The organism is Acidocella sp. C78 (assembly GCF_907164655.1).
The window spans coordinates 65001-120070 of the sequence record NZ_CAJQZK010000061.1 but is presented as its reverse complement, the minus strand read 5'-3'; the positions used below and the strand labels follow the sequence as shown (position 1 = coordinate 120070).

Sequence of the window (55070 nt, the reverse complement as noted above, 5' to 3'; positions counted from 1 at the left end):
GCGGCGTGAGCAGCGCGGACCAGACGGCCCGGCCCGGTTCCGCCTTCGTCACGTCGTTCGACACGAGGCCCTGGAGAAAGGCGACACGGTCGGGTCCCTCGATCCCGACCACGCCGCGCGCGGGAAGATATGCGATCGTCGTCATGATCGGGATGTGGCCCCTTGGCCGTGCGGCGGCAAGCCGTGCTACAGCCACCGCAGCATGAGAATCCTGTTCATAGCCTCGTCCCGCATCGGCGACGCGGTGATCGCCTCCGGCGCGATGGAACGCATCCGGCGCGATTATCCCGGCGCGCGGCTGACAGTGGCCTGCGGCGCCGCTTCCGCCGGCGTGTTCGCGCGGCTGCCGGGGCTGGAGCGGTTGATCGTTTTCGAGAAGCAGCGGCAGGATCGCCACTGGCTCTCGCTGTGGAGCCGGCTGGTGCGCGATCGCTGGGAGGTGGTGGTGGATTTTCGTGGCTCGGCGCTGGCCTATACGCTGCGCGCCGGGCGGCGGATCGTGGTGCGCGGCGGGCGGCGGCCCGGCCGGCGCTACCGGCAGGTCGGCGCCTCCTGCGGGTTCGAGCCGGCGCCGCTGCCGGTGGTCTGGACTGCGCCGGCGGACCGCGCCATCGCCGCCCGCCTGCTGCCCGAGGGCGCGCCGGTGCTCGGCCTCGGCCCGACCGCGAACTGGGATGGCAAGATCTGGCCGGCCGAGCGCTTCGTCGCCCTGGCTCGCGCGCTGGAGTATCGGCGCGTTGCGGTCTTCGGCGGCCCGGGCAAGGCCGAGGCGGCGCGCGCCGCCCCGGTGCTTGCGGCGCTGCCCGGCGCGATCGACCTGGTCGGCCGCGTATCGGTGGTCGAGGCGGCCGCCTGCCTCGCCCGCTGCGCCCTGTTCGTGGGCAATGATTCCGGGCTCATGCACCTTGCCGCCGCCGCCGGCACGCCGACGCTCGGCCTGTTTGGCCGTTCCCGCGCTTCCGAATACGCGCCCGCCGGCCCCTGTGCCGCCTTCGTCGCGGCGCCCGGCCCCGAGGGCGAGGCGCCGATGCAGGGGTTGGGCGTGGAGCCGGTGATCGCGGCGGCGCGAGACCTCGCGGCGCGGGCGGTGGCGGCATGAGGATCGCGCAACTGATGGCCGGTGCCGCGAATGGCGGCGCCGAGCTGTTCTTCGAGCGGATGACGCTGGCGCTGCACGAGGCCGGCGAGACGGTGCTGCCGGTGATCCGCCCCGATCCGGCGCGGATGAGCCTGCTGCGCGGCGCGGGGCTCGATCCGGTCGGGCTGCGCTATGGCGGCCCGCTCGATCTCCTCACCCGCCCGCGCGCGGGGGCGGCGCTGCGCGGCTTCGGCGCCGAGTTGGCGATGGCGTGGATGAGCCGCGCCGCCTTTCACGCGCCGCGCGGCGACTGGGCGCTCATCGGCCGGCTCGGCGGCTACTACCCGCTGAAATATTTCCGCCGCTGCGATCATCTGGTCGGCAACACCCGCGACATCGTGCGCTGGATCGGCGCGCAGGGCTGGCCGCGCGAGCGCATCGCCTACCTGCCCAATTTCGTCGCCGATTTCGCCGCCGAGCCGCCCGCCGCGCGCGAGGCGCTCGGCGTGCCGGCATCGGCACCGCTGGTGCTCGCCCTCGGGCGGCTGCACGAGGTCAAGGGGTTCGACGATCTGATCCGCGCGATCGAGCCGGTCTCCGGCGCGCATCTGGTGATCGCCGGCGAGGGGCCGGAACGCGCTGGTCTGGAGGCGCTGGTCGCCGCGCGCGGGCTTGGCGGGCGGGTCCATCTCGCCGGCTGGCGGCGCGATGTCGGCGCGCTGCTGCGGATGGCCGACCTGTTCGTCTCGTCCTCGCGCCATGAACCGCTCGGCAACATGGTGCTGGAGGCGTTCTCCGCCGCGACCCCGGTGGTGGCGGTTGCCGCCGAGGGGCCGCGCGAGGTGATCCGCGACGGGGTGGATGGCGTGCTGGTGCCGCTCGGCGACACGCAGTCCCTCTCCGCCGCGATCGCGGCCCTGCTCGCCGATCCCGCCCGCCGCGCCGATTTCGCCGCCGCCGGCCGGGCGCGGTTCGAGGCGGAGTTCGCCGCCCCGGTCGTGATGGCGACCTGGCGCGATTACCTTTCCGGGGTGCGGCGCTGATGTGCGGCATCGCGGGTCTCGCGCTGAAGCCGGGGGCGCGGATCGCGCCGGAAACCCTCGCAGCGCTCGCCCGGGCGCTGGCGCATCGCGGGCCGGATGGCGCGGGCACCCATGTCAGCGAGCGCGCGGCGCTGGTGCATACAAGGCTCGCCATCGTCGATCTCGCGACCGGCGACCAGCCGCTGTTCGGCGCCGGCGCCGCGCTGATCGGCAATGGCGAAATCTACAACAACCGCGAGCTGCGCGCTTCCCTGCCGCAGGTTCCTTTCCGCACCGGCAGCGATTGCGAGCCGCCGCTCCACCTCGCCCGCGTCGAGGCGGACATCGTGCCGTCGCTGCGCGGGATGTATGCGCTGGCGATCGACGATTCCGAGCGCGGCGTGGTGACGCTGGTGCGCGATCCGTTCGGCATCAAGCCGCTCTACCGCTGCGCCGCCGATCAGGGCACCGCGTTCGCCTCCGAGCCGCAGGCGCTGCTCGCCGCCGGGCTCGCGAAACGGCGGATTGACACCGCGCGCCTCGTCGAGCTGCTGCAACTGCAATTCACCACCGGCACCGCGACGGTCTTCGCCGGGATCGAACGGGTGCCGCCGGGCGCGCTGCTCACCTTGCGCGATGGCGCCGAGGCGGCACTGCTCGGCCATCCGCCGATCGAGCCGGGCGAGGCGCCGCGCGACGAGGATGCGGCCCTCGTCGCGCTCGATGCGGTGCTGGCGCAATCGGTCGAGCTGCACCAGCGCAGCGACGTGCCCTATGGCGTGTTTCTCTCCGGCGGGATCGACAGCGCCGCGATTCTCGCCCTGATGGCGCGGCTGAACGAGACGCCGGTGCTCGCCTTCACCGCCGGATTCGACCGCGACACGGTGGCCGACGAGCGCGACGATGCCGCGGCGACCGCCCGCGCCGTGGGCGCGCGGCACGAGCGGATCGAGATCACCGAGGCGATGACCTGGCGGCACCTGCCCGCCATCGTCGCCGCGATGGACGATCCGGCCGCCGATTACGCCATCATCCCCACCTGGTTCCTCGCCCGCCATGCGCGCCAGAGCGTGAAGGTCGTTCTCTCGGGCGAGGGCGGGGACGAGATGTTCGCCGGCTACGGACGTTACCGCGCGGCGGCGCGGCCCTGGCCCTTCGCCCGGCCGATGCGCGCCCGCGGCGCGTTCGACGGGCTCGGCCTGCTGCGCGATGACGGCGATGCCTGGCGCGCCGGCCTGCTGCGCGCGCGGCAGGCGGCGGGCGGCGGCGGCCTCGGTCGCGCGCAGCGCGAGGATGTCGCGACCTGGCTGCCCGACGACCTGCTGCTCAAGCTCGATCGCTGCCTGATGGCGCATGGCGTCGAGGGGCGCACGCCGTTCCTCGACCGCGAGGTGGCGCGCTTCGCCTTCGCCCTGCCGGATAGGCTGCGGGCGCGCCGGGGGCTCGGCAAATATCTGCTGCGCAAATGGCTGGAGGCGAATCTGCCGGCGGCGCGCCCCTTCGCCCGCAAGCAGGGGTTCGATGTGCCGGTCGCCGCCTGGATCGCCGGGCAGGGCCAGCGCCTTGGCGAGCTGGTGTCGCGCGCGCCGGTCATCGCCGAGGTCGCGGCGCCGGCGCGCGTGCGCGACCTGTTCGACCGCGCGGCCGACCGCCGGGCCGGCGTGGCATGCTGGCGGTTGCTGTTCCTTGCCCTGTGGCATCACCGCCACGGGCTCGGCGGCGCCGCCGATGGCGATGTGTTCGAAACACTGGGAGAACGGGCATGACCGAGCGCTATGATCTGATCATCGAGAACGGCACCCTGATCCTGCCCTGGGGCGAGGCAACCGGGCGGATCGGCGTGCGGGACGGGCGGATTGCCACCCTCGCCGCCGCGGGCGAGGCGGCCGAGACGATCGACGCGCGCGGCCTGCACGTGCTGCCGGGGCTGATCGACCCGCATGTGCATTTCCGCGACTCCGGCAGCGGCGAGCTGCCGGCGGTCGAGACGATGGAAACCGGCACGCGCGGTGCGGTGCTCGGCGGCATCACCGCGATCTTCGACATGCCGAACACCGGCACGCCGGCTACCGGACAGGCGGCGCTGGCGGCGAAGCGGGACTCGCTCGCCGGCCGGGCGTGGTGCGATGTCGGCCTCTATGTCGGCGCGACGAAGGACAATATCGCCGAACTCGCCACCCTCGAGGCCGAGCCCGGGATCTGCGCGATCAAGGTTTTCGCCGGCTCCTCAACTGGTAACCTGCTGGTCGAGGATGACGCCTCGATCGAACGTGTGATGCGCGCCGGACGGCGGCGGATCGCCTTCCATTCCGAGGATGAATACCGCCTGCAGGCGCGGCGCGGCGAATTCTCCACCGGCATGGCCTACGCCAACCACGCGGTCTGGCGCGACCCGGAATGCGCGGCGCTCGGCACAAGGCGGATCATGGCGCTAGCCCGCCGCACCGGCCGCCCGGCGCATATCCTGCATGTCTCGACCGAGGAAGAATTCGCCTATCTGCGCGATTTTCGCGATGTCGCCAGCGTCGAGGTGCTGGTCAATCACCTGACCCAGATGGCGCCCGACGCCTATGACCGGCTTGGCGCCTATGCGGTGATGAATCCGCCGATCCGCGATCGGCGCCATGTCGAGGCGGCGTGGCGCGCGGTGGCGGATGGGCTGGTGGACACGATCGGCTCAGACCACGCGCCGCATCCCCGGGAAGCGAAGGAACGCCCCTGGCCGGAAACCGCGGCCGGGCTGACCGGCGTGCAGACCCTGGTGCCGGTGATGCTCGACCAGGTGGCGAAGGGGCGGCTGCCGCTCACCCGGCTGGTCGATCTCATGGCGGCGGGGCCGGCGCGGATTTACGGCGCGGTCGGCAAGGGGCGGATCGCCGCCGGCTATGACGCCGATTTCACCCTGGTTGACCTGCGGCGCCAGCAGCGCATCGAGGCGGGTTGGCTCGCCAGCCCCTGCGGCTGGTCGCCGTTCGAGGGCGAGCGCGTCACCGGCTGGCCGGTGATGACGATCATCCGCGGCCGGGTGGCGATGCGCGATGGCGCCGTGACGGGAACGCCCGCGGGGCGGAGCGTTGTCTTCCGCTCCTGACCCGCACGGCCCGTCCGGGAGGGGGCGATCATCGCGATATCAAGGGTATAGGTTGCCGGCAGCGGGCTCGGCGGGCGCGTGTCCAATTCCATGCTGGCCCTCGGGTCGAAAAACCTGTATAAGGACCGCACGGCGCTTTTCGGTTCTGGTTGCTGCGTGCGTTACGGCGTTACCGCCTTCGACACCTCCCCAAGTTGAAGAGTTAGCTGGCCCGCATATCGCGGGCTGCCGTTTGTTTGGAGAGTCGCGATGTCGACAGGTACTGTTAAGTGGTTCAACGCAACCAAGGGCTATGGCTTCATCCAGCCGGATGACGGGTCGAAGGACGTGTTCGTGCACATTTCCGCCGTCGAGCGCGCCGGCCTCGGCCGGATCGACGAGGGTCAGCGCCTTGAATTCGAGGTCCGCAAGGGCCGCGAAGGCAAGATGTCTGCCGAGAACCTGAAGGCGGCCTGAACCCGCCTGTCTCGGAAAAGGCGCCGTGCGAACGGCGCCTTTTTTGTTGCCCGCACGTCAGCGCTGGGTGATGACCCCATAGGCGAGCGACTTGAAGGTATGCGCCTTCGGATGGCCGAGTACCACGACCCGGCCTTCGCCATACATCGTCACATTGGCGTCCTTGCTGGCGAAGACGATCAGGTTCGCCTGGCCCCGCGCCGCGATGCGCGCGCCGGCGGCGTGCAGCCCGCTCGCATCGATCGAGGCAACGCCGCGCGAGACCATGCTGAACCGCCCGACCTGCCCCGACAGCGTGGCGGCCGCCGCGCCGTCATTGGTGAAGTCGAAGCGTGGTCCTGAAAGCCCCCGCAATTCCGCGCGGACGAACCCCCTCGTCGTCAGTTCTGCAAGCGCTGGCGCGGTGATCGTCACCTCCACGGTCTCGCGCTTCGGCAGGTCGAGCGGGGCGGGGCGGTCGATCAACAGTACGCCGCGCTTCACGCTCACGGCGAGGTTTTCCACCAGATAGGGATCGCCGGCGAGCCGCACCGACCGCGCAGCACCGGAGGTGAAATCGAGCCGGAACCGGCCATGCAGGGCGATCGCATCGAATGGCCCGACATGTTCGACGATCACCCGTGGCGCCGCCACGGCGTTTCCGGCGCCCGCCAGAAACAGCGCCGCGACGAAGATGGCGGGGTTTCCGCGTAATTTCATCGACGATCCTCCTGTGGCGAGCCTATCGGTTTTGCACAGTCCCGGGCAAGTATGGCGTCGGCTGGAAAGCCTACCCGCCGCGGCGGATGATGCCGGTGCCGAATTTCGCCCGCAACCGCTCGACTGCATCCTCGCGGGCGGCGCGGCGGGGCGTTTCCCGGTCGACCAGATCGCCGCGATCGGCCTCCGCCGCCGCGGCGAGCCGGGCCGCGCCGATCCCGATCAGCCGGTAGCGCGGGCCCGCCGCACGCATCAGGATGGGCTTCGCCGCCTCGAAGATGGTCTCGGCCAGCTGCGTCGGCCCGGTCAGCCGCACCGCATGGGTATGCGTCTCGAAGCTGGCGGTCTTGAGCTTGAGCACGAGCCCGGCGGCGGCGAAGCCCTCGGCGCGCAGCCGCCGGGCGAGTTTCTCGCAGAGCGGAAACAGGGCGCGGGCGAGGGAGGCCGCATCGTCGATATCCTCGGCGAAGGTCGTCTCCGCGCTGATCGATTTCGTCGCCCGCGCGGGGTCGATCGGGCGTGGATCGATGCCGCGGGCGCGTGCGGCCAGCATCGGCCCGTCCTCGCCGAGCCGGGCGCGGGCGGAGCGGTCGTCGAGGGCTGCGAGCTGGCCAACGCGGGTGATCCCCATGCCGGCGAGTTTCCGCGCCAGCGCCGGGCCCACGCCGGGAAGAATGCCGACCGGCTCCGGCGCCAGCACCGCCGCCGCCTCCGACCCCAGCACCGCGAAGCCGCGCGGCTTGTCACGCTCGGCGGCGAGTTTCGCGAGCAGCCGGTTGGCGGCAAGGCCGACCGACACCGTCACCCCCACCTCCGCCTCCACCCGGCGGGCGAAGCGGCTCAGCACCGCGGCCGGCGGAGCCTTGTGCAATGCCTCGGTGCCGGAGAGGTCGAGCGCCGCCTCGTCGATCGACAGCGGCTGCACCAGCGGCGTCAGTGTGGCCATCAGCGCGCGGATCTCGGCCGCTGCCGCCGCGTATTTCCGCATCTCCGGAGCGATCACCACCGCATCCGGGCAGAGTTTCCTGGCCTTGAATATCGGCATCGCCGAGCGCACGCCCGAGAGCCGGGCGATGTAGCAGCAGGCCGCCACCACGCCGCGCGCCCCGCCGCCGACGATCACCGGCCGGTCGGCAAGCTCGGGCCGGTCGCGCTTCTCGACGCTCGCATAAAACGCGTCGCAGTCGATATGGGCGATGGCAAGGGTCGTGATCTCGTCATGCGCGACGAGGCGCCGCCCCTCGCAGTGCGGGCATGCGGTTTCGGTCTCGAAGATCGTCTCGCAGTCGCGGCACAGGGTCGGCATGGCCAGCGCAGGAAACGCCTTATCGGCGCCGGGCGGAAGCGAAAAATCGCGTCAGATCGAGCGGACCAGATGCACGAGGCCCGACCATTGCTGGGCCACCCATCCGCCGCTCGCCATCGCCTCGGGGGCTGCGGGGTCGCCGGTCGGCGCGAAATCCTTCGAGAAATCGGCGGTGCCGAACATCATGTCCCAGAACGGAAACACCGCGCCGTAGTTGATCGAGCGTTCGCCGGCGGCGAGAATGCCGTGATGCGCGCGGTGAAACCGCGGCGAGACCAGCAGCCGCTCGCCGATCCGGCCGAAGGAGAGGCGAATGTTGGCGTGGCTGAAACTTTCGACGAAGCGCAGGATCAGCACCAGCAGCGGGAATTGCAGCGGCGGAATCCCGATCAGCAGCCCCACCGCCATGAACCAGAGAAAGCCGATCACCTCGTCGAGCACATGGTTGCGGTCGTCCGACCAGAAGGTCATCTGCCGCTGGGCGTGATGCACCGCGTGCAGCGCGTACCAGGCACGGAAGCGGTGCGAGAGCCGGTGCCGCCAGTAATCGGCGAAGTCGAGGATCAGCGCGTAGACCGCGAAGGTGATTACCGGATGGCCGAACAGCGGCGGAAAGATCGTCTCCAGCATCGGCGGCACATAGCCATGATCGGCGAGGAACCCGTCGAGCCGCACCTGTGCCGCGTAGAACAGCACGAAGGTCATCACCGGCAGCACGCCGACGCGGGCGAGAAACGTGTAGAACACATCGACCAGCACCACCCGCCGGCTTTCCCACCGCTCGATCGGCATGGCCCGCTCCAGCGGCACGCAGACGGCGTAGGCCAGCAGCATCTGCGTCACGCCATAGATCGCCACCAGCGTCCAGCCGAAGGAAAGCTCGCTCCACTGCATCAGGCCGAACCGGTAGAGCAGCGGCAGCACCGCCACCTGCTCCACCCAGCCGGCCAGATCGTTGAACGGATGGGCCGGCAGCATGCTCAGGCCAGGCGCATCGCCGTGCGGGCGGCGGTGTCGGTCAGCAGGGTCGAGAGATAGATCCCGTGCGGCGAGCGGCCGACCGTGATGTGGTCCACCGCACCGCTCGCCGGATCGAGCACGGCGACGCGGGAGGCGAAGCGCAGCGCGATCCATAGCCGCCCATCCGGCGCGAAGCACAGGTCATCCGGCCCGCCTGGCATCGGAATCCGCCGCTTGAAGCCGAGAGTCTTCGCATCCAGCACCGTCAGCGAGCCGGCGACGCGGTTGGTGATGTAGAGCTCGCTGCGGTCCGGCGTGAGGAAGATGTTGTGCGCGCCCTTGTCGGTCAGCACGGTGCGCATCACCCGGCCGGTCGCCGGATCGACCACGGCGACATGATCGCTGCCCATGATCGCGACCAGCACCACGCCGTCATGCCACATCACCCCGGCGGGCGTCTTGCCGACCGGCGCCGTCCAGCGGACGCGCATGGTGGCAAGATCGATCGCGACCAGCGTGCCGGAATCCTGCATCGAGACGAACACGGTGCTGGAATCCGGCGTGTAGCTCAGATGGCTCGGCATCGATCCGGCGCGGAAGCGGTGGGCGAGGCTCAGCGTGTCGGCATGGTAGATGTCGACATGGTTGAGCCGCAGGCAGTTCACGGTGAGGAATTTGCCGTCCGGGCTGAACCAGAGCTGGTAGGGATCGGGGATCAGCTTGTGGCCGCGCTCGTGCCCGGTTTCGGGGTTGAAGAAGAACAGCGCGTTGCCCGAGGCATCGGCGATCAGCAGCGTCTTGCGGTCGGGCGTCAGCGCCCAGTGGCCGGGTTCGCGCAGCGTCGGCTCGGTGTGGATCACCTTGCGCGTCGTCATGTCGATGACGGAAACGCGCGAGCCGCCCGAATCGAGCACGATGCAGATCGGCGGCGTCGTGCCGGCGGCGCGGGCGAAGGCGGGGGCCAGGCCGAGAAACGCCGGCGCGGCCAGCAGCGCGCGGCGGGAAAGCGGGAGCATGGTCATGCCGGGGCCGATCCTTCGTCGGGATTGATGAACACCGCCCGCGCCCATGTGAAGAACGTCAGGCTGGTCGTTGCGATCAAAGTATTATCGGTCAGAGATTGCACTGCGAAGGCGAGAAACACAAGGCGGATCAGCCGTCGCTGCCCCACCGGCAGCGCAGCGCTGCCCCGAAACAGCCACAGGCCGAGCAGGCCGAACAGCAGCAGCGCGCCGGGCACGCCGCCCTCGCAGGCGATGCGCAGATATTCGTCATGCGCCGCGTTGGTGCCGAGGAAGCGGCCGATCGGTGAATGCAGCGGCACGATCACCTTGCCCGCGCCTACCCCCCAGCCGAGCCAGGGCGAGCGCGAAAGCGCCGCCTCGAAATAGGGCCAGATCAGGTTGCGGTTGGACAGGCTCCCGGCATCGCCGAGATGGACGAGGTCGATCACGCGGACGAAATGCAGCGCCGGCCCGGCGAGCAGCACGGCGGCGAGTGCCGCCCCGCCGATCGCCAGCAGGCTCACCCGTTCCCGCATGCCGAAACCCGGCGCTTCGACCGCGACCAGGGTGGCGAGCGTGGCGAAAGTGGCGAGCGCCAGCGGGGCGCGCGCGCCGCTCGCCAGCAGGATCAGGAAATTCGCGCCGATCCAGGCCCATTCGCGCCGCCGACCGCTACCGGCGAAGCCGACCAGCCCGGCATAGATCCCGATCATCGCGAAGCCGCCGAGAAAGGCCGGAGAACTTGACGCCTGCAGCCGGATCGCGCCGAGCTGCACGCCATAGAGCGCGCGCAGCCCGGCCGCGTGCAGGGCCAGCCCGAACGCCACCGTCACCGCCGGGCCGATGATGGTGCAGCGGATGATCGCCGCGCGCATCCGCGCCTCCGCCCGCATGAAGCCGGCGGCGAACGGCGCCGCCGAGCCGACCAGCGAGCGCAGCGAGGCGAGCGGCGTCAGCCCCGGCCACAGGCCGTGCATGAATCCGCCGATAAACATGAAGAGAAAGGCGAAACCCGGATTGTAACGGTCCATCCGCACCCCGCGGCGCAGCGCGGCCAGCCCGATGATCGCTAGTCCCGCGACCTTGAGCAGGGCGATGATCGCCTCGTGATCGCCGATCATGTCCGAAAGCCACATCTCCGGCGTGGTTTCCACCAGGAGCAGCCAGGCGGCCATCGCCGCTTCCGGCCAGGCGAGTGCTGCGCCACCGGCAAGGCCGAGCGCCAGAAGGCCTAGCAAGGGCCCGATTCCCTGCGGCACGAGGAGCAGAAGCGCTGCCGCAAGACCGGCCGCCACGGCGAGCGCCGCGCCTCCGCGCGCGATACCGCCAGTCACGGCACGGCGAGGATCGTGTAGTGTTCGTCCGGCCCGGCTACCGCGGCCGCCGCGGAAAACCCGGCGGCGGCAAGATGCGTCTGCGCCTCGGCCGGCGTCATCCGCCGCGCCATCGGCGCGCCGACCGCACCGGGCCCGGCCGGGTCGTATTCGGCGATGAACAGCGCGCCGGATGGTTTCATGGCGGCGCGGATCGCGCGCAGCGCCGCATCCCTGTCCCGCATGTGATGCAGGGCATCGGTCAGCATGACCCGGTCCGGCGCCATTGGAAGGGCCGCAAGCGTCTCGGCCCGCCCCACGATCGTCTCCAGCGCCAGGCCGCGCCGCGCCGCCTCGGCTTCGGCATAAGCGAGGGATGCGGACTCCGGGTCCATCGCCAGCACGCGCGCGCCGAGAGCCGCGTATTCAAGGGCGAGCGCGCCGGTACCTGCGCCGATATCGAGCACGGTCATGCCGGCGGCAAGGCCCGCCCGCGCCGCCCAGACGGCGGCCAGATGCCGCTTCTCCGCCTGCCGTGCCACCAGCCGCTCGAGCCGTGCGGCATCCGCCCCGGGTTGATTTTCCGCCTGCATGGGCCAACCCTAGCCGAAGCCAAGGGATCGACAAACCGAAATGATTCTCCACGCCTCAACGACCGGCACCGGCCCGGATGTCATTCTCCTGCACGGGCTGTTCGGCGCCGGGCGCAATCTCGGCGTCATCGCCCGCGGGCTCGCGGCGTGGTTCCGCGTCACCACGCTCGACGCCCGCAATCATGGCGACAGCCCGCACGATGCGGACATGCGCTACCAGGCCATGGCTGAGGATGTCGCCGAGACGATGGAGTCGCTCGGCATCGGCTCTGCCCGCGTGGTCGGGCACTCGATGGGCGGCAAGATCGCGATGATGCTCGCACTCGCGCAACCCGGCCGCGTCGCCCGCCTCGCCGTGCTCGACATCGCGCCGATCGCCTATGGCCATGAGCATCTGGGTTATGTCCGGGCGATGCGCGGCCTCATGCTGCATCCCGGCCTGACGCGGCAGGAGGCCGACGCCGCCCTTGCCGCCAGCGTGCCGGAGCCGGCCTTGCGGGGGTTCCTGCTGCACAATCTCGTGCTTGGCGCCGCACCCCGCTGGCGCCTTGGCCTTGAGGAAATCGCCGGCGCGATGAACGATCTGGTCGGCTGGGCCGATCCGGCGCCGGGCGCGCGCTACAATGGCCCGGCACTGTTCGTCGCCGGGGCCGCATCGTCCTATGTGCCGGAGGCGGCGCATGACGCGATCCGCGCCCGCTTCCCGCAGGCGCGGATCGAGACGATCGCTGATGCCGGCCACTGGCTGCACGCCGAGAAGCCGCGCGAGGTGCTCGCGGCGCTCGAGCCTTTCCTGCGCGGCCAGAGCATCATCCGGTCGGATGACGTCATCTGATCGGATGAAGATGCTCTGATGCTCTACAGCCGCAACCCGCCCATGGCGCAGAGATGCGCCCAGTGCTCGGCGCTGACCGGGCCGACCGAAAGGCGCGAGAGGCGCACCAGTGCGAGGTCGGTCAGCGCCGGATCGGCCTTGATCGCGGCAAGGCCGACGGGATGCGGCAGCGGGGCGACGGCCTTCATATCGACCGCCACCCAGTCGCCGGCCTCGGCGGTTGGGTCCGGATAGGCTTCCCGTACCACCTCCACCACGCCGACGATCTCGCGACCGATATTGGAGTGGTAGAAGAAGGCGCGGTCGCCCAGGCGCATCGCCCTCAGGTTATTCCTGGCGGCGTGGTTGCGCACGCCGGTCCAGGGTTCGACACCGTTGGCCACCTGCTGGTCCCAGGAGAACGCGTCCGGTTCGGACTTGACCAGCCAGTAATTCACGGCGTCAGCGTGCCGTCGCGCAGCACGGTGCGGAAGCCGTTGATCTCGACCGCGCCAAACAGCCCGGCCTTGCTGTAGGGGTCGTTCGCGACCAGCGCTTCCACGGCCGCACGGTCCGCCGCCTCGTAGACGATCATCGAGCCGCAGGGATTGCCCTCGGCATCCAGCATCGGGCCGCCGTAGAGGATGCTCGACTTGATGCTGTCGAGATAGGCGAGGTGGTCGGGGCGGACCTGCTTGCGCAGGGCGAGGCTGTCTTTGCGATCATGGGCGACCAGGACGAACTGCATGGCGGTGGCTCCTTTCGGGCGGTTTCACTGGCGCCAGCATAATGGCTGATCGCGCTGCGCCAAGATGTGATCGGCCGGGGCGGCTCCGCGCCGGCGTGGGGGGTGTCAAAAACACGAATTCGTATTAGACAATCTGTCGATGGACCGTTCACCCGCCACGGATTACGCGGCCGACGCGCAGGCCGCCATGATCGCCGCCCCGACATCGAAATCCGGTGCCTGGCTGCACCGTTTCGCCAATCCCGGGCGTTTCCAGCGCCTGGTGCAGCCCCTCATTCCGTGGATCGGCTGGGCGGCGCTGATCGTCTGCTCCGTCGGGCTGGTCTGGGGATTTGCCTTCGCCCCGGCCGACTGGCAGCAGGGCATCGCCTCGCGGATCATGTATGTCCACGTTCCCGCCGCCTGGGTGGCGATGAACGGCTATGCGGCGCTGGCCATCTGCTCGCTGCTCTCGATCGTCTGGCGGCATCCGCTGGCCGATATCGCGGCCAAGGAGATGGGGCCGGTCGGCGCCGGCTTCACCGGGCTCTGCCTGATCACCGGTTCGCTCTGGGGCAAGCCGGAATGGGGCACCTACTGGGTGTGGGATGCGCGACTGACCTCGGTGCTGATCCTGTTCTTTCTCTATCTCGGCCACATGGCGCTGATCCGGGCGTTCGACAATCCGCAGCATGGCTACCGCGCGGCGGCGATCCTCGGGCTTGTCGGCGCGATCAACCTGCCCATCATCGTGTTCAGCGTGTACTGGTGGAATTCGCTCCATCAGGGCAACTCGATCACCCTGACCGGCCCCTCCAAGATCTATGTCACGATGTTGTATCCACTGCTGATCTCCACGCTGGGTTTCTATCTGGCCTTTATCGCCATGTCCCTCGCGCGCATTTCGAGCGGTATCATGGAGAACCGCGCGCGGGCGCTGCTGCTTGCGCGCGCGGAGCGCTCCGGGAGCTGAGACGATGGTGAAGAACACCCTGCCTTACGTGGTCGGCAGCTATGGCGCCGCCCTTGCCATCATCGGCATACTCTCCCTGACCACGTTCTTCCGCTACCGGGCGGCGCGGCGCCGGCTGGCCGCGGTCGAGCCGCGGGGGCGTGGCGAGTCGGGGAGTGCCGCGTCATGATGAGCCGCAAGAAGCGCCGCCTCTGGATCGTGATTGCCTGCGGCCTCGGCCTGTCCACCGCGGTGGCGCTGATGCTGGTCGCCTTCCGGTCCAGCCTGTCCTTTTTCATGTCACCGCAGCAGGTCGCCGCGCGCCACCCGCCGGCCGGGCGGGTGTTCCGCCTCGGCGGCATCGTGCAGGCGAACACCGTGGTGATGGGCACCCGCGATGGCGCGCCCTACACCACCTTCCGCATCACCGATGGGCGCGCATCGATCCCGGTGGTCTATACCGGCGTGCTGCCCGGCCTGTTCCGCCAGGGGCAGGGCGTCGTCACGATCGGCGCGATGAGCAGGGGAGACCGTGAGTTCCTCGCCTCCACCGTGCTCGCGAAGCATGGCGCCGACTACATGCCCCGCGATGTCGAGATGGCGCTGCGCAAGGCCGGCAAGTGGAATCCGAAATTCGGCCCCCCACCCAATGCCGGCGCCTGGGACGACAAGTCGCCCGCCCAGATCGAGGCATCCAACAATGGCTGAGCCGATGGGAGACGCCGCAGAATGATCCCCACCCTGGGCAATTTCGCGCTCGCGCTGGCTCTGGCCATCGCCGTCGCGCAATCGGTGATCGGCATTGCCGGGCCGATGCTGCGCGACCGGCAGATCCTCCGCGCCGCGCCCGCGCTGGCGATCGGCCAGTTCGTCATGCTCGGCCTGTCCTTCCTCGCGCTGGTCTGGGCCGGCGTGGTGTCGGACTTCACGGTGCGCAATGTCGCGGAATATTCATCATCGACGACGCCGCTCTTCTACCGGATCACCGGCACCTGGGGAAACCATGACGGGTCGATCCTGCTCTGGTGCCTGATTCTCTCGCTGTGCGGCGCGACCGTCGGGGCCTTCGGCAACAGCATCCCGACCAGCCTGCGCTCGCGCGTGCTCGGCGTGCTCGGCCTCGTCTCCGGCGGGTTCATGGCCTTTGTCATCGCCGTCTCCAACCCGTTCGCGCGGATCTGGCCGCCGCCGCTGCATGGCGCGGGCGTCAACCCGATCCTGCAGGACCCCGGCCTCGCCGTGCATCCGCCGATTCTCTACACCGGCTATGTCGGTTTCTCGATTGCCTTCGCCTTCGCCGTTGCCGCCCTGATCGAGGGGCGGGTCGACGCCGCCTGGGGGCGCTGGGTGCGGCCCTGGGCGCTGGTCTCCTGGCTGTTCCTGACCTGCGGCATCTGCTTCGGCTCGCTCTGGTCTTACTACACGCTGGGCTGGGGCGGGTTCTGGTTCTGGGACCCGGTGGAGAACGTCGCCCTGCTGCCCTGGCTCACCGGCACGGCGCTGATCCATTCCGCCATCGTGGTGGAGAAGCGCGAGGCGCTGAAAACTTGGTCGGTCCTGCTGGCCATCGCCACCTTCTCGCTCAGCCTGTGCGGCACCTTCCTCGTCCGCTCGGGCCTGCTCAATTCGGTGCATGCCTTTTCCGCCTCGCCGGATCAGGGGCTGTTCATTCTCGTCCTGCTCGCGTTGACCATCGGCGGCTCGCTGCTGCTGTTCGCCTTCCGGGCGCCGGTTCTGGCGGCGAGCGGGGTTTTCGCGCCGGTCTCGCGCGAAGGCGCCCTGATCCTGAACAATATTTTCCTCTGCATCATCGCCGCCGTGGTGTTCACCGGCACGATGTATCCGCCCTTCCTGGCCCTTCTGTTCAACCGCCAAATCTCGGTGGGCGCGCCGTTCTACGATCAGGCGGTTCTGCCGCTGACCGCGCCGCTGATCCTCGCGATGGCGGTTGGGCCGCTGCTGTCGTGGAAGCGCGCGGCGTTGCTGCCGGCGCTGACCAAGCTGTGGTTCGTCGCGGTTCTGGCGCTTCTCGTCTTCGGCGCCTTCATCCTGCGCGGTCATTTCGTCGCCGCACTCGGGCTGGCGGGCGCGGTCTGGGTCATGCTGGGCGCGCTGGTCGATCTCGCGGAGCGGATCCGCCTGTTCCGGATCCCGCTTGGCCAGTCCTTCATGCGGCTGTTCACCATTCCGCGGGCCGCCATCGGCGCGTCGCTCGGGCATCTCGGCTTCGGGATCGCCGTGCTGGGCATTGCCGGAATGTCGTTGCAGACGCATACGATCCGCGTGCTCAACCCCGGCCAGTCGATCGACCTCGGCGGCTACAACTGGAAGCTGATCTCGATCAAGCCGGCCACCGGGCCGAACTACACCGCGCGCGATGCCACGATCGAAGTGTCCCGCAACGGGCATCTGGTCGAGATCATGCATCCCGAGACGCGGTATTTCACCAACCAGAAGGTCAAGACGGTGGCCGCCGCGATCCGCAGCAATGGCGTGCGCAACCTCTTTGCCACCTTCGCCGGCGACAATAACAGCGGCGGCGGCGAGTTCCGCTTCAACATCCATCCGCTGGCGCCGGAAATCTGGCTTGGCGGCCTCATCATGGCGCTCGGCGGCGCGATTTCGCTGAGTGACCGGCGGTTCCGCGTCGGCGCGCCGGTGCGAAGCCGGCTGCGCCGGCCGTCCGGCTCGGCCACGGTCTGATCCCGACCGATGAGCCTGTCGCGCCGCATGCTGTTCGGACTGCCGCTGCTCGTGGTGGGCGTGGGCGGAGCCGGTTTCTATGAACTGCTCCGCCGGATGCAGACCGGCAGCTACAATCCGCAGGCCTTCAACAACCCGCTGGTCGGGCACGACGTGCCGGATTTCACCCTGCCCGGGGTGGATGGCCGCGAGGGGTTCGACAAGAAGCTGCTCGCCGCGCAGACGCGCCCGGTGCTGGTGAATTTCTTCGCCTCCTGGTGCGTGCCCTGTGCCGGTGAGGCGCCCTATCTCGACCGGCTGGCGAAATCCGGCGTCGATATCTGGGGGATCGCGTATCAGGACAAGCCCGAGGCGATCGGCCTCTACCTCGCGAAGTACGGCAATCCCTATGCGCGCCTCGCGACCGACCCCTCGGGGCGGACGGCGATCAACTGGGGCGTTTATGGCGTGCCGGAGAGTTTCCTGATCGCGCCCGGCGGCAAGGTGGTGTGGCACGTCGCGGCGCCGCTGGTGCCCGAGGTGATCGACGACCAGCTCCGCCCCGTGCTGCGGAGGCTGGCATGAGGCGCTGGCTTGTCCTGCTCCTCGCCGGACTCGCCCTTGCCTGCGGCGCGGCGAAGGCATCCCCTGCGCCATCGGCGGCGAGCGATCATCCAACCAGCATCACCCGCGATGGCGTGAAGCTCACCTTCGCGCAGGAAGCGCGCGCCGAGGCGATCGGCAACAAGCTGCGCTGCCTGGTCTGTCAGAACGAGACCGTCGAGAACTCGCGGGCCGGGCTGGCCAAGCAGTTCCGCACCATCATCCGCCACCGCGTCGCCGCGGGCGACAGCAACCGCCAGATCATCGCCTTCATGGTCAAGCGGTATGGCATCTATGTGCTGCTCAAGCCGCCATTCCGTCCCGAGACCTGGCTGCTCTGGCTTTCACCGGGCATTGCCGCGCTCATCGGGCTTGCGGTGCTGCTGTTCGCGCGCCGCCGCCGGCGGGCAACACCCCCGCCATTATCGCCGGAAGAAACCGACCGGCTGAAGGAACTCCTGTCTTGATCTGGCTCTGGATGGCGGTGCTGGCCGCCGTTGCGATCGCGCCGCTGCTCGTCGTCTGGGTACGCCAGGGCACGATCCGTTACCGGCGGGAAACCGCCATGGCGCTGCACCGCTCCCAGCTCGAGGAAATCGATCGGGATCGCGAGGAGGGGCGGCTGCCGGACGAGGAATACCAGGCGGCACGGCTCGAGGTCGAGCGCCGGCTGCTCGCCGCGGACCGGATTCCGGAGCCGGAGGCCAATCGTGCCGCGCGCGGCGTGATGATCGCAACCCTCGTCGCCATACCGGTCGCGGCGGTCGCGCTGTTCATCCCCTCGGGCCTGCCGCTCGTGCCCTCGGAACCGCATGCCAGCGTCATCCGCCAGCGCGATGCCGCCGAGGCGCGCGACAATGCGCTGATCGAGCGGCTCAGGCAGAAACTCGCCAGCCTGCAGCCCGGCAGCGAGGAGGCGCGGCGGGGCTATCTGCTGCTCGGCCAGGCGCTGGTCAGCCAGAACAAGCTGGCCCCCGCGGTGAAGGCCTGGAAAGTGGCGCTCTCTATGAAGTTCGACCCCACTCTCGCCGCCGAAACCGCCGAGGCTGCGAGCGAGGCCGCCGGACATGTTACCCCGGACGCCGCGGCGCTGTTCCGCAAAGCCCTCGCCGCCGCGCCGGCCAATGCGCCCTGGCGGCCGCTTGCCGAGCAGAGGTTGCGTGAGGCGGCGGTGCTGGAGTCGAATGGCGGCAAGCCCCTCTTGCCGGGCAAGGCGGCCGGGGCCAGATCGGGCTCATGAGCACTCCGACCGAACCCACTCAGACCGAACGCGCCGGCAGCGCGCCCACCGCCACCGAGGCCGAGACGCCGGCGGCTACGCCCCCCGATGCCGCCGCGGCAAAACCCTGGCCCAAGGAGATCGGCGGCCCGAAAGGCCCTGAACCCACCCGTTACGGCGACTGGGAACGCAACGGGCGCTGCACCGATTTCTGAGCACCGCGCCTACTCGCCGGACAGTTCCCGCCGCCGCTGGTCCAGCTCCTCGCTGTAGCGCCGCAGCGCGTATTGTTCGGTGAGAACGCCGAGCACCTGGCGGGTCTCCTCGCCGTCGATCACCGCCAGCACGTCGCATTCCGCCTTCTCGAAGGCCCGGATGGCTTCCTTCACCGTAGCCTGCGGCACGAGGAAATCGTCGCGGTGGCGGATCAGCGGCTGGATCGAGTCCTCGGCAGCGGCATCCGGCGCGTGAACCTCCGCGGGGTAGGCGAGACCGGCATAGCGCTGGTTCTCGTCGAGCACGACAACATATTGCGTCCGGCCGAGCGGGAACTCGGCCTTGAACTCGGCGATTTCGCTGTTTTCCTGGGTGACATACTGGTTCCGGCGCATCATCCGCCCGACCGTTAGATTGTGTATCCAGCCGATATCGACAGCGCTGCGGATCGTCTCGCCGCGCAGATGGAATCGCCACGTCGTGAACGAATAGCCGAAAAAGCGGCGGACCGTGAGCGATGCGGCGATCGCGGCCATCAGGACCGCGATGGTGATGCTGAAATTGTTGGTGCTCTCGAGCGTCAGGAAGGTCATCGTCATGGTGCCGCTGACGATCGCGGTGGCGAGCGCCGCCATGCCCACCACGGCATAGAAGCCGATCGGCACGCCATGGGCCACGGGCAGCAACACCGCGACATCGCCATAGGCGCGGCCGAGCAGCGATCCCATGAAGAGCGCGGCGAAGAACAGGCCGCCGCGGAAGCCGGTCGCGATGGAGAAGGCCGAGGCGGTCGATTTCATCACCAGCAGCGCGACCGCGAGCATGAACGGATAGATCACGGCAAGCTGCGTGTGCAGCGATGAATTGCCCGAGGCCATCACCTTGGGCGTGATGCTGCCCAGCAGCCCGACAACGACGCCGCCGATCATTGGCCGCAGCCAGACCGGCACGCCGGTGCGCCGGAACACCGCCTCCAGCGAGGTCACCGTCCGCATGATCGCGATGCCGACAAATCCGGCGACCATGCCGAGCAGCACCGCGAGCGGGTAGGCATAGGCCGGCGTATGGGTCGGCAGCACGACATCGAGCGGCCGCACGCCGCCATTCATCAGAAGTTCCGTGGTCAGCGTGCCCGAGAGCGAGGCGATGACGACCATGGTCAGCGTCGGCAGGGAATAGGTGCCGATGACGAGTTCGATTCCATAGAATGCGCCGCAGAGCGGGGCGTTGAACGCGCCGCCGATCGCGGCCCCGGCTCCGCAGCCGACCAGCACGCGCAGGTCGTTGCGCCGCAGCCGCAGATGCTGGCCGATCCATGAGGCGATGCCGCCGCCAAACTGCGCATAGCCGGCTTCCTGACCCACCGAGCCGCCGACGCCGTTGGAAAACGAGGTCTGCATCGCCACGATGAAGGAGTCGCGCAGCGACATCTTGCCGCCATAGAGCGCGTTCGCCTCGACCGGATCGACGATGTTGGTGATGCGATACTTGCCGAGGATCCACGCGACCGACCCCAGCGCCGCACCACCCAGGATGGGCACGAAAATCGCGCGCATCGGGTCGATATGCGTCTGCTGCGACAGGCCCTCGCCGAGCTTCGGCAGGGCGAAGAACCAGAAATGGAAGTGATGGCTCAGGAAATCCATCAGGTAGACGCAGAAGCCCGAGAACACGCCGACGACGGCGGCGAGAGCCGCGAGCCAGATCTCGTCGGCCCTGACCAGGGCGCGGACATGCATCGGCGCATCGACGGTCACCGCGGCGAGGCGTCGCCGCAGCGCCGTCCACCAGCGGGAATTCGACCGACCTTGAACCGTGGAACTCGCCATGCTGCGCCCTGTGAAGTCTTCTTGTGTCAGGACGGACCGCCCGCCCGGCGGTCAGATGCCGCCGATTTCCGGCAGCATCATGGCCAAGGGCACAGTTACAAGAGGAAAGTTAACGGTCAACCACCGTTTCAATGGAAATCGCCGATCAATCCGATCCGTTGCGCCGATGAACGCCTCAGGTGAGCAGTTCGATGAGGAACGGTCCCTTGCGTTCGAAGCTCGCCGCCATCAGCGCATTGAGCTTTTCCATGCTGTCGGCCTGTGCGGCGGCAACGCCCATTCCCTCGGCGAGGCGCACGAAGTCGATGTCCGGATGGCCGAGATCGAGCATGTCCATCGCCGTCCGCCCCGGATTGGCGCCGACATTGGCGTATTCGTGCAGCAGGATCGCGTATTTGCGGTTGGCGAGGATCACCACGGTCACGTCGAGATTGCAGCGCGCCATCGTCCACAGCGCGGTGATGCTGTACATCGCCGAGCCGTCGGCCTGGATGGCGAGCACCCGCCGGCCGGAGCCGATCGCGGCCCCCACCGCGCCCGGCAGGCCGCCGCCGATCGCCCCGCCCGGCACTTGCAGCCACAGATGCGGCGCCGCCCCATGGGTGAAGCGCGAGAAGCCGCGGCCGAAGGAAATCCCCTCGTCGATCACGACACTGTCATCCGGCAGCAGGGCGGCGATCGAGGTGGCCACCGTTTCCGGCGCGATCGCCTCGGTCGTCGGCGCGGGGCGCGGTGTGACCGCGATTTCCGGCGTGCCGGCGTCGACGCGCTCGGCCAGCGCCTGCAAGGCCGCCGCGCCGTCCTGGCCGATATCCGCCAGCGTATGCACCGTGCAGTCATCCGGCCAGAGCCGGCCCTTCTTGCCCGGATAGGCGAAAAACCCGACCGGCGGCTTCGCCTCGACCAAGATCAGGTGGCGGATACCCTCCAGCGAGTGTACCGCGGCATCGATCTGGTAGGGGATGCGCTCGATCGGCGGTCGCCCCTGGCCGCGCTCCATCCGCGCGTTGAACATCTCGGCCAGCATCTTCGCGCCGGTCGTCTGCGCGATGCCGGTGGCGATCCGCAGCGTCGCGTCGGTCAGCGTCCGCCCGCCGAGCAGCATCAGCGCCGGCTCGCCCGAGCGCAGCACCGCGGCGGCGGCGTCGATGGCGGCGGTCTCGGTGGTGGGACGCGGCGGCACCGGCTGCGGCGCACCGACCACCCCACCCTCGGTCCAGGCCGTGTCCGCGGGCAGGATCAGCGTCGCGATCGTCCCGGTGCGCGCGGCGGCCACCGCATCGGCGGCATCCCGGCCGACGGCCTCGGCGGTCATCGCCGTCCGCACCCAGCCGGAGACCGGGCGCGCCCAGCCCTCGGTATCGGCTGTCAGCGGCGCGTCCAGCGGGCGGTGATAGGTCGCCTGGTCGCCAACGATGTTGACGATGCCCGAGCGGCCGCGCCGCGCGTTGTGCAGGTTGGCGAGCGCGTTGGCGAGGCCGGGGCCGCAATGCAGCAGCGTCGCCGCCGGCCGCCCCTTGGTGCGCCAATACATGTCGGCGGCGCCGGACACCACCGTTTCATCGAGGCAGAGAACGCAGTTGATCCCGGGAATCCGGTCCAGCGCCGCGACGAAATGCATCTCGCTGGTGCCGGGGTTGGCAAAAACCGTATCGATGCCGCACGCAATCAGCGTATGCACAAGACTTTCAGCGCCGTTCATGAAACTCCCGGTCCTTCCCCGTTGGTTGATTGATTATCGGTCACGGAAACTGCCCGTTCCTGACGAGCCGGGCAAGGGGGGAGGGTGATGCGCGGGCAGCGGCGCAGTCGCCATTCGGCGAAGCCAGAAATGCGGCATTCCGGCAATGAAACGCCGCCGCAACGACGCCAGCTGTGCCGTGCTCAGCCCCACCGTCGCTGCGGTGAAGAAATTCGGGTCGCGGGTGAAGACCATGTAGGCGATCGTCTCGTTCACGATCAGGTCGCGGTCCGCCGGATCGTAGCCGGAAGCGACCAGAAAGCCGCGAAAGGCCGCCCGCTCCGGTGCGGTCATGGCGCTATCGTAGAACCGGTGAACGTAGGCGCGGTAGAAAGGCAGGGTGAAATAGGCGCCATGCGCCAGTTCATGGCGCAGAATGACCGCACGGGTCCGCCAGCCGACGCGCCGACGGCCCTCGGCCTGGGGAATCGAAAGCACCGCCCCGTTCGCGCCCGGCCGGAGAAAGCCTTCGTTCCGCGCGATCCGCCGCAGCCGCCGTTCCTGCGCGGTCAGGGGCACATGCTCCGCCTCGGCCAGGTGGTAGAAGCGGCGCAAGGCCGATGCCGGATAGTCGTTCCCGTAATAATATGTCGCGACCGAAAGATTCGCCGCCGCCAGCGCCCGGCGGAAGGCCGGTTCGTCCAGCACCCGGTCCCGCGGCGTTGCGGCTTTCTCGATCAGCGCTGCGATACGGTCGAACATCAGCCCCTGCGCTTCGAGGCCCGGGCAGTCGATCACGACGATCAGCGGATCGGCGCGGAAGCGGAACACGGTGAAACGGTGGCCGATATGGTTGAAGATCGCGGCCTCGCTGGCGAGCCGGGCGGCGGGACGCCGCGCCGGCGGCGATGTTCCCGCGCCCGTGATGGCGGCAAGGACGAGCCCGACCGCCAGATTCAGCCCTGATCGCCGCACCCGGCAAAACCGCATGACCGATGCCCCGAGAGGTGAGGGCGAAATCCTAACCCCCGTTCCGGAGCCGCGCCAGCCGGCCGCCTGCGCCCCGCGGCGGCGGGGTCCTATCGCCGCCCGCGCGGCCTTGCCGGCGCGCGCCAGGGTTCTTCCGGCCAGTCGTGCTTCGGGTAGCGCCCGCGCATGTCCTTGCGCGCATCCGCCCAGCCGCGCCGCCAGAAATCGGCGAGATCCCCGGTCACCGCGATCGGCCGCCCGGCCGGCGAGAGCAGCGCGATCTGCAATCTCACCGCCCCGCCGGCGAGGCGCGGCGTCGAATCGCTGCCGTAGAAGGCCTGTGCCCGCGCTGCCGCCACCGGCACCGGGCCGGTATAGTCGATCGGCACTTCACCTCCCGGCGCCTCGATCCGCGCGGGTAGCGCCGCGTCCAGCGCGCGGACGCGCTCATGGCCGAGATGGTCGCGCAGGATTGCGAGCAGGTCGAGCGCCGCCGCCTCCTTCAGCCGGCTCATTCCGGCGAGATAGGGGAACAGCCAGGTCTCGAAATCCGCCTGCAACGCCTCGTCGGACAGGTCGGGCCATCCCTCCGGCTCGATCCCCCGCATGAGCGCCACGCGGGCCTGCAACTGCCGCACCCCGTCGCTCCAGCCGAGCAGGCCGGGCTTCTCCCGAATTGCCGCGCGCAAGGCCGCCTCGATCTCCGCGGGCGATGCCGGCGTGCTGCGCTCGGCGAGCACCAGCGCGCCGAAGCGCCGCCGTTCCCGCGCCATCACCGTGCCGCCGGTGCCATCGAGCCCGATCTCCCGGGTGGTGACGATGCGGGCGGCGAGCCGATCCTCGATCGTCGCGGCGCTGATCGGTGCCGCGAGCCCGATCTTCGGCGCGCCCCGGCCGCCCAGCGCTGCGACGGCGAGCATCGGCGCGCGCGCCAGCGGATCGGCCGGGTCGAGTTTCGCGCCACCGCCCTCGCTGAGCCGGAAACTGCCCGGCTCGCCGCGGCGAACCCCGATCCGGTCGGGGAAGCCCGCTGCGATCAGCACAGCGGGGTCGCCGCCCGCTTGCGTATCTCGCCGCAGGCCGAGCCGCGCGCGATAGGTGCCCGCCGCCTGGCGGATACGCGCGATCGCGCCACGATCGCCGCCGCCGCGCCCGGCGATCGCGTCGAGCCGCAGCGCGATATCGGCGCTGCCCGCCTCGCGCAGCGGATCACGCTCTTCGAGCAGGGCGGCGAGGTCGGCGGCCAGCGCTGCCTCCGCCGCGCCGTCGGCGGCGAGCATCATCGCCGCAAGGCGCGGGGTGGCGCCGAGTTCGGCCATCCGTCGCCCGGTCGCGCTGATCCGCCCGGCGGAATCGAGCGCGCCGAGATCGGTCAGCAGAGCCCGCGCCTGGGCGAGCGCGCCGGCGGGCGGCGGCTCGGGAAAGGGCAACGCCGCGGCGTCCGCGCCCCAGGCGGCGCAGGCCAGGACCAGCCCGGAAAGCTCGGCACCGGCGATTTCCGGTGCGTCGAATTCCGGCAGGCCGCGATGCAGCGCCTCGGTCCATAGCCGGATCGCCACCCCCGGCGCCTCGCGCCCGGCGCGGCCGGCGCGCTGCGTGGACGCCGCCCGGCTGATCCGCCGCGTGACGAGGCGGGTCAGCGCCCGGCCGGTATCGAATTCCGGCGCCCTGCGAAACCCGCCATCGACCACCACCCGCACCCCCGGCACTGTGAGCGAGGTCTCCGCGATGCTGGTCGCGAGAATGACGCGCCGCTGGCCGGAAGGAGCGAGCACCCGCGCCTGTTCGGCCGGCGGCAGATCGCCATAGAGCGGCAGGATCGCGGCCGGCGCGCCCTCCAGCGCCTCGGCGGCGCGACGGATTTCCCCAACACCGGGCAGGAAGGCGAGAATGTCGCCCCGATGCGCCGCCAGCGCGCCGCGTACCGCGCGGGCCAGCGCCGCCGGCAGGTCCCGCGCATCGGCGAGGTCGCGCGCGGCGAATTCGGCCGTCACCGGATAGACCCGTCCGGCGCTCTCGATCACCGGCGCATCGAGCAGGGCGGTCAGGGTCGCGATATCGGCCGTCGCCGACATTGCGAGCACCCGCAACTCCGGCCTCAGGCCGCGCTGGAGGTCGAGCGTCAGCGCCAAAGCGAGATCGGCCTCTAGGCTGCGCTCGTGGATCTCGTCGAAGATCACGCAGCCGATGCCGTCGAGCCCGGGATCGGTCAGCAGCCGGCGCGTCAGCAGCCCCTCGGTGATCACCTCGATCCGCGTCGTCGGACCGGTCACGGATTCCAGCCGCGTGCGATAGCCCACCGTGCCGCCCGGCGCCTCGCCGATCAGCTGCGCGATCCGCTCCGCCGCGGCGCGCGCGGCGAGCCGCCTTGGTTCGAGCATCACGATCTTTTGTCCGCCCAGCCAGTCCGCGCCCAACAGCGCCTGCGGCACCAGGCTGGTCTTGCCCGCGCCGGGCGGGGCGACGAGGATGGCATTGGCCGATCGCGCGAGGCTTGCGCGGAGATCGGGCAGGATGGCGGCAACCGGCAGTTCGTCCATGAGGCGGGCGGTTAGCACCGAACCGCCCGATATGCGATATTGAGGCGATGAGACGCCTTCTGCCCGTTCTTGCCGCGCTTCTTCTGGCCCTTGCCGCAACCGGCCCGGCGCGGGCGGCGCGCAGCAACGAAGTCACCTCGCCACGCGCGCGGGTTGCGCTCGTCTCCGCCACCAACGCGCCTCAGGCGGGGACGATCACCCTCGGCCTGCTGTTCCGCCTGACGCCGGGCTGGCACATCTACTGGTCCGATCCGGGCGATGCCGGGCAGGCCCCCACCGTTTCGATTGACGCGCCGGCGGGGGCGAAGGCCGGTCCGCTCGCCTTTCCGCCGCCGCACTGGCTGGTCGCCGACGGCGGCGTGGGCGACTATATCGAGAGCGGCACGGTGCTGCTGCCCTTCACCGTGATGCTGCCGCGATCGGGTGTTTCGGCGATCGACGCGAAGGCCGACTGGCTGGTCTGCAACCCCAAGCTCTGCGTCCCCGAACACGGCACCTTCCATCTCACCCTCGCCGGTGGCGCCTCGGCGGAGGCCGGACTGTTCCGCGCTGCCCGCGCGGCGCTGCCACGCCCCTCGCCCTATCGCGCGACGATCGCGCCCGATGGCACGCTCGCCATCACCGGCGCCGGTCTCGGCCGCAGCGTGGTGAAGGGCGCGCATTTCTACCCCTATGATTTGAACGCCATCGTCAATGCGGCGCCGCAGCGTCTTGGCTTCGTGCGCAACGGCTTCACCCTCCGGCTGAAACCCGCACACCCGCCGATGACCACGGCTGCCGGCGTGATCGAGATCACCGATCCCTCGGGCCGGATGCAGGCGCTGACGCTGCATGCCGCGCCGGGCGCCGCGCCGCCGCCGCTGGCCGGCACGCCCTGGATCGTCTGGCTCGGCGCCGCGCTGCTGGCCGGGCTCATCCTGAACCTGATGCCCTGCGTCTTTCCGGTGCTGGCGATCAAGGCGCTGGCCCTGGCGCGGCTCGGCCATGATGATCGCCCGCTCGCCCGGCGCGAGGCGCTGGCCTATGCGGCCGGCACCGTCGCCGCGATGCTGCTGCTCGGCGGCGGGCTGCTCGCCCTGCGCGCCGGCGGCGAGGCGCTGGGCTGGGGCTTTCAGTTCCAGTCGCCGGTCTTCATCGCCGTGATGGCCTGGCTCGTCTTCGCGATCGGGCTGAACTTCGCCGGCCTGTTCGAGATATCCGGGCTCGAGCGTCTCGGCGCCGGGATGGCGCGCCATGGCGGCGTGCTTGGCAGTTTCGCCACCGGGCTGCTCGCCGTCGCGGTGGCCACGCCATGCACGGCGCCGTTCATGGGCGGCGCGCTGGCGGCGGCGCTGGCGGCACCTGTTCTGCTCGGATTGAGCATATTCGCGGCACTCGGCCTTGGCATCGGCCTGCCCTTCGTGGCGCTGGCCGCCGCCCCCGCGATCGGCCGCGCGCTCCCGCGGCCCGGACCGTGGATGGTGATCCTTCGGCAGGTCCTCGCCTTCCCGATGTTCGGCACCGCGGTCTGGCTGCTCTGGGTGATGTCGGTGGAGGCCGGATCGTCGGGTGTGCTGATCGTCGGCGCCGGCGCGCTGCTGATCGGCTTCGGGCTCTGGCTGCTGCGCTTCCCCGGCATTGTCCTGCGCGGGCTCGCAGTTCTCGCGGTGATCGGGGCGGCGCTGCTTCTGCCCCAGGTCGTCCCCGCCGATGCGACAGGCGCCTCCACGCTGCCGGGTGCCGTGCCCCGCAGCGCCGTGCCCTATTCCCCGGCGAAGCTCGCGGCGCTGCGCGAGGCTGGCAAGCCCGTGTTCGTCGACATGACGGCCGCCTGGTGCATCACCTGCCAGGTGAACGAGCGGGTGGCGCTGGCGCCGCGCGCCATGCAGCGCTTCTTCGCGGCACGGCAGGTGACGCTCATGGTCGGCGACTGGACCCGGCGCGACCCGGCGATCACCCGCTTCCTGGCCGCGCATGGGCGCGATGGCGTGCCGATCTATGTCTATTATCCGCCCGGACACGCCGCGCCGGTGGTTCTGCCGCAGGTGCTCACCCCCTCGATCGTCCGGGCCACGATTACGGGGCGGGCGTCATGAGCCGCCGGCGTCGTGAAGCGCCCCGAGCCCTTGCGATCGCCGTTGCTCTGGCCGGGATTGTCAGCACCAACCATAGCCTCGCCGCGCTGGCCGGCAGGTGGTCGGGCCATTACCACTGCGCGCAGGGCGATACGGCGCTGGACCTGACGATCTCCCCGGCCGGGACCGGCCGGCTTCGCGCGCTGTTCTTCTTCCATGCCCTTGCCGGCAATCCCCATGTGCCGCCCGGCTGCTTCTCGATGGCCGGCCGCTACGACGCCGCTTCCGGCAGTGTTGCGCTGAACCCGACGATGTGGCTGCTGCGGCCGCACCATTTCGTCTGGGTCGGGCTGCGCGGCCGGATGGAGGGGGCGGGCGGGGCGATCACGGGACGGATCGATGGGCCGGGATGCACGGATTTTTCCCTTGTCCGCGTATACGGACCCATGCCGGCGTCGGTCCCGCCGGCCTGCCGTATGGAACGCGGCGCGCCGACGGTTTAAGAGCAGGAAAAGCGCACGATATCGGTAATTCAGGACTGGATGGACATGATGCGGAAAAATGGCGTGCTGACGGTAATCGCGATGTTGGTTGGTCTCGGGGTCGCTCAGGCCGGCCCGCCGCCAGAGGCGGCGCAATGCGCCGGCTGCCACGGCCAGAACGGCATGGGCAATCCGGCTGCCGGGTTTCCGGCGCTGGCCGGGCAACCTGTGAATTACCTTGAGCAGCAGCTTTACGCCTTCAAGCACGGTACGCGGCGGAACGGCATGATGAGCAGTTTCGCCGGCGGACTGAACGCTTCGCAGCGCAAGGCGATCGCGGAATATTACCACGGTCTGCCGGTTGTCGCGCCGGCCTCGCTGCCGGCGGCCCCGAGGGACGATGTTGGCGAGACCCTGGCGATCCACGGCGTCGGTGCGGGGACCGACCATGCGATCCCGGCCTGCGATTCCTGCCACGGCGCTGGCGGGCGGGGCTTGGGGCCGGCATTCCCCCGGCTGGCCGGGCAGCCGGCGAACTATCTCGCTGCGCAGTTGAAAGCGTGGCAGGGCGGCGCCCGCCACGAGGGCAACACGCACTTGATGCAGAACATCGCCGATATGCTCAGCCCGGCGCAGATCAAGGCCGTCGCGGCCTATTTCGCGGCGCTGCCGCCGGTAGCACCCGGTTCGTGACGCGAAGCCGCCTTGCGGTCATGGCCGTCCTGTCGGGGCGGATGATGCTCTTGCCAGGCCGGCCATTCCCGGGTTTCGGGGGTATCGGCCTGCATGAGAGCGACATTCAGAGATCAAGGACCGGCTTTGCCGCTCCCGGCATCTTCGGATCGATGGTGACGAGCGCCCCCTGGCGCCATTGCTGCAGCGTGACGAAGCTTGCCTGATTCTGCCCGGACTGATCGAATTTGATGCCCCAGCCGTTTGGCAGGCTGCCATGAGGCAGGCTGATGGCGGCAAGTGCCGCCGGCAGCTTCTCCCTCCGTTTCAAGGCCTCGATGGCGATTGTCGTGCCGACATGGGTGGTCAGGCTCGCGGCGCCGCGCGGCGGGGTGGCGTAACGCGCCTGATAGGCCGCCGCGATTGCGGCAGCGCCCGGGCCGTAGAGCGGATTGCCGATCACCATCGTATTGTCGATCGCCTGACCGAGGGTTCGCCCGATTTCGGCAAGCCCGTAGCCGGGGCCCGTGCCGATGATCATGCGAGGACGCCAGCGCGCCTCCTGCATCGCCTGGTAGAGCAGCAGGACATGGTCGGTCCGCCCGGCATGGATCAGCAGGTCGATCCGCGCGTCCCGCATTCGCCCCACCTCCTCGTCCAGATCGGGTGCGGCCGTCGCATAGGCCATGCTGAGCGTGACCGGCACGCCAGCCTGCCGCAAGCCTGCCAGCATGACGCCGGCAAAGGACCCATCTGTGGCGCCGATATCGAACAGCAGGGCAAGGCGCAGGCGCGTGGCGGCGGTTTTCCATCCTGGCGCCACAATCCGTGCGATCGTATCTTGCGCGGCCGTGGTGAAGGCGGCGGTTGTCGTGCAGAGTCGCCGCAAGATCCTGAAGTTGCGACGGGTGACGCCGCCGGCGGGTGCGTCGAGTTCCACATAGGGAATGCCGGCGAGTTCGGCGGCCGCGGTGGCGGCGAACGACGCTGTGGATGACTGGCTGCCCAGGATCATGTCGATGGACGAGGCCTTGCCGGCCTTGCGGATCATGGCTTGTATTGCCGAGTCGGGATCGGCCGCATCGGCCCGCATGACCTCGATATCCGCGTCGATTTTCGTGCGCGCGGCATCGATCGCGAGCGCAACACCGCGCCACGCCTCGTCACCGAGCAGCGTCTGCGCGCCGGTTTCGGGAAAGAGCGTGCCGATCAGCAGGCGGCGGCGTGGTCCGCCGGCCGCATGGGGCATCGCGGCCCTGGTCTGCCCGCCGGCAAATCCCGCAAGGCCGATTCCGGTAATCACGCCGCGGCGGGAGAGCGGGCGGGTCACGCGCGGGCGGGACAAAGCGGTTGATCGATCATGACACATATATATAGGTCAGAGACATGGCCGGATAGGCGCCGCCGACGCCGCCCATGCCCCCGAAATCCCGACGCCAATCAAGGAGATATCCGATGAACCATCCCGAGACCATGGTGCATGTCACGTTCGACCAGCCGGGCGGCCCCGAAGTGATGTCGTTCGCGACCGGCCTGGTCCCGGCGCCGCGCGAGGGCGAGGTTCTGCTCCGCGTCGCCGCCGCCGGTGTGAACCGGCCGGATATCCAGCAGCGCAAGGGCGCGTACCCGCCGCCGCCGGGCGCGAGTCCGATCCTGGGTCTTGAGGCTGCCGGCACCATCGTGGCCTGCGGCACCGGCGTCGACCAGTGGAAGATCGGAGACAGGGTGACCGCCCTGTGCAATGGCGGTGCCTATGCTGAATATGTCGCGGTGCCGGCGGCGCAGTGCCTGCCCTGGCCGGAAGGGTTCAGTGCGATCGAGGCGGCTTCCTTGCCGGAGACGTATTTCACCGTCTGGGCCAATCTGTTCGACCTGGGGCGGCTGGCGCCCGGGGAATCGGTCCTGATCCATGGCGGCACATCGGGAATCGGCGTGGCGGCGATCCAGATGGCCCGGCGGCACGGTGCGACTGTCTATGCCACGGCGGGCTCCGCCGCGAAGTGCGAGGCATGCGTGGGCCTCGGGGCGGCGGCGGCGATCCAGTATCGCGAACAGGATTTTCTGGACGAGATCAAACGCCTGACCGATGGGCGCGGCGTCGATGTCGTGCTCGACATGGTCGGCGCGCCCTATACGAGCCGGAATCTGCGTGCCTTGCGCCGGTCCGGCCGCCTCGTGCAGATTGCCTTCATGGGCGGCAGCGTCGCCCGTGATATCGATCTGCTCCCGATCATGGTGAATCGCCTCACTGTCACCGGATCGACGATGCGGCCCCGCAGCACGGCGGAGAAGGGGCGATCGCCACCGCGTTGCGCGAAACCGTATGGCCGTGGCTGGAGTCGCGGCAGATCCAGCCTGTGATCGCGCAAACACTGCCCTGGCGGGAGGTTGCGCATGCACATCAGCTGATGGAGGACAGCGCGCATATCGGCAAGATCGTCCTGGCGATCGCGTAGAGCATCATCCGATCAGATGGAGTTATCTGCTCGGATAAAGAAGCTCTATTTATCAATACTATAGAGCACGACATCCGATCCATCCGGCTCGGATATCGTGCTCTAACGCCCATGTCTTTAGAAGCGTAACCAGAACGGCTCCCGCACTGTAGCGCCCGCAATTCCCTGGATTTCCTGTTCCGGAATTCCAGGGCGGCGGCCTGCAACACGAGGGGGCATAAAATAAATAAAAAGAATTTTACGTAAAAAATGAAAAATAAAAAATAAACGCATATTAAATTTATAAATAAATAGTAATTGCCATTTTTGAGATGTGTTTTTGCGAATATAGTTTATTTTTACTTAAATAACAGAATTTATCAAATTTTAAGCCCATAAAATGATATTATAATTATTTTTGATATCATAACTTGCTATCTATTCTCTTGCCCGGACGCTCCTAACAGGATATCTGGTAACCATTGGTTAAGGACGATTTTCAGGAGTTTTCGGTATGAGTTCGAGTATTTCAATCGGTGGTGGTATTAATTCCCAGAAGCTGAGCGGAATTGTGTATATTCCATCCAGCGGCCTCACCTCATCGCAGATTACGTCCCTTCAAAATTTGCTCAACACGGATTTTAGTGCTGCGGCTCAGGGAACTGTCTCTCTGACGAATTTCGATGCAGTGACCGGTCAAACGTCAAGCACGACAGGCTCTGCCACGACAGGTGGAATTTACGAAGTTTCCAACACCAACGGCTCGGGGGCCTCTACCGCCGGTAGCGTCAATGTTGCCGTCACGGTGCCCTCGAGCGCGAGCACGGTCATCCTGCAGGCGCCTGGCACGATTTCAGTAACCGGCAATGGCCAGGCCAGCACCTACGTCATCGGATCACAGACAGCCGCTCTGATCACCACCGCCGGTAGCGGGTCGGGTGTTAACTCGATCTATGATTTAGGTGGGAATACAACCATCGATGCGGCGGGCAACAACCAGGCGACGCTGACCGGTGGTCAGGATCTCGTCAGGGTTCTGAATGGCAGCGACACGGTGAACGCAACCGGCTCGGCCAGCGTCCGGGTCGGCATACCGACTGGTTATGCCGGCTCCGTCGATTTCATCAACACCGGTACCGGCAGCTCGACCGTTCTCGGGCAGGCTGGCTCCGTGACGGCGTTTGGCGGCAATGGCGGAGGCCTCCTTTACGGCGGCACCGCCGGCAACAACCAGCTTGTAGGCGGCAATGGAGCGTTCACGCTGGTTGGGGCAGGCAACGGTGACACGCTTGTCGCTGGTTATAACGCGCAAGCCTCGACCTCCAATAACAATGTTCTCTTTGCCGGTGTCGGCAACGAGACGTTGGGAGCATCTCAATATACGAATAACAACATATTCGCCGCGGGTGCCGGCAACGACGTGATATCGTCTGCAGGTGCCGGGTCCCAGTATTTCTTTACATCATCCAGTTCTTCTACCATTTACGGTTCGACAGTAACCGGTGCAACAAATACATATTTTGTTTCGAACTCCACGGCCGGTGGTGGCAGCTCCGTTATCGAGAATTTCAACATGAACACGGACCTGCTGCTCGCACGCAACGGCGTCGTCATCAGCTCCGTCAACAATATCACGGCCAGCATCTATCCACTCGGCGCCGCCTCGGTGATCCTGTCGGACGGCTCGCAGATTACGATGGTCGGTTACAATGCCAGCCAGCTCAACAAATTCATTGGTGGGTCGATTATCAGCTGAATTTTTCAATCCCGATATTTCAGAAGCCCCGGGCCATTGGCCCGGGGTTTTTTATGCTCTGTGTATCAGTATCATCCGCATGGATCGGAACGTGCTCGATTCGGAGGCGCGGCGATCGTCCTGGTTTCATGGACCGGACATATCCCGGGTTTGCGAGGCCAGCCGAGTCCGCGCGCGAGATGCCATGCGCGGAGGGATTCGGAAAACGAGATCCGCCGCGCCGGGAACTCTCAGCGCCGCAGCGCCATCCTGATCGGCCCCTCGCGGCGGCCATGGGTGAACTGGTCGACCATCTCGTTGCCGCTGTTCATCACCAGCGCGGCATCGCCTTCCCAGATGATCCGGCCATCCTGCAACATCGCGATCCGGTCGCCGATTCGCTGTGCGCTCGCCATGTCGTGGGTGATGGTGATCGAGGTCGAGCCCAGGCGTTTCACGCAATCGACGATCAGCCCGTCGATCACCGCCCCCATGATCGGGTCGAGCCCAGTGGTCGGCTCATCGAAAACCATGATCGACGGCTCGGCCGCGATCGCCCGCGCCAGGGCAACGCGCTTCTGCATCCCGCCCGACAGCTCGGCTGGTGACAACTCGCCCACGCTCGCATCGAGCCCGACCTGCGCGAGAATGCCACCGGCCATCCTGCGCGCCTCGGCGCGGGTGACGCGGCCACGCGCCAGCAGCCCGAACGCCACGTTCTCCCAGACCGGCCGGCTGTCGAACAGCGCGCCGTTCTGGAACAGCATGCCGATCTGGTCGCGCAAAGCGCGCGCGCGCGCCGGCCGCGCGGTCAGCAGATTTTCACCGTCGATCCATATCTCGCCCTCATCCGGCGGGATCAGGCCGAGAATGCATTTCAGCAGCACCGACTTGCCGGTGCCCGACCCGCCGATGACGACCATGCTCGTCTTCGCCATCACGTCGAGATCCACGCCATCGAGCACGCGTTTGGTGCCGAAGCTCTTGCGTAGGCCGCGGATGCGGATTTTCGGCTCGGCCGTTTCGGCGCCGCTCACGAGAAGAACGCCTGGGTCATCAGATAGTCCAGTGCGAGGATCAGCACCGAGGCGGAGACCACCGCCGCCGTGGTCGCACCGCCAACACCCTGCGCGCCGCCGCGCGAGCGATAGCCGTGAAAGCACCCCATCAGCGCGATCACGAAGCCGAACACCGCCGCCTTCACCAGGCCGGAGACGACATCGTTGCTGTGCAGGTAGTTCACAGTGTCGCGCAGATAGGCGTTGGGCTCGAAGCCGAGCCTGACGGTGGAAACCAGGAAGCCGCCGGCCACGCCGAGAATGTCGGCGATCACCACCAGCAGGGGCAGGGCGATCACCCCGGCGAGCAGGCGCGGGGTAACAAGATAGCGCATCGGATCGGTGGCGAGGGTGGTCAGCGCATCGATCTGGTCGGTCACGCGCATCGTGCCCATTTCCGCGGCGATGGCCGATCCCGCGCGCCCTGCGACCATCAATCCGGCCAGAACCGGGCCGAGTTCGCGGGTGAGGGACAGCACCACCACGCTCGCGATCACGCTCGAACTGTCGAAGCGCGAGAAGCCGACATAGCTCTGCAGCGCCAGCACCATCCCGGTGAACACCGCGGTGAGGGCGACGACCGGCAGGCTCGAATAGCCGATTTCCATCAGCGCGCGGCCGAAATTGCGCAAGTGAAACGGCGGGCGCACCAGGCCGGACAGGCCGGCGGCGGCGAAGAGCGCGAGTTCGCCGAGCATGATCACGAAGCCGAGCGCAAGGCGGCCGAGTGCGGCGATTGGGTCGAGCACGAGATTCATACGCGGGATTATACCGATTTCACCACCCGCCGATAGCGCGGGCCGAGCGACGTCAGAATCTCGTAGCCGATCGTGCCAGCCTCGGCGGCGATGGCGTCGATATCATGGCCTGGGCCGATCAGCTCGATAACGTCGCCGGGCGCGATGGCGGGATGATCGGTAACATCGAACGTCGTCAGGTCCATCGAGAGCCTGCCGGCCACCGGGATGATCTCCCCCTGCCAGCGTGCCGTCAGCCGGTTCGACAGTGATCGCGGCAGCCCATCGGCATAGCCGACGCCGATCGTCGCGATGCGCGAGGGCCGCGCCGCCCGCCAGGTGCCGTTATAGCCCACGGTTTCACCCGTCGCGATCGCGCGGATCTGCAGGATCGGCGCGGCGAGGGTGATGGCCGGGCGCATCGGATTTGCCCCTTGCGGGGTCGGGTTGCCGCCATAGAGCGCATAGCCGGGCCGGGCGAGGTCGGAGCCGAATGTCGGGCCGAGAAACAGGCCGGAGGAGTTGGCAAGGCTGGTCCGCAGCCAGGGGAACCGCGCGGCGAAGGCAGCGAAACGCCCTTGCTGTGCTGCGTTTTCCACCGCATCCGGCTCCTCCGCTGCGATGAGATGCGTCATCACATGCGTCAGGCCCAGCCCGTCGAGACGGTCTGGATGGGCGATGAGATGGGCTGCCTCGTCACGATCGAGGCCGAGCCGGTTCATCCCGGTATCGACATGCAGGAACGAAGGCGGCGCGCCGTCATCGCCGGCCGCCGCGCGCCAGCGCGCGCAGGAAGCGAGCGAGCCGAGCACCGGGATCAGCCGACGCGCGTGCATCGTGCGCTCCTCGCCGGGCGGGCAGCCGTTGAGAACCGCGATCCGCGCCGCCGGCAACAGGGCGCGCAGAGAAAGAGCTTCATCGAGCGTGGCGACGAAAAAGCTGCGGCAGCCGGCGGCGGCAAGGGCGGGGGCGATCAGGGCCGCGCCGAGTCCGTAGGCATCGGCCTTGACCACGCCGGCGACCTCGCCCGCATGGCGGGCGGCCAGTGTCCGCCAGTTGGCGGCGACGGCGCCGGGGTCGATGGTCAGGGTCGGGTGGTTCATGCGGCGTTGCGGAACATCTGCCGACGCTCCCGCAGCCGGGCGACATGCGCATCGAAACATGCGCGGACCCGCGCGGGGTCGTGCCGGCGCTCGAGGTCGCGGATGGTGAAGTGAACCTGCGCCATGGTCTGGAAATGGCTCATGAACAGGTAGTTGGCGCCCGCCCCCGACAGGGCGCCGACCAGCGGCACGAGGGCGGCCATCGCCTGTTCGGACAGCATGACCGAGAACCGCGAGGCGATCGTGCGCAGGAACAGCGATAGCGGCGCATGGGTGAGCGCGCCGCGCACCGCCCAGTAGCTGGCTTCGACCTCGCCTTCCTCGCCGCGGATCGTGCCGAAGCCGAACACTTCGAGACAGGCGCGCCGCGTCTCGAACTCGTCAATATCCTCGCCATGGCTGCGGGCGATCTCGGCGATGGCGCGGAACATCATCGCCATGGTGAACGGAATGTCGGCCAGCGAAAGCGGGCCGCCGGCGAGGCCGGAGAGCGCGCCGCTCGCGGCAACGGCGCCGCGATAGACCCGCTCGGACGCCGCTCCCGCGCGCCGCGGGGCGAGACCGGCGCGCGAGACGGCGAGCAGCGACCACAAGGCTTCGGAGGCATAATCCTCGATCACCCGGCGGCTGTTCGGCAGAAAAAGGTTTAGCGCGCGTTCCGCCGCCCCCGCGGTGGTGCGGCCGATCCGGCTCAGCAGGCGGGTGAACAGCCCGTGCGCGGCGACATAGCGCGAGGCCGCCTGCGCGATCCGCGCAAGGTCGGCCTCGGGCAGGCCGGCGCAGGCATTGCCGCCTTGTGTCGCCATCGCGCGCATCCCCTTCAGGTCAGTCGACGTTCATTCATGTTGGGTGTCGAGGTCGGCGAATCGAGTGAATTCAGCCTCGAAGAACAGGTCGATCTTGCCGGTCGGGCCGTGGCGCTGCTTGGCGAGGATCAGCTCGGCGCGGTTGTGGACATGTTCCATGTCCTGCTGCCATTTGGCCAGCGCATCCTGGAACTTGTCCTCTGAATCGTAGGCCATCTGCTTGGGCATCCGGGCCTGGAGGTAATACTCGTCGCGATAGACGAACATCACCGCGTCGGCGTCCTGTTCGATCGTGCCGGATTCGCGAAGGTCGGAGAGCTGGGGGCGCTTGTCCTCGCGGGATTCCACGGCGCGGGAGAGCTGCGACAGTGCTATGACCGGCACCGAGAGTTCCTTGGCGATGGCCTTCAGCCCCTGGGTGATCTGGCTGATTTCCAGCACGCGGTTGTCCGGCCTTGTGCCGGCGGCGGGGCGCATCAGCTGGAGATAGTCGACCACGATGAGCGCCAGGCCGCGCGTGCGCCGCAGCCTTCGGCAGCGGGTGCGCAGCGCGGAGAGGGTGATCGCCGGCGTGTCGTCGATGATCAGCGGCAGCCGGGCGATGCGGCGCGACACCGCGACGAAATTGTCGAAATCCTTCTGCCCGATCTCGCCGCGGCGGATGCGGTCGGAGGAGACGCGCGCCTCCTCGGCGAGAAGACGGGTGGCAAGCTGCTCGGCGCTCATTTCGAGCGAGAAAACGGCGACGCACTGCTTCGCCTCGGCATTCGGGTTCTCGGCGCGGGCTTCGCTGAGCAGCGCCTGGGCGGCGCCGAAGGCGATTTTGGTGGCGAGCGCCGTTTTGCCCATGCCGGGACGGCCGGCAAGAATAAGCAGGTCCGACGGGTGCAACCCGCCGGTCCGGGCGTCGAGATCCGTAAGGCCTGTGGTCAGGCCGGAGACCTTGCCATCGCGCTCGAAGGCCTTGGCGGCAGTGTCGATCGCCATCGCCAGCGCGGTCTCGAAGGTCATCGCGGCGCCCTCGCTGCCGCCCTTGGTCGCGAGGTCGAACAGCGCCTGCTCCGCCGCCTCGATCTGCGCCGTGCCGTCCAGCTCGGGGTCCGACCCGAAGCCGCGATTGACCGTGAGTTCGCCAAGCTCGATCAGCTGCCGGCGGATCCAGGCATCGTAGATGATCCGGCCATAATCGCCGGCATTGATGATGCCGACCATGGCGGTGAGAAGCTGGCCGAGATAGGCCGCGCCGCCGACATCGTCGAGCAGGCCGGAATGTTCGAAGGTCGCGCGCAGGGTTACCGGATCGGCGACCTGCCCGGCCTCGATCCGCCGGGCGATGGCCTCGTAGATTCTCCCATGCACCGCATCGGCGAAATGTTCGGGGGCCAGGAACTCCGAAACCCGCTCATAGGCCTTGTTGTTGGCCAGCAGCGCGCCGAGCAGGGCCTGCTCGGCCTCGAGATTTGCGGGAGGAAGTTTCGGTTGTGCGCCCGGCCGGGCGAGCTCGGAGATATCCATCTGCCGCTCTTAGCGCGTCATACGAACGCGTGACAGCGCGGGAGGCGGGCCACAGGGCTGTGGAAAAGGTGGATAAGGTGGATAAGGTGGATAAGGTGGATAAGCGACCCGCCGGACCAGGCGATGGGTATCTTGTTCCGGCCATGGGAATGCGACCGGTCGCCCCCCCCCGGGTGGGAGGGCGACCATGCCGGGATCAGGAAAGAACGGTCGTCGATCCGGAAACGTTGGCGCTGAGCTTGCTGCCGAGACCGCTGACGAGAATCTGGGTTCCGTCGTTCAGAAGCAGGTTGAGGCCGCCAGAGACGACAGACTGGCTGCTGACGGAAACATTGCCCGTGAGGTCGATCTTGTCGGTGCCACTCTGGAAATTCTTGATCAGGTCCGACTTGTTGGCAGATCCGGTGTCGAACGTGAAGTAGTTCGCAGTTGCCTTCGTGCCGCCGACGAGCGTTTCATTCCCAGCGCCGGCAAACAGGTAGTTGGTGCTCGAACCGCCGGTCAGCGTGTCACCATTGCCGCCGCCATAGAGCGTCACCGCCCCGGCGGAGCCGGTCAGTGAATTGTTGCCGTTCGAGCCGCCAAAGGCCACCAATCCGCCCGAACCACCGAGGGCAGTGACCGCTCCTGTGCCGCGCGTGATGACGCCCTGGTTTGTGCTGCCGATGAAATCCAGCGTTCCGGCGCCGCCATAGACGCTGGCTGCTCCCGTGCCGGTCGCAGTGATCGTCTCGTTGCCACCGAGCAGGAAGGCGGTGGAGCCCCCGTTCAGGGTCTCGCTATTGTTGCCGCCGATGAAAAGGGTGAAGTTCTGCCCGGTGCTGACGACCGAACTGTTGCCCTCCGCGATCGCATAGGAAGAGCCTCCGAGCGTCGCGCTCGTGCCTGTTCCGCTCGTGTTGGAAAGAATGACGAAGCTGTGGCTCTGGCTGGTCGTGATCGCGGCGTCATTCGAGCCGTTGAGAAAGATATCGCTTGCTCCAGTGCCGGTAATCGTATTGTTCGAGCCGTTGGCAATGACTGTGTCAGCGCCGGTAGCGTAGACAGTGTTATTGGAGCCGTAGGTCAGGAGTATGTTCGACCCCGTGGCGGTCTCAGCATTGCTCTGCCCGAAAATCGCGACGGGGGCTGCGGCGCTGGCGGTGATCGAGTTGTTCGTGCCGGTAATCAGGGCCTGGCCGGTGCTCGAATCGGTGATTGTGTTGGCGCTGCCATCGGACCAGAGACCACCTTGCCCACCGATCGTGACTGAATCGTGGGTTCCATTGGCCCATACCGTCGTCGTGCCGGAGGCATTGACCTGGTTATATCCCGTATCCACCCGCTTCAGCTTGACGAGGGCATTGCCGCTGGCGGTGACCGAGGCCTTTGTCGTCCCCACGTTGATCGTATCGTTGCCGCCGGACGTCAGGCTATCGGAGCCGGCATTCAGATTGATCGTGTTGTTGCCGCCGCTGGTGGTGATGTGATTATAGCTTGGCTGATTGTAGACACTCGGCGCCGCAGTGATCGTGTTGTTGCCGCTGGCCACAACGACATCGTACCAATAGCCATCGAGAGTGAAATTGTTGTTGCCGCCGCCGGCATAGATCGTGTCGATACCCGCACCGCCCTGAGGGTCAAAGGTCAGGTTGGTTGTCGCGCCGGTGACGATGAGAGCGGTGTTTCCGGAGCCTCCGGTGATCGTTTCGTTGCCGCTGAAGGCAGCTATGATGCCTTTGATTCCGTTGTTGGTCGGGCTCGTGCCAGTCTGCCCGTTGGGCAGGGTAAGCGTGCTTCCCCCGCCGGTGACCGTGCCGGTAAGCAGCGTATCGACATAGGCGTTAGGGTTCGTTGGTTCCGCTGGCAGCGCGGAAACCGCGGCGCCACTGCCCGCCAGAGATACGGTTGCAACGCTAACGCTGAGAGTGGCCGAATTATGGGTAATGAGATTGTTTATATTGTTGTCCAGCAACTGCTGGATGACCGACTGAACGGATGAATCAACAGAAAACAGATTCGTTGTTCCCGTAGTACTGGTCGTTATTGAAACGGTTCCATAAGATATTGACGATGACACGATATGCTCCGTATCCTGCTGCGCTTACAAACAGTTAATTTAAAAAAATTAACAATCGTTCAACAAAGAGGTGTTTCTGCGATTGGAAGCCTCCTTTCCGTTTGATGTTGTAAAATTAAATATTGTTTACGTATATATCATCTTTGGCAACCTGGATAGCCCGTGCGCGCCTGGAGCAGGGCATCGAATTCCGCCACGTGTTCATAATCCGGCATCAGGCGGGCCAGGGCGGCGCATTGCCGCGTTGCGGGATGAAAATAGATCTCGGTTGATCCTGGCGGCAGCGCGTCGAGATAGGCGCGCACACGTTCCAGGGTCATGTGGCCCGAATGGCGGAGCCCCAATACCTGGTCCGGACTCGCCAGCCCGGCGCGGCGCGCCTGCGCGCGCAGCACCCGTGACCACGCATGAAGGGCGTGGGCCGCGAGCCCCGGCCGCTCGCCGCACGCCGCGAGAACGGCGGGCGGTTCCGCCGGAACCCGGATCCGTGTCAGGCCGAACTCCCGCCCGATGCGGATCATCAGCGCCGCGACGGTTGGATGCATATGCATGTGCTTGTGGCTGTCGGCGTGGTGCAGGGGCAGACCCGTCGCGGCAAAAGCCTCGAACTGGGCGCGAATTTCCGCCGCGAGTTCGCGCCGCGCCGCGGGTGAAACGAAATAGCGGAAGCCGCGGGCCACCTGGTCCGATCCGAAGCGGCCATCCGCCCCGGTAATGTTTGGCAGGGCGGCATGACCGAGGACCGACGCGCCCTCGACCAGAACCAGATGCAGCCCCACTCTCAGGTCGGGCAGGCGTTTTGCCCGGGCCACGGCATCCGGCGCCGCTGGGGCTGCTACCATGAGACTGGCCTGGCCGAGCACACCCTCGCGATGGGCGCGCTCGACAGCCTCGTTGACGGTTTCGGTCAGCCCGAAATCATCGGCCGAGAAAACGACCTCGGCGTCCTTCCGCATCGCCGCGGTCGCCCGGGGCAATCAGGCGGCGTGGCGTTCGCGCAGGAACTGGAAGAATTCGACGCCCTCGCGCAGCCGGCGTTTCATCATCTGCGGGCTGCGCACCATCTCGCCCACGATCGAGGCGATTTTCGGCACCCGGAAATAGAACTGCCTGTAGAAGGTTTCCACGCTGTCGAAAATTTCCGTATGCGTCAGATGTGGATAATGCAGCGGCGCGATCTGGATGCCGTGATCGTCGATCAGTTCGGCATGCGTCGCATCGAGCCAGCCGTTCTCAACCGCCTGATCATAGAGGAAGGTTCCCGGATAGGGGGCCGCGAGCGATACCTGGATGGTGTGCGGATTGATATCCTTCGCGAAGTCGATCGTCTCGCGGATGGTCTCCTGGGTTTCGCCGGGCAGCCCCAGAATGAAGGTGCCATGAATCTTGATGCCGAGTTCGTGGCAATCCTTCGTGAACTGCTTCGCTACCTCGACCCGCATGCCCTTCTTGATGTTGTGAAGGATCTGCTGGTTGCCGCTTTCATAGCCGACGAGCAGCAGGCGCAGCCCGTTGTCGCGCAGCACTTTCAGCGTGTCGCGGGGAACGTTCGCCTTGGCGTTGCACGACCATGTCACGCCGAGCTTGCCGAGTTCCCGCGCGATGGCCTCGGCGCGGGGCAGATTGTCGGTGAACGTATCGTCGTCGAAGAACAGTTCGCGCATCTGCGGGAAATCGCGCTGGATCTGCTTCACCTCGGCGATCACATGCTCGACCGAGCGGGTGCGGTAACGATGCCCGCCCACTGTCTGCGGCCAGAGACAGAAGGTGCAGCGCGACTTGCAGCCCCGCCCGGTATAGAGCGAGACATACGGGTGCATCAGATACCCGATGAAATAATCCTCGACCCGCAGGTCGCGCTTGTAGACATCCGCGACGAAGGGCAGGCTGTTCATATCCTCGAGGGTGGCGCGGTCCTTGTTATGCACGATTTCGCCGGCCTCGTTGCGCCAGGAAATGCCGTCGACCTCCGCGAAGGGGCGGCCCTCGGCGATCTCCTTGATCGTGAAGTCGAACTCGTTGCGGGCAACGAAATCCACCGGCGCGGCGCGCTCGAGGCTTTCGCCGGCCTGCACCGCGACCTTGGCGCCGATGAAGCCGATCTTCACGCCGGGATTTTCCGCCCGGATCTGCGCGGCCACCTTCACATCATTGGCGAAGGAGGGCGTGGACGTATGGATGATCACCAGTTCCGCCACGCGGGCATGCGGCATCACATCTTTCATTGTGAGGCCGGCCGGCGGCGCGTCGATCAGCTTCGAGCCGGGGATCAGGGCCGCCGGCTGGGCAAGCCAGGTCGGGAACCAGAACGAGCGGATTTCCCGCCGCGCCTGATAGCGTGAGCCGGCGCCGCCGTCGAAACCGTCGAAGGAGGGCGGTTGCAGGAACAGGGTCTTCATCATTGCTTCGGTCCTAACTCATGTGCCGCGTGACGGCACCAATTCCGTTCCCACCAGTGCTGCGGCCGGAATCGGCCTGCAACGTCTGGCCACGCCACTCCACCGTGTCGCTCCAGAAACTCAACGCGAAAATGGCGGCCGAAGCCGCGTCGCGCAAGAGGAAAAGCCAGGGCGGCGGCGGCGCCATCAGCATCGGCACGGCGCCGCTGGCCCGCCCGAACCCGAGGCGCCGCTCGAACAGCCGGGCAATGCCGTGGCGAAGCCCGGCGGCAAGGGCAAGGCCGATCCAGGCCCAGATGGCTGCGCCGCTCAGCAGCAGGGCGATGAGTGCCCAGAACAGCGGAAACTGCGTCACGATCCCTGCATAGCTGAGCGGCACCAGCGCGCGGACGGTCCGGGCCCAGCGCAGCTCGTGGCGCAGCAGCGCGCGGAGTGTGGTTTCCGGCACCGAGGTCGCCGGAATCGCCGAGCCGAGCGCCACCTGCTTGCCGGTCGCACGGATTCGCTGGCCGAGCACGTTGTCGTCGGCAAGGTGATCGAGCAGCGCCGCGAAGCCGCCGATCGCGTCGAGATCGCGCCGCCGCAATGCCATGGTGGCGCCGAGGCAGTCCTGCCGACCGAGGGCGCGGGCGAGGGCGGCGCCCGGCAGAAAGCCGTGATTGATCTGCATGGCGCCGAGCCGGCCCGCGAGCGTGTCGGTCGCCGGCAGGCCGGTATAGAATGTGGTCACCAGGCCGACCTCGGGTCGTGCCAGCGGCGTGACGATCGCGGCGAGAAAATCGGGCGCCACATGCATATCGGCGTCGGAGATGACGAACAGATCGTGGCGGGACGCCGCATGCATCGCCATCAGGTTGGCGACCTTCCGGTTGCGCCCCTCGCGATGCGGGCCGGTTACCACCGCGACATCGACCGCCGGATAACGCTGCTGCAGTCGCCCGACGATCGCGAGCGCCGGGTCGTTCGGGTCGGCAGCGCCGAAAATCAGCTGGAATTGAGGATAATCGAGCAGAAAGAACGATTCGAGCGCGGTATCGAGCAACGGCTCGACGCCGTGCAGCGGCTTGAAGACCGTGATCGGCGGCGCCTGCTCCGGTATCTTCGCCGCCGTCCGTTGCGGGCTGACGAGGCAGGCGCCGATCGCCTGCTGGATCAGACCGACCGCGCAGAGCGCCTCGGCGAAGACGGGCAGGATCGCGGCCATGTCAGTCGCGAATCGCCCCGCCCGACAGTGTCGCGATTTTTTTCTTCAGTGCCTCGATCAGCCGCGCGGCGTTACCCGGGTCGATCAGACCGCTGAAATCGGAGCGCTGTGCGGCAACCTTGCTGATCGTGCCCTCGAAGAGCACGTCGGTGATCTTCCAGGTGCCGCCGGCCTCGCGCATCACGTAGGCGAGCTTGACCGACTTGCCGTCGTGCTCGTTCAGGGTGGTGGACACGATCCGGCTGTCGCCGGCGCGGCGGATATCCGGATCGGTGGTGAAATGCTGCCCGCCATAGGCGTTGAAGTTACTGACATAGGTCGCGATCGTGTATTGCCGGAACAGCTTGCCAAGCTCGGTTTTCTGGGCCGCCGGAATCTGCGGCCAGAGCAGGCCGGCAGAATTCTGGAGGATCAGCTCGAGATCGAAGCTGGCCTCCACCACCGGCTTGAGCATGGCGTAGCGCGCGGCAAAGCTCTTGCCGGCGCTGCCTGCCTTCATCACCGCGATCAGCGCCGAATCCAGGGCGTCGACCGGCTGGGCTTCCGCAGCGGCGGCCGCGCGCGCCCGGGGCAGCGCGAGGCCGATTGAGGTGACGGCGGCAGCCGCCAGGAGACCACGACGTTTCATGCCCTGAGATATAGTGTTCACCGTGCCGGAATTGCGACGGAACCTTGGGCATTTTCGGGCACCGCGCCGCGGCCGAGCGCGCTCAGCGCGTGCGCCACGATATCCTTCGCGGTCAGGCCCGCATCGATCAGCTGGGCTGCGGGCGTGTTGTGGTCGATGAAGCGGTCCGGCAGCACCATCGGCCGGAAGCGCAGCCCGGAATCGAACGCGCCCGACCAGGCGAGATGATGGCCCACCGCGGCGCCAAACCCGCCGCTGGCGCCATCCTCGATCGTGATCAACACTTCGTGATGGCGGGCCAGCTGGTCGATCAGCGCGGTATCGAGCGGCTTCATGAAGCGGGCATCGGCGATTGTCGCCGTGAAGCCGTTCGCGGCAAGCTCATCGGCCGCGCGCAGCGCATCGCCCAGTCGCGGGCCGAGCGCAAGGACGGCGACGCTGCTGCCCTCGCGCACGATCCGTCCCTTGCCGATCTCCCACGGCACGCCCCGTTCCGGCAGCGCGATTCCGGTTCCCTCGCCGCGCGGATAGCGGAAGGCGGAGGGCCGGTCGTCGATCGCGGTCGCCGTGGCGACACAGTGGACGAGTTCCGCCTCGTCCGACGGCGCCATGATCACCATGCCCGGCAGGCAGCCGAGATAGGCGAGGTCGTAGACGCCGGCATGGGTTGCGCCATCGGCGCCGACCAGCCCCGCCCGGTCCATGGCGAAGCGCACCGGCAGCGACTGGATGGCGACATCGTGCACCACCTGGTCATAGGCGCGCTGGAGGAAGGTGGAATAGATCGCGCAGAACGGCGCCATGCCCTCAGTCGCCAGCCCGGCCGCGAAGGTCACGGCGTGCTGCTCGGCAATCCCGACATCGAAGCAGCGATCCGGGAACCGCTTGGCGAAGGCGTCCAGGCCAGTGCCGCTGGGCATGGCGGCGTTGACCGCGACGACATTCGGGTTGCGCTCCGCCTCGGCGATCAGCGCCTGCGCGAACACCTTCGTATACGAGGGCGGTCCCGGCGGCGCCTTGGTCTGCTCGCCGGTGACGACGTTGAACTTCGACACGCCATGATACTTGTCCGCCGAGGCTTCGGCCGGCGCGTAGCCCTTGCCCTTCTGGGTGACGACGTGCAGCAGGATCGGCTCGTCACCCTCGCTGTCGCGCAGGTTGCGCAGCACGGGCAGCAGGTGGTCGAGATTATGGCCGTCGATCGGGCCGACGTAATAAAAGCCCAGCTCCTCGAACAATGTGCCCCCGGTGAGGATACCGCGGGCATATTCCTCGGCGCGTTTCGCGGTGCGCTCGATCGTCCGGGGAAAGTGCTTCGCCATGCGGGCGGCGAAATCGCGGATCGAGAGAAAGCTGCGCGAGGAGATCAGCCGCGACAGATAGGCGCTCATCGCGCCGACAGGCGGGGCGATCGACATGTCGTTGTCATTGAGAACGACGATCATGCGCGACCTGCTCGCCCCGGCATTGTTCATCGCCTCATAGGCCATGCCGGCCGACATCGCGCCGTCGCCGATCACCGCGATCACGTTGCGCTTCGGGGTCTCGCCCTTCAGGTCGCGGGCCACGGCCATGCCGAGCCCGGCGGAAATCGAGGTCGAGGAATGCGCGGCACCGAACGGGTCGTACTCGCTTTCCGACCGGCGGGTGAAGCCGGAGAGTCCGCCCGGCTGGCGCAGCGTGCGGATCCGGTCGCGCCGCCCGGTGAGAATCTTGTGCGGGTAGGTCTGGTGGCCGACATCCCAGATCAGCCGGTCGCGCGGGGTTTCGAACACCGCATGAATCGCGACGGTCAGCTCGACGACGCCGAGCGATGCGCCCAGATGGCCGCCGGTGACGGAAACCGTGTCGATCGTCTCCGCACGCAGTTCATCGGCGAGCTGGCGCAGCTGCTCGGCCGAAAGGTTGCGCATGTCGCTCGGAACCCGTACGCGATCCAGCAGGGGGGTCTGCGGCGGCATCAGGCGGTCTCCCCCAGGCGCCGTTCTGGAGTCTCGCTGGAGCGGTAAGCCATGATGCTGGTTCCTTATACTCTGCGTCGTTGCGACCCTTGCGTCCGGATCGTGCCGGCGAAGCGCCCTTTATACGGTGATTGCGGGAAGCGATAGACCCTTCGCCCACAGATGGGGGCGATGTGCCCGTCATGAAAAGGGCCTTGAAAACGGCATGGCAACGGAACAACAGATTGGCATCTTGCGATGCAGGCGCGCAACACTGTCGTGAGACGGCGTGCCCTGCCCGAGCCATCCCTTGCGAAACCGCCGGCGGATACCCTAATTGGCGAATGGATACGTATGCCCGGGGCAGGCGGTCCGCATTGCGATATTCAGATTTCTGAAAGGCGACGGACGATGGATCTGTCTCTCACCCCGACCGACCGCGCCGACTCGGCGGCCGGCACCCCCGTCATGAAGGTGGTGCTGGCACAGCCGCGCGGGTTCTGCGCTGGCGTGGAGCGGGCAATCGAGATCGTCGAGCGCGCTCTGGTGAAATTCGGCCCGCCAATCTATGTCCGCCACGAAATCGTTCACAACCGGCATGTCGTCGAAGATCTCCGTGCGCGCGGTGCGGTTTTCGTCGATGAGATCGCCGAGGTGCCGGACGGGGCGATCACCGTATTTTCGGCGCACGGCGTCGCGCGCAAGGTGCAGACGGATGCTGCCGACCGCGCCTTGCCGGTGATCGACGCCACCTGCCCGCTGGTCGCCAAGGTGCATTCCGAGGGGCGGCGCTATGCCGGGCAGGGGCGTGAAATCGTTCTGATCGGACATGCCGGCCATGCCGAGGTCGAGGGCACGATCGGCCAGATCGACGGCAAGGTCTATCTCGTGCAGACCGTCGAAGACGTGGCCGCGCTGGATGTCGCCGATCCGGACAAGCTGTCCTACATCACCCAGACCACGCTTTCGGTCGATGACACCCGCGGCATCATTGCCGCTCTCGTGGATCGTTTTCCCGGCATCGTCGGCCCCGATGTCCGCGATATCTGCTATGCGACGCAGAACCGCCAGGAGGCGGTGCGCCACCTCGCCGAGCTTGTGGACGTGATTCTGGTGGTCGGCAGCCGCAATTCATCGAATTCCAACCGGCTGCGGGAAATCGGTGCCGAGCTTGGGCGCCCCTCCTATCTGATCGACGATGCCAGCCATCTCGATCCGTCGTGGTTCGAGGGGGTCCGCTCCGTCGGGCTGACGGCTGGCGCCTCGGCGCCCGAGGTGCTCGTGAAGGGCGTCATCGACGGGCTGAGAAAGTTCGGCCCGGTCGAGATCGACACGCTCGCCGGCACGCCGGAAGACGTGCGGTTCAAGCTTCCCGCCGAAGTGAGCGACGCCTGAGCGGCGTCTCGGTGGGGTGATCATTATCAGGAGTTACAGATGGGCGTGCCGCTGAAACAGGCGATCAAGGTCGGAGCCTATGTGCTGAAGCAGCACCTGACCGGAAACAGGCGTTATCCACTCGTGCTGATGCTCGAACCGCTGTTCCGTTGCAATCTCGCCTGCGCGGGATGCGGCAAGATCGATTATCCCGCTCCGATCCTCAATCAGCGCCTGTCGGTCGCCGATGCGCTTGAGGCCGTCGATGAATGCGGCGCCCCGGTCGTTGCGATTGCCGGCGGCGAGCCGTTGTTGCATCGCGAGATGCCCGAGATCGTCGAGAAGATCCTCGCGCGGGACAAGTTCATCTATCTCTGCACCAACGCGCTGCTGCTGGAGAAGAAGATCGACCAGTACAAGCCGCACCCCAATTTCTGCTGGGACATCCATCTCGATGGCGACCGGGAAATGCACGATCACGCCGTCAGCCAGGACGGCGTCTACGAACGTGCCGTTGCGGCGATCAAGCTCGCCAAGGCGAAAGGTTTCCGCGTTTCCATCAACTGCACCCTGTTCGATGGCGCCGATCCCGCCCGCGTGGCTGCATTCCTCGATACCGTGAACGAGATCGGGGTGGATGGCGTGATGACATCGCCGGGCTATGCCTATGAGCGCGCCCCGGATCAGGAACATTTCCTCAACCGGCAACGGACCAAGGAACTGTTCCGTGCCATTTTCCGCTACGGCAAGGAGCGCAAGGCGCGCGGCATTAGCTGGAAGTTCAACCAGTCGCCGTTGTTCCTCGATTTCCTCGCCGGCAACCAGACCTATAAATGCACGCCCTGGGGCAACCCGACCCGCAATGTGTTCGGCTGGCAGCGCCCGTGCTATCTGCTCGGCGAAGGCTATGCGAAGACCTACAAGGAATTGATGGAAACCACCGACTGGGACAAGTACGGGGTCGGCAATTACGAAAAATGCGCTGACTGCATGGTGCATTCCGGGTTCGAGGCCACCTCGGTGGTCGATTCCGTCAAGCGGCCGTGGAAGCTTGCCAAGCTGGCTATTCAGGGCATCCGCACCGAAGGCCCGATGGCGGCGGATATTCCGCTCGACAAGCAGCGGCCCGCGGAATTCGTGTTCTCACGTCACGTCGAACGCAAGATGGCGGAAATCCACGGTCAGCCGGAGCCTGCCGAACCCGCCGAATAAGGCGGGCAAGGCAGGGTCGTTCGGACTTCAGCCCGCGATGCTTCGCTCCCGCTGAGAAAATGGCAGGCGCGCCGTCATGGGCGTTTCGGTAATCCTCGTCTCGGCTTCCCGGCGATCGACAATCATGTAGCCACGCCCCCAGTTGGTCTGGATCAGGTCGTCGGCGCCGGCGGAGAGCATTTTTTTGCGTATCTTGCAGATGAACACGTCGATGATCTTTGGGTTCGGTTCATCGAGCCCTCCATAGAGGTGATCGAGTATCGCCTCCTTGCTCAGAACGCAGCCCTTGCGCAGCGCAAGGATCTCGACAATCTGATACTCTTTCTTGGTGAGGCTGATCTCGTCCTGCCCGACGAAGATTTTCTTCGCGTTCATATTGATTTCGACATTGCCGACGGCGAGTGACGGGCTCTGGAACCCTCTGCTGCGCCGAACCTGGTTCTGGACGCGGAGGAAGATTTCCTCATGCGAGATCGCGCTGACAATCAGGTCATCGACGCCCGCTTCCAGAATGCGCAACCTCGTCGCCTCGCTCAGAAGTTGTGCGACCGCCAGGATCGGGCAGCGCAGGCCGGTAAGGCGCAACCTTCGGATGAGTTCGATTTCCGCGGGCCTTGTGTCGGTCACCCGCAGCACGACCGCGTCGTATTCATAGAATCGCGTGAGATCCAGCGCTTCTTCAAGATCGGACGTTTCATCCACGACCACCAGCTTGGAGCGGAAGAAGGTCGTCAGGATGTCCCGATTATCGACCGGATTTCCAAAAATGAGAAGTTTCATTGCAACCCCCAGTTAACTTGGAAATTCAATACAACCGCAAGGGGAGGTCGTCAATAAAATAATTTTAAGGAACTGATAATCGATTGAATAATAAATCCGGTGTCGTGAAAATAGATTAAAATTGACATTCTGGAAATTTTTCTGACACCGTATCGCACAAAACACGGGCCACAAGGGGGTTCATACGCTGTTTTTGTGCGAGTGGCGCACAAGCCGGCGCCCGTGCGGGCGCAAATCCGACTTGGACGGTTAAGCTACCAGCGGTTGCGTGACAGAATATCGTCGTCGCGGGCATCGACCCATTGCGTGGCGCCATCGACGAAGTCCTCGCGCTTCCAGAACGGCGCGTCGGTCTTCAGCCAGTCGATCAGAAACGCGGTTGCGGCCAGGGCATCCGCCCGATGCGCGCTCGCGGCGGCGGCAAGAACGATCCGCGCGCCAGGGGCAAGCCGGCCCACCCGGTGAATGATGGTGCAATCCGTCAGCTGCCATCGCGCCATCGCCGTCTCGGCAATCTCGGTCAGGGTCGCTTCGGTCATACCCGGGTAATGTTCCAGGGTCAGAGCGGCCAGCGGCCTTCCGCCCACCTGCCCGCGCACCACGCCGACGAAACTCGCCACAGCCCCGGCATCCGCCTGCAGGCGCTCGAGTTCGGCGGCAACGTCGAAATCCGCCAGCGAAACGACGATGCGCGGCACGGCGTTCGGGCTCAGCCGCCGGTGAACGGCGGAAAGAACGCGATCTCGGCCGCGCCGGCGAGCGGCGTTTCCGGCGGCACGAAGCGCTGGTCGACCGCCGCCTTGATCGTCTGCCGCGCGGCGAAGGCGCGGGCATAGGCGGGGCCGCGGCCGGCGAGGTAATCCGCCAGCGCGCCCACGGTGGTCACCTCCGCGGGAAGGTCGATTTCCTCTTCGGCGAGCCCGATGCGCTCGCGGAGCCATGCGAAATACAGGATTTTCATCTCTCTTATATGATACCGCGCGCCGCTCGCGTCACCTTGTCTGGACAGTGACAACCTGGCCATTCGCCTGAACCAGCGTTGCCGTGCCGTTGCCGTTGGAAATCAGGATGCCACCGCCCTTGCCGGCGATCGGCGCCACGGTCTGGTATCGCCCGTTGCTCGGCGTGCTGACGATGCCGAGCGGCCCGTGCGGTCCCATCACCGTCTGGCCGACGGGCAGGCCGGCATCCGGCGTGATCGGCCTCGCCGCGCGCACGCGGGATTCCGGTACAGCCGGGGCGCGAGGCACCAGCTTTCCCGCCTCGCCCGGGCGTGGCGAGGGGCGCATCGCCGCCGCGCTGCCGACCAGATCCGTCGTTTCGCCGCCCTTGTGGTCGGAAGGCAGTCCCCGCGCTTTCGCCCCGGGCGGAACCGAGTATGTCGCTTGCGGCCCGCCCGCCGTTGGCGCGTTGTAGAGATCCCGATACGCGGCGCCGAGAGGCACGTTCATGTGCTTCTGAATCTCGCCCAGGGTGGGAATGGGGGCCGCCTTGCCGGGCCAGACATCGCCGGGTTCGGGGCGGAGCGGCTGAACGGCGACATTGTCGCCACGGGCGCGCTGCATGTTCACCGCATCGCCGGCTGGCGCGTTCGGGTCGCCAAAGGGGTTCAGCGTGCTGCTCAGGTAATTGCCAACCCCCGCGCAGCCGGAGAGCAGCAGCAGAACCCCACCCGAGGCCAATGCCCTCGCCGCGCAGCGCAGGCCGGACGGGCCCGGCAAGGCCATGCGGGGCGGGGTGGAACGGACAAATGACCGCATCTTTCTTCCTTGAAAATGTTCCCGACGGTTATGCGCCGGATTGGCGGTGAACCTCAAGCAATCGCATCCGCGCGCCATCGAAGAATGAAATCCGCAACCATGGCCGGGTGGTTGAGCGGCAGAACCGGCAGCCCGCCGGCTGCAAGCGGCGCATCGCTGGCCACCGCGACGATGTCATCGAAATCTGGCCAGAGAGAGGGCTTTCCGAGCATCGGCCGGTGAACCTCGATCTTCGCGACGCTGGCGGATTTGAACCCCTCGGCGATGAACAGATCCGCCGGCGCCATCCTCGCCAGCAGGGCGGGCAGGTCGGGTTCATCGGCGCCGGAGCGATGATCGTGGAACAGCACGAAGCGTTCCGTGGTTGCGAGCATCGTCTCGTGCGCTCCGGCCGCGCGGTGGCGGAAACTGTCTTTGCCCTCCTGGTCGGGGTCGACCTTGTGATGGGCGTGTTTCAGGGTCGAAACGCGCAGCCCCGCATCGGTGAGCAGCGGCAGCACCGCGGTGAGCAGCGTCGTCTTGCCGCTGCCCGACCAGCCGACAAGGGCGAGAACCGGCGCGCCCTGAGGGCCGCGCAAGGGGAGGGGAGGCATGTCCCGCCCGTCAGCCGGCGGCGCCGGGCTGGGTGATGTGCCGCAGGCCCGCGTTGAGATAGTCCCAGCCGGTGATCAGCGTCAGCCCGCCGGCGATCCAGAGCAGAGCGCCGCCGATGATGCCGGCCGCAAGCCAGGGGATGCCGAGTTCCGCCGCTCCCGAATCGCCAAGCAGAAGAACCCCAAGGGCCACCATCTGCGTCGCCGTCTTCCATTTCGCCAGCCGCGTCACCGGCATCCCGACCTTGATCCCCGCCAGATATTCCCGCAGCCCCGATACAAGGATCTCGCGCAACATGATCACGATCGCCGGATAGATCCCGTATGCGGTCAGCCGATGGAACCCGACCAGCAGCATCAGCGTCGCGCCGACCAGCAGCTTGTCGGCGATCGGGTCCAGCATCCGTCCGAGATCGGAGAGCTGTCTCCGGCTGCGGGCCAGCCGGCCATCGAGCCAGTCGGTGATTCCGGCGGCAACGAAAAGGAGTGCCGCCAGCAGGTCGGCGAGCGGCGAGCCGATCGCGACCAGCACGACGAGCAGCGGGATCGCCGCGATGCGCGAGAGGGTCAGCATATTCGGTAAGTCGGTCAGCATTTCGGGACGTTAAGCCGATTTTTCAGCCGGCGTCACCCGTCGCGACAGGTTCACGGCAGGAGAAAGAGCGCATCGCCGGGCGCGATCCGGCCCGGGCGGACGACCTCTGCATAAATTCCGCAGTCGACATGGCCGAAATGGGTCATCAACTCCTTGACGGGGTTGGCATCGCGCACGCGGGTTTCGGGATTGATCGTGGTGGCCGCGCAGCGGTCGATCCGCGCGGTGACACGCAGCTCTGCCCCGCCGATCGCCAGCGTGCGGCCCACCCAGCCGAGTTCGGCCCAGGGTTCGGCGCCCTCGAAATAGACATTCGCGCGAAACCGCAGCCCGTGCCGCGGCGCGCCCGCCGCCGCCTCCAGCGCCCGCAAGCTGGCAAGGCCGATCAGGCTGATCACCTGCTCGCGGTGATCGGAGAAGCTGTGCCCGGCAACGTGGTGGAACCGGGGCGTTCCGCGCATCGCCGCGGGCAGCGCAGCGGCAAGGAACGCGGCAAGCGCGTCGCGCCCGGCCCCGGTCAGCGGCGACGCGTCGAGCGCCGCCCCGTCCGGCGCGATGAGGGTGAGCATGCCCGTGGCATCGTCGAACCGGCAGTCGATGCCGATGGCCTCATGATTGCGGGCCAGGCAGAGGAACTCCGCCTTCGGGCGCCAGGCCGGCGCCGCCGGGTCGAAACCGCAATCGCCCTGCGCGAGCGCAAAGGCGCGGTCCCAGGCGATCGCCCGCCCGACTTCGAGTTCGGCAGCCGCCAGCCTCTCGGCGGACAGCCCCTTGACCGGATAGCGGAAGAGTTGATCGACGAGCAGGGTCATGGGCGCGGTTCCTCTTGAGCAGGATCAATGCAGCAACCATGTCCACCGGACAAGGTTGGACCATCGCCTCGTGAGGGATGATCCGGCCAGGTCGCCTGATGAAAGGGATCGAGTACAATGGATTTCGAAAAATTCACCGAACGTGCGCGGGGTTTCGTGCAGGCCGCGCAGACCATCGCCGTCCGCGAATATCACCAGCAGATCACGCCCGAGCATCTGCTCAAGGCGTTTCTGGACGATGAGGAAGGGGCCGCGAGCGGGTTGATCCGCGCCGCCGGCGGCGATCCGGCGGCGGTGCGCCTCGCCGCCGATGCCGCGATCGGCAAGCTGCCGAAAGTGCAGGGCGGCGGGGCAGGGCAGCCGCAGATCACGCCCGATCTCGTGCGGGTGCTCGATGCGGCGCAGCAGATGGCGCAGAAGGCCGGCGACGAATATGTCGCGCAGGATCGGGTCCTGGTCGCCCTTGCCGCCAGCAGCACGCCGGCGGGCCGGGCGCTGAGCGGCGCCGGCGCCTCGGCGCAGGCGCTGGAAAAGGCGGTGGCCGATATCCGCAAGGGCCGCACCGTGACCAGCGCGAATGCCGAGCAGACCTTCGACGCGCTCAAGAAATACGCCCGCGACGTGACCGAGGCCGCGCGCGCCCAGAAGCTCGATCCGGTGATCGGGCGGGATGAGGAAATCCGCCGCGCGATCCAGGTGCTGGCGCGGCGGACCAAGAACAACCCGGTGCTGATCGGCGAGCCTGGCGTGGGCAAGACCGCGATCGTCGAAGGGCTGGCGCTGCGCATCGTCAATGGCGACGTGCCCGAGGCGCTGAAGGGCAAGCGGCTGCTCGCGCTCGATCTCGGCGCAATGGTCGCGGGCGCGAAATATCGCGGCGAGTTCGAGGAACGGCTGAAGGCCGTGCTGAAGGAAATCGAAAGTTCGAATGGCGAGATCATCCTGTTCATCGACGAGATGCACACGCTGGTCGGTGCCGGGCGGGCGGATGGCGCGATGGACGCGTCGAACCTGATCAAGCCGGAACTGGCCCGCGGCGCGCTGCACTGCGTGGGGGCCACGACGCTCGACGAGTATCGGAAGTACATCGAGAAGGACGCCGCCCTCGCCCGGCGGTTCCAGCCGGTCTTCGTCGATGAGCCGAGCGTCGAGGACACGATCTCGATCCTGCGCGGGATCAAGGAGAAATACGAGCTGCATCATGGCGTGCGGATTTCGGATTCGGCGCTCGTCGCGGCGGCGACCCTGTCCAACCGCTACATCACCGACCGCTTCCTGCCGGACAAGGCGATCGACCTTGTCGACGAAGCCGCCTCCCGCCTGCGGATGCAGGTGGATTCCAAGCCCGAGGCGCTCGATGAGC

53 protein-coding genes and 1 pseudogene (2 of these 54 cut by a window edge) are annotated in these 55070 nt (G+C 67.4%); 22 read left to right on the top strand and 32 right to left on the bottom strand.

Annotated elements, in window-relative coordinates:
- Nucleotides 1-154 carry the 5' end (the start) of a folate-binding protein YgfZ gene (locus ACIDOCELLA78_RS84005; RefSeq protein ID WP_201727928.1) on the bottom strand. It extends 680 nt beyond the left edge of the window, so the window shows 154 of its 834 coding nt (coding positions 1-154); its start codon is at nt 152-154; its stop codon lies off the left edge, out of view.
- Nucleotides 155-202: 48 nt separating this feature from the next.
- Here ACIDOCELLA78_RS84005 and ACIDOCELLA78_RS84000 point away from each other — a divergent pair, with 48 nt between their 5' ends.
- From ACIDOCELLA78_RS84000 to ACIDOCELLA78_RS83980, 5 genes are all read left to right on the top strand, one after another.
- Nucleotides 203-1099 (top strand): glycosyltransferase family 9 protein, encoded by an 897-nt coding sequence (locus ACIDOCELLA78_RS84000; protein ID WP_201727892.1) that lies wholly within the window; start codon nt 203-205, stop codon nt 1097-1099.
- A complete protein-coding gene (locus ACIDOCELLA78_RS83995; RefSeq protein WP_201727891.1) occupies nt 1096-2121 on the top strand; it encodes a glycosyltransferase in 1026 nt (341 codons plus the stop codon). The genes ACIDOCELLA78_RS84000 and ACIDOCELLA78_RS83995 overlap by 4 nt, the downstream gene beginning before the upstream one ends.
- Nucleotides 2121-3866 carry an asparagine synthase (glutamine-hydrolyzing) gene (gene asnB / locus ACIDOCELLA78_RS83990; RefSeq protein ID WP_201727890.1) on the top strand — a complete coding sequence of 582 codons (1746 nt, stop codon included), beginning with the start codon at nt 2121-2123 and terminating at the stop codon, nt 3864-3866. Before ACIDOCELLA78_RS83995 ends, asnB begins: the two co-directional genes overlap by 1 nt.
- Nucleotides 3863-5191 (top strand): dihydroorotase, encoded by a 1329-nt coding sequence (locus ACIDOCELLA78_RS83985; RefSeq protein WP_201727889.1) that lies wholly within the window; start codon nt 3863-3865, stop codon nt 5189-5191. Before asnB ends, ACIDOCELLA78_RS83985 begins: the two co-directional genes overlap by 4 nt.
- Before the next feature lie 249 nt (nt 5192-5440).
- Nucleotides 5441-5647: a cold-shock protein gene (locus tag ACIDOCELLA78_RS83980; protein ID WP_007422074.1), complete on the top strand. Its 207-nt coding sequence runs from the start codon at nt 5441-5443 to the stop codon at nt 5645-5647.
- 57 nt (nt 5648-5704) lie between these two features.
- On the opposite strand, the gene ACIDOCELLA78_RS83975 is transcribed toward ACIDOCELLA78_RS83980, so the two are convergent.
- From ACIDOCELLA78_RS83975 to ACIDOCELLA78_RS83950, 6 genes are all read right to left on the bottom strand, one after another.
- Nucleotides 5705-6346, bottom strand: a complete 642-nt coding sequence (locus ACIDOCELLA78_RS83975) for a GIN domain-containing protein (protein ID WP_201727888.1) — start codon at nt 6344-6346, stop codon at nt 5705-5707.
- Between the two features lie 70 nt (nt 6347-6416).
- Complete coding sequence (locus ACIDOCELLA78_RS83970) at nt 6417-7652, bottom strand: DNA polymerase IV (protein WP_201727887.1); 1236 nt, start codon at nt 7650-7652, stop codon at nt 6417-6419.
- 51 nt (nt 7653-7703) lie between these two features.
- Nucleotides 7704-8630 (bottom strand): sterol desaturase family protein, encoded by a 927-nt coding sequence (locus ACIDOCELLA78_RS83965; protein WP_201727886.1) that lies wholly within the window; start codon nt 8628-8630, stop codon nt 7704-7706.
- 2 nt (nt 8631-8632) lie between these two features.
- Entirely contained in the window at nt 8633-9634 is a 1002-nt protein-coding gene (locus ACIDOCELLA78_RS83960) for a beta-propeller fold lactonase family protein (protein ID WP_201727885.1), read from the bottom strand.
- Nucleotides 9631-10950, bottom strand: a complete 1320-nt coding sequence (locus ACIDOCELLA78_RS83955; protein ID WP_201727884.1) for an O-antigen ligase — start codon at nt 10948-10950, stop codon at nt 9631-9633. The genes ACIDOCELLA78_RS83960 and ACIDOCELLA78_RS83955 overlap by 4 nt, the downstream gene beginning before the upstream one ends.
- A complete protein-coding gene (locus ACIDOCELLA78_RS83950; RefSeq protein ID WP_201727883.1) occupies nt 10947-11522 on the bottom strand; it encodes a class I SAM-dependent methyltransferase in 576 nt (191 codons plus the stop codon). Before ACIDOCELLA78_RS83950 ends, ACIDOCELLA78_RS83955 begins: the two co-directional genes overlap by 4 nt.
- A gap of 40 nt (nt 11523-11562) precedes the next feature.
- Here ACIDOCELLA78_RS83950 and ACIDOCELLA78_RS83945 point away from each other — a divergent pair, with 40 nt between their 5' ends.
- Nucleotides 11563-12357 carry an alpha/beta fold hydrolase gene (locus tag ACIDOCELLA78_RS83945; RefSeq protein WP_201727882.1) on the top strand — a complete coding sequence of 265 codons (795 nt, stop codon included), beginning with the start codon at nt 11563-11565 and terminating at the stop codon, nt 12355-12357.
- 23 nt (nt 12358-12380) lie between these two features.
- Here ACIDOCELLA78_RS83945 and ACIDOCELLA78_RS83940 read toward each other — a convergent pair whose 3' ends face one another.
- Nucleotides 12381-12794, bottom strand: a complete 414-nt coding sequence (locus ACIDOCELLA78_RS83940) for an EVE domain-containing protein (RefSeq protein ID WP_201727881.1) — start codon at nt 12792-12794, stop codon at nt 12381-12383.
- A complete protein-coding gene (locus ACIDOCELLA78_RS83935) occupies nt 12791-13084 on the bottom strand; it encodes a YciI family protein (RefSeq protein WP_201727880.1) in 294 nt (97 codons plus the stop codon). Before ACIDOCELLA78_RS83935 ends, ACIDOCELLA78_RS83940 begins: the two co-directional genes overlap by 4 nt.
- Before the next feature lie 139 nt (nt 13085-13223).
- Here ACIDOCELLA78_RS83935 and ACIDOCELLA78_RS83930 point away from each other — a divergent pair, with 139 nt between their 5' ends.
- From ACIDOCELLA78_RS83930 to ACIDOCELLA78_RS83895, 8 genes are read left to right on the top strand one after another with little or no spacing between them, the layout of a single operon-like run.
- Nucleotides 13224-14036, top strand: coding sequence for a heme ABC transporter permease (locus ACIDOCELLA78_RS83930; protein WP_201727879.1), 813 nt, complete (start codon nt 13224-13226; stop codon nt 14034-14036).
- A gap of 4 nt (nt 14037-14040) precedes the next feature.
- Nucleotides 14041-14205 carry a heme exporter protein CcmD gene (ccmD, locus tag ACIDOCELLA78_RS83925; RefSeq protein ID WP_174504044.1) on the top strand — a complete coding sequence of 55 codons (165 nt, stop codon included), beginning with the start codon at nt 14041-14043 and terminating at the stop codon, nt 14203-14205.
- Nucleotides 14202-14723, top strand: coding sequence for a cytochrome c maturation protein CcmE (ccmE, locus tag ACIDOCELLA78_RS83920; protein ID WP_201727878.1), 522 nt, complete (start codon nt 14202-14204; stop codon nt 14721-14723). The genes ccmD and ccmE overlap by 4 nt, the downstream gene beginning before the upstream one ends.
- Nucleotides 14724-14744: 21 nt before the next feature.
- Entirely contained in the window at nt 14745-16718 is a 1974-nt protein-coding gene (locus ACIDOCELLA78_RS83915) for a heme lyase CcmF/NrfE family subunit (protein WP_201727877.1), read from the top strand.
- 9 nt (nt 16719-16727) lie between these two features.
- Nucleotides 16728-17282, top strand: coding sequence for a DsbE family thiol:disulfide interchange protein (locus ACIDOCELLA78_RS83910; protein WP_201727876.1), 555 nt, complete (start codon nt 16728-16730; stop codon nt 17280-17282).
- Nucleotides 17279-17767 (top strand): cytochrome c-type biogenesis protein, encoded by a 489-nt coding sequence (locus ACIDOCELLA78_RS83905; protein ID WP_201727875.1) that lies wholly within the window; start codon nt 17279-17281, stop codon nt 17765-17767. Before ACIDOCELLA78_RS83910 ends, ACIDOCELLA78_RS83905 begins: the two co-directional genes overlap by 4 nt.
- Nucleotides 17764-18540 (top strand): c-type cytochrome biogenesis protein CcmI, encoded by a 777-nt coding sequence (ccmI, locus tag ACIDOCELLA78_RS83900; protein WP_201727874.1) that lies wholly within the window; start codon nt 17764-17766, stop codon nt 18538-18540. The genes ACIDOCELLA78_RS83905 and ccmI overlap by 4 nt, the downstream gene beginning before the upstream one ends.
- A complete protein-coding gene (locus ACIDOCELLA78_RS83895) occupies nt 18537-18734 on the top strand; it encodes a DUF1674 domain-containing protein (RefSeq protein ID WP_201727873.1) in 198 nt (65 codons plus the stop codon). The genes ccmI and ACIDOCELLA78_RS83895 overlap by 4 nt, the downstream gene beginning before the upstream one ends.
- A gap of 9 nt (nt 18735-18743) precedes the next feature.
- Here the strand turns inward: ACIDOCELLA78_RS83895 and ACIDOCELLA78_RS83890 are convergent, their stop codons facing one another.
- From ACIDOCELLA78_RS83890 to hrpB, 4 genes are all read right to left on the bottom strand, one after another.
- Nucleotides 18744-20564 carry a chloride channel protein gene (locus tag ACIDOCELLA78_RS83890; RefSeq protein WP_201727872.1) on the bottom strand — a complete coding sequence of 607 codons (1821 nt, stop codon included), beginning with the start codon at nt 20562-20564 and terminating at the stop codon, nt 18744-18746.
- 175 nt (nt 20565-20739) lie between these two features.
- Nucleotides 20740-22266 carry an acetolactate synthase large subunit gene (locus ACIDOCELLA78_RS83885; protein WP_201727871.1) on the bottom strand — a complete coding sequence of 509 codons (1527 nt, stop codon included), beginning with the start codon at nt 22264-22266 and terminating at the stop codon, nt 20740-20742.
- Between the two features lie 33 nt (nt 22267-22299).
- Nucleotides 22300-23235: a hypothetical protein gene (locus tag ACIDOCELLA78_RS83880; protein WP_249675102.1), complete on the bottom strand. Its 936-nt coding sequence runs from the start codon at nt 23233-23235 to the stop codon at nt 22300-22302.
- 89 nt (nt 23236-23324) lie between these two features.
- Entirely contained in the window at nt 23325-25754 is a 2430-nt protein-coding gene (gene hrpB / locus ACIDOCELLA78_RS83875; protein ID WP_201727927.1) for an ATP-dependent helicase HrpB, read from the bottom strand.
- Between the two features lie 47 nt (nt 25755-25801).
- Between hrpB and ACIDOCELLA78_RS83870 the strand changes: the two genes are divergently transcribed.
- From ACIDOCELLA78_RS83870 to ACIDOCELLA78_RS83860, 3 genes are read left to right on the top strand one after another with little or no spacing between them, the layout of a single operon-like run.
- Nucleotides 25802-27829 carry a protein-disulfide reductase DsbD gene (locus ACIDOCELLA78_RS83870; protein ID WP_201727870.1) on the top strand — a complete coding sequence of 676 codons (2028 nt, stop codon included), beginning with the start codon at nt 25802-25804 and terminating at the stop codon, nt 27827-27829.
- Complete coding sequence (locus ACIDOCELLA78_RS83865; RefSeq protein WP_249675100.1) at nt 27826-28311, top strand: hypothetical protein; 486 nt, start codon at nt 27826-27828, stop codon at nt 28309-28311. Before ACIDOCELLA78_RS83870 ends, ACIDOCELLA78_RS83865 begins: the two co-directional genes overlap by 4 nt.
- Before the next feature lie 45 nt (nt 28312-28356).
- Nucleotides 28357-28983, top strand: a complete 627-nt coding sequence (locus ACIDOCELLA78_RS83860; RefSeq protein WP_283770813.1) for a c-type cytochrome — start codon at nt 28357-28359, stop codon at nt 28981-28983.
- A 106-nt stretch (nt 28984-29089) separates the two neighbouring features.
- Here ACIDOCELLA78_RS83860 and ACIDOCELLA78_RS83855 read toward each other — a convergent pair whose 3' ends face one another.
- Entirely contained in the window at nt 29090-30292 is a 1203-nt protein-coding gene (locus ACIDOCELLA78_RS83855) for an ABC transporter substrate-binding protein (protein ID WP_249675096.1), read from the bottom strand.
- 125 nt (nt 30293-30417) lie between these two features.
- On the opposite strand from ACIDOCELLA78_RS83855, the pseudogene ACIDOCELLA78_RS83850 reads away from it, so the two are divergent.
- A pseudogene (locus ACIDOCELLA78_RS83850) lies at nt 30418-31418 on the top strand (NAD(P)H-quinone oxidoreductase).
- 493 nt (nt 31419-31911) lie between these two features.
- Nucleotides 31912-33153, top strand: coding sequence for a hypothetical protein (locus tag ACIDOCELLA78_RS83845; RefSeq protein ID WP_201727867.1), 1242 nt, complete (start codon nt 31912-31914; stop codon nt 33151-33153).
- A 230-nt stretch (nt 33154-33383) separates the two neighbouring features.
- Here the strand turns inward: ACIDOCELLA78_RS83845 and ACIDOCELLA78_RS83840 are convergent, their stop codons facing one another.
- From ACIDOCELLA78_RS83840 to dxs, 11 genes are all read right to left on the bottom strand, one after another.
- Nucleotides 33384-34169, bottom strand: coding sequence for an ABC transporter ATP-binding protein (locus tag ACIDOCELLA78_RS83840; RefSeq protein ID WP_201727866.1), 786 nt, complete (start codon nt 34167-34169; stop codon nt 33384-33386).
- Nucleotides 34166-34948, bottom strand: a complete 783-nt coding sequence (locus ACIDOCELLA78_RS83835; protein ID WP_007424104.1) for an ABC transporter permease — start codon at nt 34946-34948, stop codon at nt 34166-34168. Before ACIDOCELLA78_RS83835 ends, ACIDOCELLA78_RS83840 begins: the two co-directional genes overlap by 4 nt.
- An 8-nt stretch (nt 34949-34956) precedes the next feature.
- The gene (gene alr / locus ACIDOCELLA78_RS83830; protein WP_201727865.1) at nt 34957-36030 is read right to left on the bottom strand and encodes an alanine racemase; all 1074 of its coding nucleotides are present in this window, start codon (nt 36028-36030) and stop codon (nt 34957-34959) included.
- A complete protein-coding gene (locus tag ACIDOCELLA78_RS83825) occupies nt 36027-36836 on the bottom strand; it encodes an EcsC family protein (RefSeq protein ID WP_201727864.1) in 810 nt (269 codons plus the stop codon). Before ACIDOCELLA78_RS83825 ends, alr begins: the two co-directional genes overlap by 4 nt.
- A 30-nt stretch (nt 36837-36866) precedes the next feature.
- Nucleotides 36867-38351 (bottom strand): replicative DNA helicase, encoded by a 1485-nt coding sequence (locus ACIDOCELLA78_RS83820; RefSeq protein WP_201727863.1) that lies wholly within the window; start codon nt 38349-38351, stop codon nt 36867-36869.
- Nucleotides 38352-38547: 196 nt separating this feature from the next.
- A complete protein-coding gene (locus ACIDOCELLA78_RS83815) occupies nt 38548-40410 on the bottom strand; it encodes a calcium-binding protein (protein ID WP_201727862.1) in 1863 nt (620 codons plus the stop codon).
- 137 nt (nt 40411-40547) lie between these two features.
- Entirely contained in the window at nt 40548-41366 is an 819-nt protein-coding gene (gene hpnK / locus ACIDOCELLA78_RS83810) for a hopanoid biosynthesis-associated protein HpnK (RefSeq protein ID WP_201727861.1), read from the bottom strand.
- Between the two features lie 21 nt (nt 41367-41387).
- Nucleotides 41388-42812, bottom strand: a complete 1425-nt coding sequence (gene hpnJ, locus ACIDOCELLA78_RS83805) for a hopanoid biosynthesis associated radical SAM protein HpnJ (protein ID WP_201727860.1) — start codon at nt 42810-42812, stop codon at nt 41388-41390.
- A gap of 10 nt (nt 42813-42822) precedes the next feature.
- Complete coding sequence (gene hpnI, locus ACIDOCELLA78_RS83800; protein ID WP_201727859.1) at nt 42823-44013, bottom strand: bacteriohopanetetrol glucosamine biosynthesis glycosyltransferase HpnI; 1191 nt, start codon at nt 44011-44013, stop codon at nt 42823-42825.
- 1 nt (nt 44014) lies between these two features.
- The gene (locus tag ACIDOCELLA78_RS83795; RefSeq protein WP_201727858.1) at nt 44015-44641 is read right to left on the bottom strand and encodes an ABC transporter substrate-binding protein; all 627 of its coding nucleotides are present in this window, start codon (nt 44639-44641) and stop codon (nt 44015-44017) included.
- Between the two features lie 17 nt (nt 44642-44658).
- Nucleotides 44659-46602, bottom strand: coding sequence for a 1-deoxy-D-xylulose-5-phosphate synthase (dxs, locus tag ACIDOCELLA78_RS83790; RefSeq protein WP_201727857.1), 1944 nt, complete (start codon nt 46600-46602; stop codon nt 44659-44661).
- A gap of 390 nt (nt 46603-46992) precedes the next feature.
- On the opposite strand from dxs, the gene ispH reads away from it, so the two are divergent.
- Complete coding sequence (gene ispH, locus ACIDOCELLA78_RS83785) at nt 46993-47976, top strand: 4-hydroxy-3-methylbut-2-enyl diphosphate reductase (protein ID WP_214006273.1); 984 nt, start codon at nt 46993-46995, stop codon at nt 47974-47976.
- A 39-nt stretch (nt 47977-48015) separates the two neighbouring features.
- Nucleotides 48016-49167, top strand: coding sequence for an adenosyl-hopene transferase HpnH (gene hpnH, locus ACIDOCELLA78_RS83780; protein ID WP_201727856.1), 1152 nt, complete (start codon nt 48016-48018; stop codon nt 49165-49167).
- A gap of 27 nt (nt 49168-49194) precedes the next feature.
- On the opposite strand, the gene ACIDOCELLA78_RS83775 is transcribed toward hpnH, so the two are convergent.
- From ACIDOCELLA78_RS83775 to ACIDOCELLA78_RS83745, 7 genes are all read right to left on the bottom strand, one after another.
- Nucleotides 49195-49947, bottom strand: a complete 753-nt coding sequence (locus ACIDOCELLA78_RS83775) for a response regulator transcription factor (RefSeq protein WP_249675094.1) — start codon at nt 49945-49947, stop codon at nt 49195-49197.
- A 254-nt stretch (nt 49948-50201) separates the two neighbouring features.
- On the bottom strand, nt 50202-50645 hold the full coding sequence (locus ACIDOCELLA78_RS83770) for a molybdenum cofactor biosynthesis protein MoaE (protein ID WP_249675092.1): 444 nt from the start codon (nt 50643-50645) through the stop codon (nt 50202-50204).
- 11 nt (nt 50646-50656) lie between these two features.
- The gene (gene moaD, locus ACIDOCELLA78_RS83765; RefSeq protein WP_201727855.1) at nt 50657-50908 is read right to left on the bottom strand and encodes a molybdopterin converting factor subunit 1; all 252 of its coding nucleotides are present in this window, start codon (nt 50906-50908) and stop codon (nt 50657-50659) included.
- A 31-nt stretch (nt 50909-50939) separates the two neighbouring features.
- Nucleotides 50940-51707, bottom strand: a complete 768-nt coding sequence (locus tag ACIDOCELLA78_RS83760) for a hypothetical protein (RefSeq protein WP_201727854.1) — start codon at nt 51705-51707, stop codon at nt 50940-50942.
- Between the two features lie 53 nt (nt 51708-51760).
- Nucleotides 51761-52300, bottom strand: coding sequence for a molybdopterin-guanine dinucleotide biosynthesis protein B (gene mobB, locus ACIDOCELLA78_RS83755; protein ID WP_201727853.1), 540 nt, complete (start codon nt 52298-52300; stop codon nt 51761-51763).
- A 10-nt stretch (nt 52301-52310) separates the two neighbouring features.
- Nucleotides 52311-52895: a CDP-diacylglycerol--glycerol-3-phosphate 3-phosphatidyltransferase gene (gene pgsA, locus ACIDOCELLA78_RS83750; RefSeq protein WP_201727852.1), complete on the bottom strand. Its 585-nt coding sequence runs from the start codon at nt 52893-52895 to the stop codon at nt 52311-52313.
- Between the two features lie 50 nt (nt 52896-52945).
- On the bottom strand, nt 52946-53707 hold the full coding sequence (locus tag ACIDOCELLA78_RS83745; RefSeq protein WP_201727851.1) for an MOSC domain-containing protein: 762 nt from the start codon (nt 53705-53707) through the stop codon (nt 52946-52948).
- 117 nt (nt 53708-53824) lie between these two features.
- Between ACIDOCELLA78_RS83745 and clpB the strand changes: the two genes are divergently transcribed.
- On the top strand, nt 53825-55070 hold the 5' portion of the coding sequence (gene clpB / locus ACIDOCELLA78_RS83740) for an ATP-dependent chaperone ClpB (protein ID WP_201727850.1). It continues 1337 nt past the right edge of the window; only the first 1246 of its 2583 coding nucleotides appear in the window; its start codon is at nt 53825-53827; its stop codon lies off the right edge, out of view.

Coding starts and splice junctions, on each gene's coding strand:
- ACIDOCELLA78_RS84000 (WP_201727892.1), top strand. CDS start 203: ATGAGAATCCTGTTCATAGCCTCGTCCCGCATCGGCGACGCGGTGATC.
- ACIDOCELLA78_RS83995 (WP_201727891.1), top strand. CDS start 1,096: ATGAGGATCGCGCAACTGATGGCCGGTGCCGCGAATGGCGGCGCCGAG.
- asnB (WP_201727890.1), top strand. CDS start 2,121: ATGTGCGGCATCGCGGGTCTCGCGCTGAAGCCGGGGGCGCGGATCGCG.
- ACIDOCELLA78_RS83985 (WP_201727889.1), top strand. CDS start 3,863: ATGACCGAGCGCTATGATCTGATCATCGAGAACGGCACCCTGATCCTG.
- ACIDOCELLA78_RS83980 (WP_007422074.1), top strand. CDS start 5,441: ATGTCGACAGGTACTGTTAAGTGGTTCAACGCAACCAAGGGCTATGGC.
- ACIDOCELLA78_RS83975 (WP_201727888.1), bottom strand. CDS start 6,346: ATGAAATTACGCGGAAACCCCGCCATCTTCGTCGCGGCGCTGTTTCTG.
- ACIDOCELLA78_RS83970 (WP_201727887.1), bottom strand. CDS start 7,652: ATGCCGACCCTGTGCCGCGACTGCGAGACGATCTTCGAGACCGAAACC.
- ACIDOCELLA78_RS83965 (WP_201727886.1), bottom strand. CDS start 8,630: ATGCTGCCGGCCCATCCGTTCAACGATCTGGCCGGCTGGGTGGAGCAG.
- ACIDOCELLA78_RS83960 (WP_201727885.1), bottom strand. CDS start 9,634: ATGACCATGCTCCCGCTTTCCCGCCGCGCGCTGCTGGCCGCGCCGGCG.
- ACIDOCELLA78_RS83950 (WP_201727883.1), bottom strand. CDS start 11,522: ATGCAGGCGGAAAATCAACCCGGGGCGGATGCCGCACGGCTCGAGCGG.
- ACIDOCELLA78_RS83945 (WP_201727882.1), top strand. CDS start 11,563: ATGATTCTCCACGCCTCAACGACCGGCACCGGCCCGGATGTCATTCTC.
- ACIDOCELLA78_RS83935 (WP_201727880.1), bottom strand. CDS start 13,084: ATGCAGTTCGTCCTGGTCGCCCATGATCGCAAAGACAGCCTCGCCCTG.
- ACIDOCELLA78_RS83930 (WP_201727879.1), top strand. CDS start 13,224: ATGGACCGTTCACCCGCCACGGATTACGCGGCCGACGCGCAGGCCGCC.
- ccmD (WP_174504044.1), top strand. CDS start 14,041: ATGGTGAAGAACACCCTGCCTTACGTGGTCGGCAGCTATGGCGCCGCC.
- ccmE (WP_201727878.1), top strand. CDS start 14,202: ATGATGAGCCGCAAGAAGCGCCGCCTCTGGATCGTGATTGCCTGCGGC.
- ACIDOCELLA78_RS83915 (WP_201727877.1), top strand. CDS start 14,745: ATGATCCCCACCCTGGGCAATTTCGCGCTCGCGCTGGCTCTGGCCATC.
- ACIDOCELLA78_RS83910 (WP_201727876.1), top strand. CDS start 16,728: ATGAGCCTGTCGCGCCGCATGCTGTTCGGACTGCCGCTGCTCGTGGTG.
- ACIDOCELLA78_RS83905 (WP_201727875.1), top strand. CDS start 17,279: ATGAGGCGCTGGCTTGTCCTGCTCCTCGCCGGACTCGCCCTTGCCTGC.
- ACIDOCELLA78_RS83895 (WP_201727873.1), top strand. CDS start 18,537: ATGAGCACTCCGACCGAACCCACTCAGACCGAACGCGCCGGCAGCGCG.
- ACIDOCELLA78_RS83890 (WP_201727872.1), bottom strand. CDS start 20,564: ATGGCGAGTTCCACGGTTCAAGGTCGGTCGAATTCCCGCTGGTGGACG.
- ACIDOCELLA78_RS83885 (WP_201727871.1), bottom strand. CDS start 22,266: ATGAACGGCGCTGAAAGTCTTGTGCATACGCTGATTGCGTGCGGCATC.
- ACIDOCELLA78_RS83880 (WP_249675102.1), bottom strand. CDS start 23,235: ATGCGGTTTTGCCGGGTGCGGCGATCAGGGCTGAATCTGGCGGTCGGG.
- hrpB (WP_201727927.1), bottom strand. CDS start 25,754: ATGGACGAACTGCCGGTTGCCGCCATCCTGCCCGATCTCCGCGCAAGC.
- ACIDOCELLA78_RS83870 (WP_201727870.1), top strand. CDS start 25,802: ATGAGACGCCTTCTGCCCGTTCTTGCCGCGCTTCTTCTGGCCCTTGCC.
- ACIDOCELLA78_RS83865 (WP_249675100.1), top strand. CDS start 27,826: ATGAGCCGCCGGCGTCGTGAAGCGCCCCGAGCCCTTGCGATCGCCGTT.
- ACIDOCELLA78_RS83860 (WP_283770813.1), top strand. CDS start 28,357: ATGATGCGGAAAAATGGCGTGCTGACGGTAATCGCGATGTTGGTTGGT.
- ACIDOCELLA78_RS83845 (WP_201727867.1), top strand. CDS start 31,912: ATGAGTTCGAGTATTTCAATCGGTGGTGGTATTAATTCCCAGAAGCTG.
- ACIDOCELLA78_RS83835 (WP_007424104.1), bottom strand. CDS start 34,948: ATGAATCTCGTGCTCGACCCAATCGCCGCACTCGGCCGCCTTGCGCTC.
- alr (WP_201727865.1), bottom strand. CDS start 36,030: ATGAACCACCCGACCCTGACCATCGACCCCGGCGCCGTCGCCGCCAAC.
- ACIDOCELLA78_RS83825 (WP_201727864.1), bottom strand. CDS start 36,836: ATGGCGACACAAGGCGGCAATGCCTGCGCCGGCCTGCCCGAGGCCGAC.
- ACIDOCELLA78_RS83820 (WP_201727863.1), bottom strand. CDS start 38,351: ATGGATATCTCCGAGCTCGCCCGGCCGGGCGCACAACCGAAACTTCCT.
- hpnK (WP_201727861.1), bottom strand. CDS start 41,366: ATGCGGAAGGACGCCGAGGTCGTTTTCTCGGCCGATGATTTCGGGCTG.
- hpnJ (WP_201727860.1), bottom strand. CDS start 42,812: ATGATGAAGACCCTGTTCCTGCAACCGCCCTCCTTCGACGGTTTCGAC.
- hpnI (WP_201727859.1), bottom strand. CDS start 44,013: ATGGCCGCGATCCTGCCCGTCTTCGCCGAGGCGCTCTGCGCGGTCGGT.
- ACIDOCELLA78_RS83795 (WP_201727858.1), bottom strand. CDS start 44,641: ATGAAACGTCGTGGTCTCCTGGCGGCTGCCGCCGTCACCTCAATCGGC.
- dxs (WP_201727857.1), bottom strand. CDS start 46,602: ATGCCGCCGCAGACCCCCCTGCTGGATCGCGTACGGGTTCCGAGCGAC.
- ispH (WP_214006273.1), top strand. CDS start 46,993: ATGGATCTGTCTCTCACCCCGACCGACCGCGCCGACTCGGCGGCCGGC.
- hpnH (WP_201727856.1), top strand. CDS start 48,016: ATGGGCGTGCCGCTGAAACAGGCGATCAAGGTCGGAGCCTATGTGCTG.
- ACIDOCELLA78_RS83775 (WP_249675094.1), bottom strand. CDS start 49,947: ATGAAACTTCTCATTTTTGGAAATCCGGTCGATAATCGGGACATCCTG.
- moaD (WP_201727855.1), bottom strand. CDS start 50,908: ATGAAAATCCTGTATTTCGCATGGCTCCGCGAGCGCATCGGGCTCGCC.
- ACIDOCELLA78_RS83760 (WP_201727854.1), bottom strand. CDS start 51,707: ATGCGGTCATTTGTCCGTTCCACCCCGCCCCGCATGGCCTTGCCGGGC.
- mobB (WP_201727853.1), bottom strand. CDS start 52,300: ATGCCTCCCCTCCCCTTGCGCGGCCCTCAGGGCGCGCCGGTTCTCGCC.
- pgsA (WP_201727852.1), bottom strand. CDS start 52,895: ATGCTGACCGACTTACCGAATATGCTGACCCTCTCGCGCATCGCGGCG.
- ACIDOCELLA78_RS83745 (WP_201727851.1), bottom strand. CDS start 53,707: ATGACCCTGCTCGTCGATCAACTCTTCCGCTATCCGGTCAAGGGGCTG.